The sequence below is a fragment of the Veillonella sp. 3913 genome, from assembly GCF_003992235.1.
Lineage (GTDB): Bacteria > Bacillota > Negativicutes > Veillonellales > Veillonellaceae > F0422.
Window position 1 is genome coordinate 115343 of the sequence record NZ_RQVF01000001.1, and the last position, 57671, is coordinate 173013.

49 protein-coding genes and 1 riboswitch (1 of these 50 cut by a window edge) are annotated in these 57671 nt (G+C 38.4%); of the genes, 47 read left to right on the plus strand and 2 right to left on the minus strand.

Annotated elements, in window-relative coordinates:
• Positions 1 to 111: 111 nt before the first annotated feature.
• The 14 genes from EO113_RS00580 to EO113_RS00645 all read left to right on the plus strand — a co-directional run bounded on the left by EO113_RS00580 (position 112) and on the right by EO113_RS00645 (position 10663).
• Complete coding sequence (locus EO113_RS00580; protein ID WP_127135217.1) at positions 112 to 993, plus strand: YicC/YloC family endoribonuclease; 882 nt, start codon at positions 112 to 114, stop codon at positions 991 to 993.
• Positions 994 to 1017: 24 nt separating this feature from the next.
• Positions 1018 to 1650 carry a guanylate kinase gene (gene gmk / locus EO113_RS00585; RefSeq protein WP_009354106.1) on the plus strand — a complete coding sequence of 211 codons (633 nt, stop codon included), beginning with the start codon at positions 1018 to 1020 and terminating at the stop codon, positions 1648 to 1650.
• 30 nt (positions 1651 to 1680) lie between these two features.
• Complete coding sequence (gene rpoZ, locus EO113_RS00590) at positions 1681 to 1893, plus strand: DNA-directed RNA polymerase subunit omega (RefSeq protein ID WP_009354099.1); 213 nt, start codon at positions 1681 to 1683, stop codon at positions 1891 to 1893.
• Between the two features lie 180 nt (positions 1894 to 2073).
• Positions 2074 to 2568, plus strand: a complete 495-nt coding sequence (locus tag EO113_RS00595) for a YajQ family cyclic di-GMP-binding protein (RefSeq protein WP_062402554.1) — start codon at positions 2074 to 2076, stop codon at positions 2566 to 2568.
• Between the two features lie 54 nt (positions 2569 to 2622).
• Positions 2623 to 3741, plus strand: coding sequence for a cobalt-precorrin-5B (C(1))-methyltransferase CbiD (gene cbiD / locus EO113_RS00600; RefSeq protein WP_127135218.1), 1119 nt, complete (start codon positions 2623 to 2625; stop codon positions 3739 to 3741).
• Positions 3717 to 4343, plus strand: a complete 627-nt coding sequence (gene cbiE / locus EO113_RS00605) for a precorrin-6y C5,15-methyltransferase (decarboxylating) subunit CbiE (RefSeq protein ID WP_127135219.1) — start codon at positions 3717 to 3719, stop codon at positions 4341 to 4343. Before cbiD ends, cbiE begins: the two co-directional genes overlap by 25 nt.
• On the plus strand, positions 4340 to 4921 hold the full coding sequence (gene cbiT / locus EO113_RS00610) for a precorrin-6Y C5,15-methyltransferase (decarboxylating) subunit CbiT (RefSeq protein ID WP_062402561.1): 582 nt from the start codon (positions 4340 to 4342) through the stop codon (positions 4919 to 4921). The genes cbiE and cbiT overlap by 4 nt, the downstream gene beginning before the upstream one ends.
• 1 nt (position 4922) lies before the next feature.
• The gene (cobM, locus tag EO113_RS00615) at positions 4923 to 5681 is read left to right on the plus strand and encodes a precorrin-4 C(11)-methyltransferase (protein ID WP_127135220.1); all 759 of its coding nucleotides are present in this window, start codon (positions 4923 to 4925) and stop codon (positions 5679 to 5681) included.
• On the plus strand, positions 5681 to 6781 hold the full coding sequence (locus EO113_RS00620) for a cobalt-precorrin 5A hydrolase (protein WP_240633643.1): 1101 nt from the start codon (positions 5681 to 5683) through the stop codon (positions 6779 to 6781). The genes cobM and EO113_RS00620 overlap by 1 nt, the downstream gene beginning before the upstream one ends.
• Entirely contained in the window at positions 6778 to 7467 is a 690-nt protein-coding gene (gene cobJ / locus EO113_RS00625; RefSeq protein WP_240629045.1) for a precorrin-3B C(17)-methyltransferase, read from the plus strand. Before EO113_RS00620 ends, cobJ begins: the two co-directional genes overlap by 4 nt.
• Entirely contained in the window at positions 7464 to 8240 is a 777-nt protein-coding gene (gene cobK, locus EO113_RS00630; protein ID WP_127135222.1) for a precorrin-6A reductase, read from the plus strand. Before cobJ ends, cobK begins: the two co-directional genes overlap by 4 nt.
• Entirely contained in the window at positions 8227 to 8892 is a 666-nt protein-coding gene (locus EO113_RS00635) for a precorrin-8X methylmutase (protein ID WP_127061037.1), read from the plus strand. The genes cobK and EO113_RS00635 overlap by 14 nt, the downstream gene beginning before the upstream one ends.
• Before the next feature lie 35 nt (positions 8893 to 8927).
• Positions 8928 to 9890 (plus strand): FecCD family ABC transporter permease, encoded by a 963-nt coding sequence (locus EO113_RS00640; RefSeq protein WP_370466825.1) that lies wholly within the window; start codon positions 8928 to 8930, stop codon positions 9888 to 9890.
• Positions 9890 to 10663, plus strand: coding sequence for an ABC transporter ATP-binding protein (locus tag EO113_RS00645; RefSeq protein ID WP_127135224.1), 774 nt, complete (start codon positions 9890 to 9892; stop codon positions 10661 to 10663). Before EO113_RS00640 ends, EO113_RS00645 begins: the two co-directional genes overlap by 1 nt.
• Positions 10664 to 10899: 236 nt before the next feature.
• Here EO113_RS00645 and EO113_RS00650 read toward each other — a convergent pair whose 3' ends face one another.
• Positions 10900 to 11850: an ABC transporter substrate-binding protein gene (locus EO113_RS00650; protein ID WP_127135225.1), complete on the minus strand. Its 951-nt coding sequence runs from the start codon at positions 11848 to 11850 to the stop codon at positions 10900 to 10902.
• Positions 11851 to 11924: 74 nt separating this feature from the next.
• Positions 11925 to 12896 carry a sirohydrochlorin cobaltochelatase gene (locus tag EO113_RS00655; RefSeq protein WP_370466826.1) on the minus strand — a complete coding sequence of 324 codons (972 nt, stop codon included), beginning with the start codon at positions 12894 to 12896 and terminating at the stop codon, positions 11925 to 11927.
• Positions 12897 to 13237: 341 nt separating this feature from the next.
• Between EO113_RS00655 and EO113_RS00660 the strand changes: the two genes are divergently transcribed.
• From EO113_RS00660 to ispG, 33 genes are all read left to right on the plus strand, one after another.
• Positions 13238 to 18397, plus strand: a complete 5160-nt coding sequence (locus EO113_RS00660; protein ID WP_127135226.1) for a TonB-dependent siderophore receptor — start codon at positions 13238 to 13240, stop codon at positions 18395 to 18397.
• A 321-nt stretch (positions 18398 to 18718) separates the two neighbouring features.
• A complete protein-coding gene (locus EO113_RS00665) occupies positions 18719 to 23962 on the plus strand; it encodes a TonB-dependent siderophore receptor (protein WP_126940357.1) in 5244 nt (1747 codons plus the stop codon).
• 424 nt (positions 23963 to 24386) lie between these two features.
• On the plus strand, positions 24387 to 29744 hold the full coding sequence (locus EO113_RS00670) for a TonB-dependent receptor domain-containing protein (RefSeq protein WP_127135227.1): 5358 nt from the start codon (positions 24387 to 24389) through the stop codon (positions 29742 to 29744).
• A gap of 458 nt (positions 29745 to 30202) precedes the next feature.
• Positions 30203 to 31411, plus strand: coding sequence for an ATP-binding protein (locus EO113_RS00675; protein WP_127135228.1), 1209 nt, complete (start codon positions 30203 to 30205; stop codon positions 31409 to 31411).
• 54 nt (positions 31412 to 31465) lie between these two features.
• Positions 31466 to 31894, plus strand: a complete 429-nt coding sequence (locus tag EO113_RS00680; protein ID WP_009353796.1) for a YbaN family protein — start codon at positions 31466 to 31468, stop codon at positions 31892 to 31894.
• Between the two features lie 357 nt (positions 31895 to 32251).
• Entirely contained in the window at positions 32252 to 33007 is a 756-nt protein-coding gene (gene aroD, locus EO113_RS00685) for a type I 3-dehydroquinate dehydratase (RefSeq protein ID WP_009353795.1), read from the plus strand.
• Between the two features lie 573 nt (positions 33008 to 33580).
• Positions 33581 to 35044 (plus strand): anthranilate synthase component I family protein, encoded by a 1464-nt coding sequence (locus EO113_RS00690; protein WP_127135229.1) that lies wholly within the window; start codon positions 33581 to 33583, stop codon positions 35042 to 35044.
• Position 35045: 1 nt separating this feature from the next.
• Positions 35046 to 35624: an aminodeoxychorismate/anthranilate synthase component II gene (locus EO113_RS00695; protein WP_009352755.1), complete on the plus strand. Its 579-nt coding sequence runs from the start codon at positions 35046 to 35048 to the stop codon at positions 35622 to 35624.
• A gap of 14 nt (positions 35625 to 35638) precedes the next feature.
• Positions 35639 to 36655 carry an anthranilate phosphoribosyltransferase gene (gene trpD / locus EO113_RS00700; RefSeq protein WP_009352747.1) on the plus strand — a complete coding sequence of 339 codons (1017 nt, stop codon included), beginning with the start codon at positions 35639 to 35641 and terminating at the stop codon, positions 36653 to 36655.
• A gap of 217 nt (positions 36656 to 36872) precedes the next feature.
• Positions 36873 to 38486: an indole-3-glycerol phosphate synthase TrpC gene (gene trpC / locus EO113_RS00705; RefSeq protein WP_127135230.1), complete on the plus strand. Its 1614-nt coding sequence runs from the start codon at positions 36873 to 36875 to the stop codon at positions 38484 to 38486.
• 60 nt (positions 38487 to 38546) lie between these two features.
• Complete coding sequence (gene trpB, locus EO113_RS00710; protein WP_127135231.1) at positions 38547 to 39740, plus strand: tryptophan synthase subunit beta; 1194 nt, start codon at positions 38547 to 38549, stop codon at positions 39738 to 39740.
• Positions 39733 to 40518: a tryptophan synthase subunit alpha gene (trpA, locus tag EO113_RS00715; RefSeq protein WP_127135232.1), complete on the plus strand. Its 786-nt coding sequence runs from the start codon at positions 39733 to 39735 to the stop codon at positions 40516 to 40518. The genes trpB and trpA overlap by 8 nt, the downstream gene beginning before the upstream one ends.
• Positions 40519 to 40788: 270 nt before the next feature.
• Positions 40789 to 41208 carry a HutP family protein gene (locus EO113_RS00720; protein ID WP_127135233.1) on the plus strand — a complete coding sequence of 140 codons (420 nt, stop codon included), beginning with the start codon at positions 40789 to 40791 and terminating at the stop codon, positions 41206 to 41208.
• Between the two features lie 81 nt (positions 41209 to 41289).
• Positions 41290 to 42132: a 1,4-dihydroxy-2-naphthoyl-CoA synthase gene (menB, locus tag EO113_RS00725; protein ID WP_127135234.1), complete on the plus strand. Its 843-nt coding sequence runs from the start codon at positions 41290 to 41292 to the stop codon at positions 42130 to 42132.
• Between the two features lie 11 nt (positions 42133 to 42143).
• Positions 42144 to 43610, plus strand: coding sequence for an o-succinylbenzoate--CoA ligase (menE, locus tag EO113_RS00730; protein WP_127135235.1), 1467 nt, complete (start codon positions 42144 to 42146; stop codon positions 43608 to 43610).
• A gap of 1 nt (position 43611) precedes the next feature.
• Positions 43612 to 44034, plus strand: coding sequence for a PaaI family thioesterase (locus EO113_RS00735; protein ID WP_127010690.1), 423 nt, complete (start codon positions 43612 to 43614; stop codon positions 44032 to 44034).
• A gap of 108 nt (positions 44035 to 44142) precedes the next feature.
• Complete coding sequence (trmD, locus tag EO113_RS00740; protein WP_127135236.1) at positions 44143 to 44973, plus strand: tRNA (guanosine(37)-N1)-methyltransferase TrmD; 831 nt, start codon at positions 44143 to 44145, stop codon at positions 44971 to 44973.
• Entirely contained in the window at positions 44974 to 45546 is a 573-nt protein-coding gene (locus tag EO113_RS00745) for an RNA methyltransferase (RefSeq protein WP_127135237.1), read from the plus strand. It begins immediately after the preceding gene.
• Between the two features lie 9 nt (positions 45547 to 45555).
• Entirely contained in the window at positions 45556 to 46287 is a 732-nt protein-coding gene (locus EO113_RS00750; RefSeq protein ID WP_126940343.1) for a YebC/PmpR family DNA-binding transcriptional regulator, read from the plus strand.
• A 51-nt stretch (positions 46288 to 46338) separates the two neighbouring features.
• A riboswitch (TPP riboswitch) is annotated at positions 46339 to 46447 on the plus strand.
• A 77-nt stretch (positions 46448 to 46524) separates the two neighbouring features.
• Positions 46525 to 47829, plus strand: coding sequence for a phosphomethylpyrimidine synthase ThiC (gene thiC / locus EO113_RS00755; protein ID WP_127135238.1), 1305 nt, complete (start codon positions 46525 to 46527; stop codon positions 47827 to 47829).
• 171 nt (positions 47830 to 48000) lie between these two features.
• Positions 48001 to 48714 (plus strand): hypothetical protein, encoded by a 714-nt coding sequence (locus tag EO113_RS00760; protein WP_164726272.1) that lies wholly within the window; start codon positions 48001 to 48003, stop codon positions 48712 to 48714.
• Position 48715: 1 nt separating this feature from the next.
• Entirely contained in the window at positions 48716 to 49408 is a 693-nt protein-coding gene (locus EO113_RS00765; RefSeq protein ID WP_127135240.1) for a hypothetical protein, read from the plus strand.
• Between the two features lie 121 nt (positions 49409 to 49529).
• Positions 49530 to 50111, plus strand: a complete 582-nt coding sequence (locus tag EO113_RS00770; RefSeq protein ID WP_127068541.1) for a hypothetical protein — start codon at positions 49530 to 49532, stop codon at positions 50109 to 50111.
• 207 nt (positions 50112 to 50318) lie between these two features.
• The gene (gene rpsB, locus EO113_RS00775) at positions 50319 to 51044 is read left to right on the plus strand and encodes a 30S ribosomal protein S2 (protein WP_062402636.1); all 726 of its coding nucleotides are present in this window, start codon (positions 50319 to 50321) and stop codon (positions 51042 to 51044) included.
• 121 nt (positions 51045 to 51165) lie between these two features.
• Positions 51166 to 51849 carry a translation elongation factor Ts gene (gene tsf, locus EO113_RS00780; protein ID WP_009352758.1) on the plus strand — a complete coding sequence of 228 codons (684 nt, stop codon included), beginning with the start codon at positions 51166 to 51168 and terminating at the stop codon, positions 51847 to 51849.
• A gap of 76 nt (positions 51850 to 51925) precedes the next feature.
• Positions 51926 to 52645 carry a UMP kinase gene (pyrH, locus tag EO113_RS00785; RefSeq protein ID WP_009352746.1) on the plus strand — a complete coding sequence of 240 codons (720 nt, stop codon included), beginning with the start codon at positions 51926 to 51928 and terminating at the stop codon, positions 52643 to 52645.
• 12 nt (positions 52646 to 52657) lie between these two features.
• Entirely contained in the window at positions 52658 to 53218 is a 561-nt protein-coding gene (frr, locus tag EO113_RS00790) for a ribosome recycling factor (protein ID WP_127135241.1), read from the plus strand.
• Positions 53218 to 53475 (plus strand): hypothetical protein, encoded by a 258-nt coding sequence (locus EO113_RS00795; protein ID WP_127135242.1) that lies wholly within the window; start codon positions 53218 to 53220, stop codon positions 53473 to 53475. The genes frr and EO113_RS00795 overlap by 1 nt, the downstream gene beginning before the upstream one ends.
• Positions 53447 to 54214, plus strand: a complete 768-nt coding sequence (locus tag EO113_RS00800) for an isoprenyl transferase (protein WP_127135243.1) — start codon at positions 53447 to 53449, stop codon at positions 54212 to 54214. Before EO113_RS00795 ends, EO113_RS00800 begins: the two co-directional genes overlap by 29 nt.
• A 1-nt stretch (position 54215) precedes the next feature.
• The gene (locus tag EO113_RS00805; protein ID WP_127135244.1) at positions 54216 to 55034 is read left to right on the plus strand and encodes a phosphatidate cytidylyltransferase; all 819 of its coding nucleotides are present in this window, start codon (positions 54216 to 54218) and stop codon (positions 55032 to 55034) included.
• A 24-nt stretch (positions 55035 to 55058) separates the two neighbouring features.
• Positions 55059 to 56219, plus strand: coding sequence for a 1-deoxy-D-xylulose-5-phosphate reductoisomerase (locus EO113_RS00810; RefSeq protein ID WP_127135245.1), 1161 nt, complete (start codon positions 55059 to 55061; stop codon positions 56217 to 56219).
• Positions 56213 to 57232: an RIP metalloprotease RseP gene (rseP, locus tag EO113_RS00815; protein ID WP_127135246.1), complete on the plus strand. Its 1020-nt coding sequence runs from the start codon at positions 56213 to 56215 to the stop codon at positions 57230 to 57232. The genes EO113_RS00810 and rseP overlap by 7 nt, the downstream gene beginning before the upstream one ends.
• A gap of 9 nt (positions 57233 to 57241) precedes the next feature.
• Positions 57242 to 57671 carry the beginning of a flavodoxin-dependent (E)-4-hydroxy-3-methylbut-2-enyl-diphosphate synthase gene (gene ispG, locus EO113_RS00820; protein WP_127135247.1) on the plus strand. 647 nt of this gene lie beyond the right edge of the window, so the window shows 430 of its 1077 coding nt (coding positions 1-430); its start codon is at positions 57242 to 57244; its stop codon lies off the right edge, out of view.

Genomic DNA, 57671 nt, shown 5'->3' on the forward strand with positions numbered 1-57671 from the left:
CTATATTAACATTATGGTAGATATAGATTAGAGCAAATAAAACGTTTTATTTTTACTCTTACCGTGCTATACTGAAAGGTAAGAAATAGAACGGAAACGCGAGGTAAATCCATGAACAGTATGACAGGCTTTGGTCGCGGCATAGTGACTACAGAAACAGGAAGTTTCCAAGTAGAGATTAAAACGGTAAACACAAGATATTGTGATATTACAATTAAAAGTCCTAAACAATTTAATATCTTTGAAGACAAAGTTCGACGCCTAATCCAATCTGCCTTTCAACGTGGTAAGGTAGAGGTGTCTATTTTATACAAAGAGTCCGGCGAGCAAGAGAAAGAATTATCTATGAACCGTGCCTTATGTGGACAGATTAAACAATTTTTGGTAGAAGAGGGATTCTATGCAGATGTGAAAGAGGTTCCTCTATCGGCAATTATGTCCATTTCTTCGGATTGGATCTCTGTAGAAGAACCACCTACTGATGAAGAGGCGATGGGACGATCTTTAGAAGAGGCAACAAAATTGGCCATTGACGGTGTTCTTGCGATGCGTGCCAAAGAAGGCGTTGCGATGAAAGAAGATATTACGAAACGCCTACAAGGGATTGAAACATTATTCGCTTACATGGAAAGTCGAAGGGATGTGGCCCTAGCACATCATGAAGATCGGTTATTACAACGAATCCAAACTATGCTAGATAAAGTGGGCGTAGATTTTCAAGAAGAACGGTTTATGCAAGAAGTGGCTATTCTTTCAGACAAAGTAGATATTTCAGAAGAGATTGCCCGATTTGCCTCACATGTGGTACAATTAAAGGAAATCCTTGAGGAAGAAGGACCTATTGGACGGAAGTTAGACTTCTTGTTACAAGAAATGAACCGTGAGGTCAATACAATGGGATCTAAGGGGAATGAAATTACAATTGTAGATACAGTTGTACAATTGAAAGTAGAGTTAGAAAAAGTAAGAGAGCAAATTCAGAATATAGAATAATGTGTAAGTAGTACTGGAGTTATCATGTCTGATAAAGGAATATTAATCGTCATTTCAGGACCATCTGGGGCAGGAAAAGGCACGATTTGTGCAGAACTCCGCAAACAAATGCCAAACCTGGTCTATTCTGTATCGATGACCACACGTCAACCGCGGGTGGGAGAAGAAGAAGGCATTAGCTATTTCTTCCGAGATGTAGATACATTTGAAAAACTAATCAAAGAAGATGCATTCTTAGAATATGCAAAAGTGTATGATAATTACTATGGTACACCGAAAGAGCACGTTATGAACTTATTAGAAGAAGGCAAGAGCGTGATTTTGGAGATTGATATTCAAGGTGCTATGAAGGTAAAAGAATCCTACAGCGATGCTGTCTTTATCTACGTTGTGCCGCCATCCTTAGATGTGTTAACATCTCGTTTGCATGGTCGTGGTACGGATGATAAAGAAGTGATTCATAAACGTTTATCTTTAGCTTGTTCAGAATTAGCATTAGCACATCGTTATGACTACATAGTGGTGAATGATGATTTGGAAGATGCCATTGAACGAACAGCTTCTATCTTGCGAGCTGAAACATGTAAGATTAGTCGCAACAAAGAAAAGATTCAATACATTTATAAACGGTATAGCAATGAACAAGGACAGCAATAATATAGTAAGTAGATAAAGGAGACGTTCATTATGATGGTAGAACCGCATTTAAAAGATTTAGAAAAACAGGTGGACAGCAAATACACGTTGGTAACATTAGCAGCTAAGCGTGCTCGTGAACTGACAGATGGAGATCCATCCCTTGTAGGTGAAGTAGGAACGGAAAATCCAGTGTCTATCGCTTTGTACGAAATCGCTGCAGAGCAAGTAGGTTTTGAACGCACTAAAGACGGTGTAAAATAAGTTTATATTGTGATTGTAAGATGCCTAATGAATAGAGAAATCAAAGCTGTATTCATTAGGTATTTTTTTAACGTATACTACATTCCTAAAAGCTATAATAAAAGGTACTACAAAGGTAGAAAATATAAGGGAAGTAGGGTATAATTAAACTGTTCATGTAAATAATTATTGGAGGTTTATATGGCTAAAGATTGTTCATTTGACGTTGTATCCGAAGTGGATATGCAAGAAGTAGATAATGCAGTAAATCAAGCGAAAAAAGAAATCGGCACACGCTATGATTTCCGTAATAGCAAAGCAGATATAGAACATGATGGGGATACCATTAAAATTCATTGCGATGATGAATACAAATTAGGAGCCATTATCGATGTCCTAAAAGGGAAAATGGTAAAACGTAATGTAGCCATTAAAAATTTAGAGTATGGTAAAATCGAACCAGCATCTGGCGGTACTGTACGTCAAGTTGTGACTATTAAGAATGGTATCTCTAAAGAGGTGGCTAAAGATGTTGTCAAATTAATTAAAAATATGAAATTAAAAGTGACGGCTCAAATTATGGAAGACCAAGTACGTGTAGCAGGAAAAGATAAAGATCAATTGCAAGCAGTGATTACTATGCTTCGTGAACAAGATTTACCTGTGGAATTACAATTTGTGAATTTCCGATCTTAATTAAATAAAGGAGCATCACCCAATGGATGCTCCTATTTTATCATGTGAGGGACTATGAACGTAGAAGATATGCGTGGTGGATACACCACTGGTTCCTGTGCAACAGCAGGGGTAAAAGCTGGACTCCTTGCTCTCATTGAAGAAGAAATTGTAGATCAAGTTTCTATACGAAATCCTCAAGATGCATTCATTGATGTGCCTATTTCTAAGGTTGAGATTCTCTCTCCTACAGAAGCAATGGTGACAGTGGTAAAAGATGGTGGTGATGATCCAGATGTGACTCATGGTACAGATATTGTGACCACGGTAACATTAAATCAATCGGGAAATATTACGTATGAAGCAGGATTTGGAGTGGGTATAGTGACTAAGCCGGGCCTAGCCTTACTTGTAGGAGAACCTGCTATCAATCCAGGGCCTAGAACGATGATTTCCTATGTATTCGAGGAATTAGTACCTAAGGGCATGGGCATTCATGTGAAAGTGTCCGTACCAGCGGGGGAGACCTTAGCTAGAAAGACCTTGAATGGCACTCTTGGTATAGAAGGTGGTATTTCCATCATTGGTACAACAGGTATTGTAAAACCAATGAGTGAAGAAGGGTTCAAAAACTCTTTAGTACCGCAATTGCGTGTCATGAAAGAAGCAGGCTATACAACAGCTATCTTAGTGCCGGGGCGTATTGGTCAAGAAATCGCAAAAGAACAACTAGGAATTTCTATCAATCAAATGGCAGAAACAAGTAATTTTATTGGCTTCATGCTAGAACAATGTGTCAAAATTGGATTTAAAAATATCCTCATCATTGGTCACATTGGTAAAATTATCAAATTGGCTAGCGGCAGCTTTCATACCCATAATCGCATGAGTGATGGACGTATGGAAACGATTGTTGCTTATGCAGCATTAGAAGGGGCATCTCGAGAAGTTTGTGAAGAATTGATGGAGTGTCGCACAACAGAGGCTGCCATGCCAATTATTGAACGAGAGCGCTTAGAGGGCATTTATCAGCGCGTAGCGGATCGGGCGTCCTTGCGCTCTATGCGCTATATTGCGCAAGATGCAAAGGTTGGTATTATCATATCTACCTTAGATGGCACTATATTGGCCGTCGATGAGGTAGCGAAGGAAATAGGAGAAGAAGAATCATGGCACATACCTTGTATGTCGTAGGTATTGGCCCTGGGAACCCAGAGTATGTAGTACCTAGAGGATTACATCTAATCAAACAGGCTAAGGTCTTGGTAGGAAGTGAGCGAGCACTAGAAGATTTTGCTCAGCCAGGCCAGGAAACCTTTCCTATTGCGAAATTAGCACCTATGGCAGAGTGGATGGGAGAACAACTACAATCCAATGACATTGTAGTCTTAGTCAGCGGTGATACAGGATATTATTCTTTATTGCCGTATTTAAAAACTAAGTTTCCTAACAATCCTATTGATGTGACGCCGGGCATTAGTTCCATGACATTTGCTTTTGCTAGACTTGGTGAAGTGTGGCACAATGCAGATTTAATGAGCTTTCACGGCCGTCGACCAGAGGAAACAGATTTGTATTATGAAGAAGGACGTAAGTTAGGTTTCTTAACGGATCCTGAACAAAATCCTGCGTATATTGCAAGATATTTAATCGAAGAGCATGGCTGGCCTAAAGAAACTAAAGCGGCTGCTTGTGAACGATTGAGTTATGAAGATGAGCGTATTGAACGCGGTACATTAGAAGAATTACAAAAATTGGAGGGCTTTGGGCACTCCGTAATGGTGGTATTAGGATGAGACATTTTTTTGGAATTGAAGACGAGGAATTTATTCGTGGCGATGTGCCCATGACGAAAAAAGAAATTCGTATGGTAGTTATGAATGCAGCTCGTGTAGAAGAAGATAGCGTGGTTCTTGATGTGGGAGCTGGTACTGGTTCCATTTCGATTGAAGCTGCCATAGCTGCTCCGAAAGGACATGTATATGCTATCGAACGCTTTGAAAAAGCAACAGATTTAATTCGCCAAAATCAAGAAAAATTTGGCGTAAAAAACTTAACAATTATTGAAGCCAAAGCGCCAGAAGGTATGGAAGATTTACCAGAATTAGACGCTGTTATCATCGGTGGTAGTGCTGGTGGTATGGGGACGATTATGGACGAAGCCACACGGTTGTTAAAAGTGGGCGGTCGTCTTGTAGTAACCGCTGTGACTATGGAAACAGGCTATACTATTTTAAAAGAACTAAAAGGTAGACCGTATACTTATGAAGGATTTCAAATGCAAGTGAGCCGCTTTAGAAAAGCTGGTCCATACCATTTATTAAATCCATTGAGCCCTATTTTTATCGTAACTGCAGTGAAACAGGAGGCATAATATGGCACAAGTGCATATCGTGGGCGCAGGCCCTGGAGATCCGGAATTAATTACCCGTAAGGGATACCGATTGGTACAAGAAGCAGATGTAGTAATCTACGCTGGTTCCTTGGTGAATCCAGCAATTTTAGAAGCTTGTAAAGAAGGCTGTGAAATACATAATTCTGCGTCTATGAGCTTAGATGATGTATTAGCAGTCACAAAAGCTAGAGTGGCAGAAGGTAAAACGGTAGTGCGTTTACACACAGGTGACCCAGCTATCTATGGAGCGATCCAAGAGCAAATGGATGCTTTGAAAGAAATGGGGATCACTTATGATGTAACACCTGGGGTAAGCTCCTTCTTAGCAACGGCAGCAGCCTTGCAACAAGAGTATACATTGCCAAATGTAACCCAAACTGTGATCATCACTCGCATGGAAGGCAGAACGCCTATGCCAGAAAAAGAAAAATTATCTATGTTGGCTAGCCATGGTGCGACAATGTGCATTTTCTTGTCTGTACAAATGATTGATAAAGTGGCAGTAGAATTAATTGAAGGTGGGTACGATAAAACAACACCAGTGGCTATCGTTGTAAAAGCATCTTGGCCAGACCAACGCATCATTCGTGGTACTTTAGAAACGATTGCTGATGTGGTGGCAGAAGAAGGCGTTATCCGCCAAGCTATGATTGTAGTAAGCCGTGTACTGGATACAGATTATGAATTATCTAAACTCTATGACAAAGGCTTTGCTCATATGTATCGAGATGCTAAGTAATGAAGATTGCTATCGTATCTGTTACAAAACGTGGGGCTAAGCTAGGCCAACAAGTACGCAGTGCCTATATACAGGAACATGTGGTGGACTGTTATGAAAAAGTAGAGCGTGAAAGTGGAGACACAGCCATATCCTTTTCTTCTTTGAAAATGCATATAGAACAGTTGTGGAAAGACTATGACCGTATCTTATTCATTATGGCCACAGGCATTGTAGTGCGTATGATCGCACCTTTTATCAAGCATAAATCGGAAGATCCAGCTATTTTAGTGATGGACGAAGGTAGTCACTTTGTGATTAGCCTATTATCTGGACATTTAGGTGGCGCTAATGAATGGACTAGCGAGGTGGCAATGATTACGGGTGCAACTCCAGTGATTACGACAGCTACAGACGTGAATCAGTTGCCCGCACCAGATGTATTGGCTCGTAAGATAGGCGCCAAGGTAGAAGACTTCTCTATGCTTATTAAGGTGAATGCAGCCATCGTTAATGGTGACGCTGTTAAATATTATTTGGATAGCACCTTGGCAGATGACTTTGAAAGGGCTGTACAAGCACATCAAGTGGACTATGCTCTCTTTCATCCAGAGGAAGTATTCCCATGGGGGGATGAGCCAAAGGTTGTCATTACAGATAGAACCATTGATTGTATAGGTGTCACATTGGTGTTGCGACCACCGACTATGACAGTGGGTATCGGATGTCGCCGTGATACACCGAAAGAGTTGATACTTTCAGCTGTAGCAGAATCATTGCAAAATGTAGGACGATCCCCATTAAGTGTTAAGGGAGCGGCCTCAGTTATCGTAAAAGCTGATGAAATAGGATTATTGGAAGCCATGGAAACACTAAAATGGCCTATCCAATTTTATACACAAGAAGAAATGGCCCCTTGTATTGAAGAGGCACAAATTATAGAATCAAATTTTGTTAAACAAACAATAGGAGTAGGAAACGTATGCGAAACGACAGCACTATTACTAGCGCAGGGGCAGGAGCTACTGCAACACAAAACAATATTTCCGAGAACAACCGTAGCCATTGCACGGGTACATTACAAGTCATCGGAATCGGACCTGGTAACCCAGAATTCATGACACCAGAAGCACGCGAAGCGATTCTACAAGCTGACCGTGTAGTAGGTTACATTACCTATTTAGATTTGATTAAAGACCTTGTAGCAGACAAAGTAACTGTAGGTACAGGCATGATGCAAGAAGTGGATCGATGCCAACAAGCTGTAGACTTAGCTGTAGAAGGTCATAAAGTGGTTGTGGTATCCAGTGGTGACCCTGGAGTATACGGCATGGCGGGTCTTGTCATCGAATTGGCTAATAAAGTAGCAGAGGAAAAACGTCCTCCTGTACATATCGTACCAGGTTTAAGCGCTGTAAACATGGCAGCAGCTGTATTGGGTGCTCCATTGATGCATGACTTCGCTGTTATCAGCTTAAGTGATTTGATGACACCATGGGATTTAATCAAAAAACGTGCCGCACTGTGTGCCGAAGGTGATATGGTTATTGCTTTATATAACCCACGTAGTAAAAAACGTGTCACACATTTAGATGAAGTGCGTGAACTAGTATTACAACATCGTGATCCTAAAACACCAGTAGGCATTGTCCAAAAAGCAGGTCGTGTAGGTCAACATATTATTATTTCTGATTTAGAACATTTCCACAAAGAAGAAATCGATATGCAAACATTAGTTATCATTGGTAACAGCCAAACGTATGTGGAAAATGGTAAAATCATTACGCCGCGAGGATATAAACTGTGATTTGGGTCATAGCGGGTACGCTAGATGGCCGTAATTTGGCGGTAGCAGTACAAGAGCATACAGGATTACCTGTGTTGGTGTCTGTAGTGAGCCAATATGGGGCACAATTAGCATCCCATCCAGGCATTGAAGTCCATGAAGGACGATTAAATTTAGATGAGATGAAAGCTCTCATTCAAAATAAAGGCATAACGATGCTTATTGATGCGAGCCATCCCTATGCGGCGATTGTGACTGCCACAGCTCGCGAAGCCGCTGCAGATATGAAAATTCCTTTCATTCGATTTGAACGGAAAGAAGTTCCATTGCCAGAGTATGATAAATTACATCATGTGAGCAATGAAGAAGAGGCAGCTACTTTGGCAGGTGAACTAGGTAAGGTGGTATATCTTACAACAGGTAGTAAGACGATGCATGTCTTTGCCAAGTCTGAAGCTTTACAAGATAAAGAAGTATGGACCCGTGTATTACCGACGGCGGAAGTGCTACAAATGATGGAAGATTTGGGAGTATCTCCTAAATATACCATTGCTATGCAAGGACCATTTTCTTATGACATGAATAAGGTCATGTTCCAAGATACAAAAGCAGAAGTAGTAGTCATGAAAAACTCTGGCCTTGTAGGAGGTTCAGACACTAAGTTACAAGCTGCTATCGATTTAGATGTTCATGTCATTGTTATCGATCGCCCAACACCGGCGAAAGGAGCAGTGACGATTTCAACAGTAGAAGAATTTAAAACCCTATGGGAGGATTACGATGGATTACATTAAAAACCCTAAAGCAATTGAAGATAAAAGTATGGAAATTATTTACCCATATGTGAAAGACATGGGATTTACTGATGACGAAATTCGTGTGGTATCTCGTACTATCCATGCATCTGGTGACGTAGAATATGCGAAATTATTCCGTACTAGTGAAGGCGCTGTAGCGGCAGGTATTGCAGCTGTTAATAATGGCGCTCATGTTTATACTGACGTGGAAATGGTGCGCACAGGTATTTCTAAACCAGCATTGAAACTTCATAACAGTGAAGCACATTGCTTAATTCGTGACGAAAAAGTGGCTGAAATGGCAAAAGAATTAGGCGTAACACGCTCTATTGCTGCGATGCGTACATTCGGTAAACAGTTAGAAGGCCAAATCGTGGCAATTGGTAATGCACCAACTGCTTTATACGAAGTATTGCGCCTTGCCTTAGAAGAAGGTATTCGTCCTGCTTTAATCATTGGGATTCCAGTAGGCTTCGTAGGTGCTGCAGAATCTAAAGATTATTTGGCAGAAGTATCTCCAGTTCCTTACATTACAATTCAAGGTAACAAAGGTGGTAGCTCCATTGCTGCATCCGTTGTTAACGCATTGTTCTACACAGATGTAAAACGTAATGACATGTTATTTGTAGAAGGAAAAGAAAAGAAATAATGAATAGAACGAGTCAAACACGCAATGCATGGCGTATGTTTCTCGTTCTAGTGTTTGGGGCAGCAGCGATTGCTGCCCTCATCTTGTCTTTAGTATTTGGGTCCGCCCAGACTACATTGGCTCAAATATGGCATACATTGTGGTCTCCCACTTTATCTGATACAAATTCACTAGTCATATGGAACATTCGCTTTCCGAGAAATATAGTAGCGGCCCTAGTAGGGTCCAATCTAGCAGTGGCAGGTGCTATCTTACAGGCAGTAATGAAAAATCCATTAGCAGATCCGCAAATCGTAGGGGTTTCTTCGGGTGCAGGATTAGCTGGTGTTATAGTATTGATTTTATTTCCTTATTTAGAATATGCAGTGCCGTTTATCGCCTTTATTGGGGCTTTGACAGCGGCTGTTCTGGTGTATGCCTTAGCCTGGAAACAGGGTATACGCCCCAGCCGTATTATCTTGGCAGGTGTGGCAGTGGCTGCATTCTTAGGCTCCATGATATCTGCCTTACTCGTATTCTATGGAGATCGAGTGCAAGGGGCACTATTATGGATGGTAGGCGGTCTTGCCGCCCGCAGTTGGCCACAAGTGTATGTTTTAATTCCTTATACGATAGGGGGTTTAGTATTTGCATTCTTAGGGGCAAAACGATTGACCATACTCAGCCTAGGTGATGAAACAGCTCGTAGTTTAGGCTTAGCCGTTGAAAAAACACGATTTATGATGACTGCTGTGGCAGCACTCCTAGCAGCGAGTGCCGTATCAGTAGCGGGCTTGATTGGTTTCGTAGGGCTTATCATTCCTCATATCGCTCGCATGATGTTGGGCACAGATTATCGATTCCTGTTGCCAGGATCTGCCTTCTTAGGGGCCTTTGTACTAGTCATCAGTGATACAGTGGGTCGCACGCTATTTAGCCCTATTGAAATTCCAGTGGGTATTATTATGGCCTTCTTTGGAGCCCCATTCTTCTTGTATTTATTGAGGAGGGATGACTAATGAAACCAGTAATATCTGTGAAAGATTGTCGTGTCTCTTTTGGTGAAAAAGAAGTCTTGAAAGGCATCGATTGGACTGTATACGAAGGGGAAATTGCTACGTTAATCGGTCCTAATGGTTGTGGTAAAAGTACTTTGTTACATGCTATTACTAGCGCTATTAAAAGTACAGGAACTATCCAGATTGCAGGGAAAGAGGCAAGAGACTATTCTAATAAAGAATTAGCCCGCTATATGGCATTCTTACCACAGGTACCATCTATCCCAAAAGATATGTTGGTCGAAGAACTGGTCTACTGCGGACGCTTTCCTTATCAATCGTGGTGGAAGCAACAAGGAACCCATGATAGAGAAGTGGTAGATGCTGCCCTAGAAGCCACACAAGTGAGTCATTTGCGGAATCAACTAGTATCTTCCTTATCCGGTGGGGAACGGCAGCGTGTATGGATTGCCATGGCATTAGCTCAAGAGCCAAAAGTATTAATCTTGGATGAGCCTACCACGTATTTAGATATTAACCATCAATTGGAGATTATGGAGTTATTACAGGACTTAAATCGCCGTGAAGGGTTAACAGTTGTCATGGTTCTTCATGAATTGAATCAGGCTGCGCAGTATTCCCATCGGGTCGGTGTGCTCTATCAAGGTCATATCTTGGCCGATGGATCACCAAAAGATGTGATGACCGAAGAATTACTAGAAAAAGTCTTTGCTGTCAGAACCGATGTAGAAGTAGGAGAGTTTCCTTATATACGCATACAGGGGTTGCTTTAAAGTTAGAGAAATCTGATTATGGTTTATGAAAATTATTAAGAGAAAAATCTAACATGAGCATTTAATTCAGTGGTACGAACATATCGTACAACTGATATATCTAATACTAGTTTCTCCAACCTTTAAAGAATCAAAAAGATAGCAAAAATGACTACACCGGAGTAAATATACTCTAGTGTAGTCATTTTATGTTTTAGAGTTCCCATTGAAGGGTTCCCTTAAAAATTGTTATGGTATTATTTATCTAATTGTACTTTCACACCATAGATAATATTGACTAATTCAGCCATAGCTTCTGGTGTTTCTAGTCCAGGGTTTAATAAGAACCATTGGGATGGTAAGAAGATGACTTTGTCATTTTTCACAGCTTGTAATTGATTCCAAGCTGGATTGCTAGTCATTTCTTTGGCAAAGGTTGCATTGATTTCATCCTTTTTACCCATGGTAACCACAAGAATGATATCAGGGTTGTCTACGGTTAATGTTTCTAAGGAATATGGTACTGTTTTAGATGTTACATTGTCTTTCAAATGTTGTTCTACTACATTGGTGATGCCTAATTCACGAACCATAGATGCCGTGATTGCTAGTGGAGTTTCTGCTGTTACCGATTTACCAGTAGCTCGTAATACAGCAACTTTGACTGGTTTGTCTTTTGGAATCGAGGCTTTCACTGTATCGATTTTTTTATTGTAATCTTCGATGACAGATTTGGCCTTGTCTTCTGTATGGAAAATATTGCCCAATAATGTTAATAGTGGAATGTTATCATTGATGCCATCGTAATTAATTAGAATAGATGGAATATTGTTGCTATCTAGCTGCCCTTTAAATTTTTCATGTTGGCTAGGTAAACCTAATACTAAATCAGGATGTAATCCTACTAATTGTTCCATATTAGGATTGGCTGTATGGCCTATGCTTGGTAATGATTCAATTTCACTAGGTAATTTTTCGTTACTTTCAACACGAGCGATGGCTTTGCCACCTACAGCATAGATCATTTTAGAGATGGAATTAGATAATGCTACAACTTTAGATGGGTTAGCAGGTATTGTATAGGACTGATCTTGATAAGAGACTGTGCGAGTTGTTTCTGTTGTAGTAGGACCTGTTTTTGCGCATCCACCTAGTAACAAAGAAGTGGAGAGTAGAACAGCACTACAAATTTTTAAATATGTTTTCATTGTTTATTTCTTTCAAATAAGGGGATACGAAACGTATCCCCCTAAATTTTAATACTATACTATTGTGATTGCAATTATTTTACTAATGCATCATATGCTTCGGAAGCACGTTCAGCAAAGATATCACGGATTAGTTGGTTTTCACCAGCACCATGGATGTAAGTATCTACAGTGAAGCCTTCTTTCATAAGGATGCTTTTGTGTGAATCAGGTTCGTCACCAGCCATGTCGTTGTTTGCATGGTCACCAGCCACCATCATTAATGGCATTAATGTCACGTGTTTGATACCTTTTTCTTTCAATTGAGGGATTACTGTTTCAAGGTTTGGCCATCCTTCAACTGTGTAAAGGTATGTATTTTGGAATCCCATGGAATCGATACGATCTTGGATTACTGCATAGTACGCATTAGATGGATCTGGAGTACCATGAGCCATGATCAATACAGCAGAATCTTTTGTTTGGATCATAGGGAATTGGGAAGAGTATGCTTTTAATGCTTGTTCAATATCATCGCGTTGTTCTTCTTGGCCCATCCAGTACATTAAAGGTAAACCTAATGTCATTTTTTTGAAATCTTGTTTATGATGGTTGAATACAGCACCAGCATAGTTATATTCCATGCCTGGAATCATATTTAATGTTGTTAAAGCAACACGAGTATATCCATCAGCTTTTAATTGGTCTAATGCTTCTTCTGGAGTAGGGTATGTAATACCTTCATGGGCTTTAATGCGATCAATAATAATATGAGATGTGAAAGCAGTTACAACTTTAACATTTGGATGTTGTGCTTTGATTTCATTGATAGTAGCATCAATTGTTTTTGCACGAGTATCTTTGAAAGTAGTACCAAAGGACATAACTACGATAGCATCTTTATTCATTGCGTTTTTCATCATTGGATTTTCATATGTGCGAACACCAATGGAAGCAGCTTCTTGTAATGCTGGAGTTGCATCTTTTACTTCAGAGTTTAACATGTACGCCGCATCAGTAGATTGAGAAACGCCGAAAGCTGCAGTTACTGCTAATGCCGCAATCATAGCGCTTTTAGAAAAGAATTTCATAATAATTCTCCTTACCTAAAACTAGAATATACCCAAAAGCATGAATCTTTATTTCCCTATTCATACTCATTTATTATTATATTCCTAGCTGTGATAAGTGTCAATGAAATATAAACATATAATCATGAAAGTTAGATATGATTAAAGTATATTATCATGAACTCATCGTCTAAAATATAAATATAATTTTACAATTCGTGAATCAAATGGAGCATTTGAAATCCATATGGAGTAGATGTGATATTTGATTAGGTCTATAATACAAATGATTAATATTATCAAATTTATTTGTATTTATAGGAAGATGGTGGAATGCTATGCATTATTCTAAGCCGTATCAGAAACGTTTACTTACTGGTGCAGTCATGAGTTGGATGGCTTGTTCTTGGTATCTATTTGGTGGATTAGCACCTGTACAGGCAGAAGGATCTGTGTTTGTTACAGCAGACCGTGCACAAGAAGAAGCAAAATATAACTCTCAACAAGTGCAAATCATTACTAAAAAAGATATTGAACAAAAACAGGCTAAATCTGTGGAAGATATTGTATTTACACAAGCTGGTGTGAGTCGTACAGTGGACAGCATGGGTCGTGTCGGTGTATCGATTCGTGGTGCTGAACCTCGTCATACATTAATTCTTGTAGATGGGCAGCCAGTGATGGGTGAATTTGCAAAATACCAAGGTCAAGGTGATGAATTACAACGACTAGGTACAGAAAATGTAGAACGTATAGAAATTATCCAAGGCGCTGCGAGCGCAAAATATGGATCCGATGCCATTGGTGGTGTTATCAATGTAATTACGAATAAACCAAATAAAAATGCGAATATCCGCATCAATGGTGAAAGTATTCGTTCCCGTGGCGATCAAGGTTTGTTCCCATATAGTAACTTCTTTATGCGTGCTGACTCTGGTCAACAAGGTAAATTACGTGTTAATATTCATGGTAGTAAACGTGATATCGTTCCTGTATATGCTGCGAGGGAAAGAAAAGAAGTTCCATTTGGAAATGCTACTGTCAATGAACAATTTCCTAAAAACTCCCTAAGATATTATGGGACAAACTCCAATTTAGGATTGTCTGCGATTTATGATGTGAATCAAAATAATTCGTTTACATTTACAACAGACCGTTATAACGAAGATTTAGAACGTTTTGTAAAACGTACAAACTCTGAAGATGAACCACAAGTTCATTACAAACGTGATTTAGATAGAAATAAAAGTAACCTTTCCTATGCAGGACAAGATGAAAAAAGCAATTGGAAGGTTGAATTAAACTATACTCGCACGAAAGAAGATGATGTAACCTTAACAAGTGAGTATGGTCGCAGCAATTATGAAGGTAAAAACACATTAAACTATGTGGACAATGTGGACCATAAACAATGGAGCTTTAATATCACTGGAGACACACAGGCTAATGATAATCACTTACTTTCTTATGGTTTTGGATATACTACTGAAAGTGGTGAAGGTAGCCGACTAAAAAGTGCCCCTCATACATGGGTACGTAATATTGACCCGTGGGACTATGATAAGAGTTTAGCTGTAAAACACGGAAAACCAGATAGTACAATCTATCGTCATTCTTTCAAAGAAAATGGAGAAGGCGTATTACGGTGGGATAAAGAAAAAGAGTGGTATGGTTATGATGGTTCAGATAAAACAAGTGTACCAGAGTTCACCTACGAAGACTTTAAAAACTATCTAGATCCAGAAGCAGGATTAGATCCAGCCGCATTCCATGGACTTGTGTATAACTCTGGATATACGCCAAACAATATGGAATCCCGTAACCCAGAAGCATTGAAACGATTCAAGGCATTTAATGATAAATTAAATGAAATTCCATACAATAAAGAACTGATTGCTAAGTATGGCCCAGGTCATCAAGGAACTGAAACCATTGATGGGGTCAAACCACCTGTCATTAATAAAGATTATTTAGCTTTATTCTATTACATGGAAGATCCATCTTTCAAAATCGTACGACCTCAATTTAATGGCGGTCATTTCAAAGATGAATACAATAAACGCATTAACCAACAAACCATGGGTAGTGCAAGATTACGGAAACAGCATTTTTTCTTGCAAGATACATGGCAAATCAACAAGGATACTCTGTTGCAACCAATTGTACGTTTAGACCATAGTGATTTGTTTGGATCGCATATGACTTTCAATATGGGGGTTACTCACAACGTAGGTGGAAATGCGCATCGTCGCTTGAAAGCCAATGTAGGAACCAGTTACACAGAGCCAGGTATGGGTGAACTATACTATAACTGGGAAATGTTTGGACCTACGGTAACGAATGTGGCTCCATTGTCAGGTGGACGTGCTCGCTTAGGTTGGTATTGGATTGGCAACCCTACATTGAAACCGGAAACGTCAAAAAATATAGATATTTCCTTTGAAGGAGAAAATAAAAATACCTATATGAAATTGACGGCGTTCCGCAATCAAATTCGTAACTATATGACCATTGCTAATACTGGACATTTAATGGATTTCTATCCATATCTTGATGAAAGTACTTATTTTGGTGCTACAAAATATGCTCATGCACCAGATATGCTCTATACATTCCGCAATATCGGAAAAGCTCGTGTCAATGGTGTTGAACTAGAAGTGAAACAACGGTTGAATGACCATGCGAAATTGAAAGTAGGTTATACATATTTAGATGCAGTGAACAAAACAAATCCAGATATGCCGAAACGATTGTTGGATAAACCAATGCATAAATTGGATTTAGGATTGGAGTTAGAAGATAAAGTAAGTGGCTGGAGTGGCAACATTTGGACTGATTACTATTATGGTATGTTAGATAGTAACTCTGTTACTGGTGGTGGTAACTACATTACATCACAAGTGGACCCTGCTAATAATGATAAGTCTATTATCACATACGAGTTCAATACGAAAAAAACAGCTGATATGTACAAGAAGAAAACCTATGGCATTTGGAATATGATTGTACAGAAAAAAATCGATAAAGATTCCCTTGTGTACTTTGGTATGAACAATCTATTTAATCATCGTGATGACGACCGTGCCTTACAAGGACGTCAGTTCCGATTCGGTATGAACTTAAAATTTGGTTCCGATGGATCTAGTAGTTCCAAACATACTGATACTAAGACTGTAGCAGTGAATAATGGTACAACTCCAATGACGGAACATTCTGTATCGAAAGCTCAAGGATCTCTAACATCATCTGTATTAGAGTCTCAATTTGATCAACATCGAGAAAAAGGTGCTACCGTAGTGGGAGATATTCGCTTTGGTGGAGATAGTCATTTAGGTAGCGATCGCCCAGCGAACCGTGTGACAGCAGTCAGCTCAATTAGCGATGGTGCATTGAAAAACTTACAAGATAAAAATGAACATGGCTTCCATAGTCGTTTACGATTAGGTGTTGATGCTCGTGTAGGAGATCATACGAATGTAAAAGTAGTAGCTACAGCACAAGGTCAAGAGGGGGTGGATGCATCCCATGTGACAACAGGATCTAAAGGACTTTCTCATAGCCGTTTAGAAACAATAGATGTCACAAACCATCATGCTAAATGGGATTTCAGTGTCGGTCGATTGACTGAGAAATTTGGTATGACCGGATACTGGTTTAATAAGGAGTTTGATGGATTACGTACTGTTTGGACTAGTGATAAAGACCAATTACGTATTGGTTACGGTGATTTCCGTCATAGTACAGGTATTGAAGATTCTGCATATACCCATGCAATCTTCACTAAATTTAAACGACCTCCGACTGTTGATGAATTCATAGGAACAACCTTTGATTACACGGGTCTTTCTGAAGAAGAGAAAAAATTAGTAGGTGGTGCAAAAGTTGAAAAAGTTGTGAAAGATGCACCAAATACTATCAACTTCTATCAACAGCTGAAAGCTTTACAAGGGGATTATAAATCACTAAGTGAGAAAAAAGAAACATTTGCTAGTGAAATTGCTACCTTAAAAGATTATATGGACAATGACTACATTGCTGATACGCCTGAAAAGAAAGCGCAATACAAAAAAGATATTGATGCAAAAACAAAAGAACTTGAAGAAGTTACTACTAAATTAGATGCCAATATTGATGCTCAATATGGTGTTGTTGCTCACATGCAAGAGCTTGCTGTAAAAGCCTATGGACATGATAAAGGCTTTAAAAAATATAATGTAGCTAAAAAAGCAGAAGAAGAAATTACGATTCCAATTAAGATGCCAGAAATAACTTATAGACTAACTGGTAAAGAAAAAAGCTATAAGTATGATGATGATGGAGAACTAGTATATGGACCTGATGATCAACCTGTAGTAGATGGGCCAGATAAGGAAAGTTCCTTTACTAAAGCAATCAGTCCGAGTGGTGCAAACCTAGATAACCCTATCTTTAAATTAAAATTAACTGATATGAAAGTTCTGGGAAATAATAAAAAAGAGTTTTTAAAAGAATGGTTTAAAGCGAATAAAGAAGCAATCCTAAAAGGTTATCAAGAACAAGCAGAAGCTATTGCTAAAAACTCATTTAATGCAGGGGTAGTAAAAGTTGAGGCAGAGAGTAGCTTGTTAGATAACATAGGCGATAAACTTTATGAAATGAATTATCTTGCTATCGGTACTCCTGGTGAATCTTCTATTGCTAAAACATATGAATCAGGTATGTATCCATATCTTGTAGCGCAATATTTCAATGAAATCGTAAGTGCCTTAGAAGCCACAGATGGACATAGTAAATTACCACGAGAAGCTTTCATTCCATATACTGGCGCTATCATTCCAGCAGAAGGTATCGTATTACAACGTGATGTCATTCCACCGATTAAACGAGCGGCCTATGTACAGTTACGCCATATGGTAGGTCAACAATTAGGTTTGACTGCTTGGTACTTACGCTCTATGGGTAATGATACAAATACAGTACAATTTGCTAGTGGCTTAGGTACATCAAGTACCACTTTCAAAGGTGTGGCTAATGTAGTCGGTATTGGAGCAAAATATAGTACAGGTAATGCATCCGTATCCTTTGATTACGGTCAAAATAGAACTGATTTTGGACGGTATATGAATGGACGCACTGTGTATAACTATGTTCCAGGTAGTATTAACTTTACACCAACTGGTCGTTCAATGGGAGGAAATCCAAGCTTCTGGGTAGTACGTTTTGATATTGGTCAATCCGACTATAAACGTGCAGGTAGTTGGAATGGTTTCATCGATTACAAACGATTTGATCATGGTTCCTTCTTTGGCGGCAATGGTAGTGGTTCTGTACCAGATCGTTACTTAGATGGTATTAGTAGCTTTACTGTTGGAGGCGGCTATGTTCCACGTAAAGACTTGTTATTAGAAGCATTCTACACATTTGATGCAAAAGCGACTGGACAACGTGATACATTATATGGTGGAGAAAACTTTAAATTAGGAAATTATACAAGAATTCAAGGAACGTATAAATTCTAAGTATCTCATACATTTGTATGAATCTATACAATAGTATAAGAAACTATTTTTAATGCCTAATGAGTACATCTATGGTGCTCATTAGGCATTTATTATGTTACATATACTTGGAATGTAAAAGAAGAAAAACAAAAGTAATAGTTATACACATGAAAAATGTGAGAATTATTTGCAAAAAATATAACGGAATGGGCTAATTGAAAACGTTTCGGAGTAGATATGATAGAAAAATTGGTATAAAATTAAATCAAAATGATATTTTTTGTCATTTGTGTTATTATTTGTGTTAATTTTATGATTAGTATTTAGGAGTAGATTGCAATGACGACAAATCGTAGAAAGCAACAGAAGTACTTCATGCTATCTTGTGCGATTGCTACATGGATAGCACTACCAGGGTTGATGTACTCAAACTCAGTACAAGCTGAGGGGTCTGTATATGTTACGGCTGATAGAGCTCATGAAGAGGCTAAATATAACTCACAACAAGTGAGCATTATTACTAAAAAGGACATTGAACAAAAGCAAGCTAAATCAGTAGAAGATATCATTTTCACTGAAAGCGGTGTATCTCGTACTGTAGATTCTATGGGTCGTGTGGGTGTATCTATTCGTGGTGCGGAAGCACGTCATACGTTGATCTTAGTGGATGGTCAAGCCGTACTAGGCGACTTAGCTAAATTTAGTGGCGCAGCGGATGAAGTAATGCGCCTTGGTACAGAAAATGTAGAGCGTATTGAAATTGTTCAAGGCTCTGCCAGTGCGAAATATGGCTCTGATGCTATTGGTGGTGTTGTGAATATCATCACTAAAAAAGCAGCTAAAAAACCAACTATCCAAATCAATGGGGAAGGCTCTCGCGCTAAAGGTGGAGAAACTGGATATGGTAATTCCAATTTCTTCTTGCGTGCCGATTCTGGACAAATGGGTAAAGTTCGTGTAGCTATTTCTGGTAGTAAACGTGATATTTTACCAGTATATGCATCTCAAGAAAGAAGAGATACTGGTGATAAACTAGAAGGCGAATTTAAACCAAATGTGCTTCGTTTCTATGGGGATACATCTGATATTGGGTTAAATGCTATCTATGATATTAATAAAGAGCATAATGTACAATTACGTTTAAATCGTTTTACGGAAGATTTACAACGTGATGTAAAACATAGTACATCTCCTATGGAACCGCAACGTCATTTTAAACGTGATAGTAACCGTAACACATTGAACATGATTTGGAATGGTCGTGGTGGTGCTAGTGATTGGAAATTAGAGTTGAATCATTCTCGCATCAATGAAAATGATATTTCATTGATTAACTATACTGGTCGTTCCCAATACGAAGGTAAAAATGAATTACGTTATATTGATGATGTAGATCATCGTCAAACAGATATCCGTTTCAATGCTAACTCTGCCATTGGTGATAAACATACTTTGAGTTGGGGAATTGCACAAACTCACGAAACGGGAGCAGGTAGCCGACTTAAAAGTTCTCCTAACGTAAAAACTCGTTATATCGATCCATGGGACTACGATAAAAATTTACTAGTAGCAGGTGTAGACCGTTTAGAACGTAGACCTGGTGATAATAGTTTACGTGTTTATTCTCATATTCACGATTACAAATTTAAACCAAGTAAAGATGGATTGCCAATTTGGGATAAAGATTATGAATACTATGGAGCAGAAAACGAAAGCGATATTCCGCCGATTACTTACGAATACTTCCGTGACCATAAATTAGACGACCCTATTAAACCAACAGATCCAGCCTCATGGTATAATAACTTAACAGATTTTGGTGTAGATGACGAACATTGGGAGAAAATTCGAGATTTCAACGATGCATTAAAAAAAGAAAATGATATAAATGGATCATCGGTATATGTGAAATACTTTATGCAAGGAGAATCTTTAGATCCAGCAGAACGTGCTAAAGCGCCAAAATTTAAAGGTGTTAAATTCCTAGAAAAATATCGTGAACGTGAACAACGTATTACTGAAGGTGAAGGTAGTATTGATAAGAGAAATTACTACATAGCAGATGCATGGCAAGTAAATAAAGACTTGTTATTACAACCTACTGTACGTATTGATAAGAGTAATTTATTTGGTTCTCATGTATCTTGGAATTTTGGTGCTACCTATAATGTAAACTCTAATGCTCATCGTCGTTTGAAAGCGAATATTGGCACTGGTTATTCTGAGCCAGGTATGGGTGAACTATGGTATAACTGGCAAATGTTCGCATCCAATCCAGTAGCGCAAGGTGTTGCAAAAATGGGCTGGTACTGGGCAGGTAATCCAAACTTAAAACCTGAAACGTCTAAAAATATTGACATTAGCTTTGAAGGGGAAGGTAAAAATGATTACGCTCGCATTGGCGTTTTCCAAAATCGTATTCGTAACTATATGTCCGTATACTTTACAGGAGAATTACAAGACTGGGCACCACAATTATCAAAAAAAGATAAATGGATGCAAGCACCAGATTTAATTTATAGCTTTAAAAATATTGGTAAAGCAAAAATTACTGGTGTACAGTTAGAATGGAAACATAAATTTGGTTCTAAATGGAGTACACGTTTCGGCTGGACTCGTTTGCAAGCGTTGAATCAATCTGATCCTACAATGCCTGCACATTTATTAGACCGCCCAACTAACAAAATCGATTTTGGTATTACCTATGAAACTAAGAAGTGGAATGCACAATTGTGGGCAGATTATTATCATAAAATGCTTGATAGTAATACACAAAAGAATCGATCCAACTACTGGATTAGTGGTATTGATTCCGATAGTGCCATCTATAATGTATCTAATGAGTACGAAGAAAAATCTTACGGTACATGGAATGCCATGGTACAACGTAAATTTGGCAACGATTCCTTAGTATACTTTGGTATTAACAATATCTTTGATCATCGTGATGATGATAGAGCAACACAATCTCGCGTATATCGTTTTGGTGTAAATCTTAAATTTGGTGCAGGTGGAGATAGTAAAGCTCAAGATGCGAAGATGCAAAATCCTGCAGTAACAAATGGTATAAATGGTAAAACTTCTATTACAAAAGTTCATGTAGATAAAGCTATAGCTACTGTGAATGGCGATGATATGGGACGTGAACATCAATTCTTAGAAAGACCATTTGATGCTAAGAAAGAAAAAGGAACTGAATTTATTGGCGATTATCGTGCACGCTTAATGGCACATGGTGGTTCTGAACGTCCACAATCTTTATACACAAGCACATCCTATGTTGGTAACGCTGAATATAATCTAAAAGATCAAAAAGAACATGGTTTAGAACAACGTATACGCTTTGGTGTAGATGCAAGAATTAATGATAATACAAATGTAAAAGTTCTTGCTAGTGCTAGTGGTACTCACTCTATAGATACAGCAAACACAACAATTAACTCTAAAGGATTAAATAAACAACGATTAGAAAATCTAGATGTTACCCACTCTGGCGGACATTGGGATTTCTCGATTGGTCGCTTATCTGAATCCATGGGTGCTACTGGATACTGGTTCAATAAAACATTTGATGGAGTTCGTGCTGTATGGACGGACCAAAGAAGTCAATTCCGTACCGGTATTGGGTCCTTTAAAGCAAGTACGGGTATTACAGATTCTGCCTATAACCATAGTACGTACTCTACCTATTTTAGAGCTCCAACATTGGAAGAGTTTATTGGTTTAAATAAAATTTATGGGGATAGTGAGACTATAGCGGCAATTTATGGAAATATTTGGAAGACACCAGTAAAAGAAGTTGATGGTAAAAAGGTTCCACAAGAAGGCTCGTTCATGGATATATACCTAAAAGAATTTAAAGGGAAAAATGAAAACCTATACTTTATGGAACAATTAAGTGATGTAGATAATACGATGCCAAATGCAACAGAAGAAGAAAAAATTGCTAAAAGAACTGAAATCATCAAACGTATGGCAAATATCATCAATAAAGCATATCCAGAGTTGGTAAACCATAAATATATAAGCTATAATCCTGTTATATCGGCTGGCAAGGTTAAGGTAGTATATGAAGTAGAGGATGAAAATCATAATGTGGGATATTTAGCGGGTGATATATCATCGTATGCTGAAAGCGATCAATATAGACCTGAAAAAATTGAAAAAGATGATCCAAATAAATTGTATAAGGAAGAAAAAAATAAAGTACTCGGTGAAATAAATGGTACATTGAAAAATGAAGTTAACGAAAAATTTGGAGAATCATTGGGAAATCCATCTTTATTAGATAGAAACTATCTGGAAAATAATAAAGAGAAACTAGAGGAAGGTTATAAGGCTGTTGCTGAATGGGCTGCTAAATCTCATTTTTACGGCACATTAGTGTATCAAACTGATACTAGAGATAAAACCTTAGCTTCCGTCATTAAGGAAGAAATGACCAATTACAATGAGGGGGCTAAGATTACAGCTGTTCTACCAAAGAACCAACCTTTGAATACATTGAATAGTCCTATACATAAATATAAATTTAAGCGTGTAGTAGGCATAAAGAAAGTAGGTCCTTATGACTACACTACATCTTCATATAAAATCGAAGATGTAAACGTTATTAATGAATTAAAAGAGGCAAATTTTAGTTCTATTGAAAATTATTATAGTGAGGGTACAGTTACTAATATTGTGAAAAAATATCTTGAGGAATTAAAAGTAACTATTCAAGACTCTGAACAAGGTAACACATTACCACGTGCAGCTCTCGAAAAAGTAATTGGAAAACCAATTAAAGTGACAGGCCTGAAGTTGGAACGAGATGTAATTCCAGCAATCGATAAGGCATTATTTGCTCAATATAAAACACAAATTAACCCTCGTTTAGGCTTACAAGCATGGTTCTTACGTTCCTTGAACAATAATGCTCATTCTATGCAAGCAGGTCATGCGAAAACTAAGATGGTAACTCATACGGGTATTACGGGATATAATAAAGATTGGGCTGGGGATATCGATCTAAATGATCCTATTTACGGAGAGGTAACATCGGAAGTTCCTGATTTAACCAATGATATGTATACGACAAAACGATTGGCTAATATTTTCGCTATTGGTGCACAATATCAGGTCGGTGATAATGCTCTTATCTCCTTAGATTATGGTTTCAATCGCAGTGATTTTGGTCGCTATATGAACGGTCATACTAATTTTGACCATATTCGTAGTACAGCTGACTTTACAGTAAAAGGCCACTCCATGGGCGGCACTCCACACTTCTGGACAGCTCGTCTTGATCTTGGACAGTCTGATTTCACAAGACCTGGTAGTTGGAATGCCTTCATGGATTACAAATACTTCGCTCACGGCTCCTTCTTCGGTGGCAATGGTACAGGTGCTGTACCAGATCGTTACTTAGATGGTATCCGTAGCTTTACATTGGGTGGTGGCTATGTTCCTCGTAAAGACTTCTTAGTTGAGGCATTCTATACATTCGATGCAAAAGGTATTGGACAACGTGATACATTATATGGTGGAGAAAACTTTAAATTAGGTAACTACACTCGTATCCAAGGTACTTACAAATTCTAATTAACAACAACATAGTATTTTGCTGAAATTACATGCAATGATAGCTAAGTGTATATATAACAGTTATTTATTGAATAAAAAGTGAAATACCTATAGGAAAAGCTATAACTTATTTGAGGTATATACTCAATTAGTTATAGCTTTTCTATATGTTATGAAGCTATCCTATCTTACCTATTCAATAGACAAAGCTAAAATAATACCAATATTTTTTTGTTAAAATGAACAATTATTGCAGTTTTATGGGAATTTATTTATTAAAGAGTAAAAATCAAAAAATTAATTAAATAATTCTTAAAATGTCGCAATGGATTAGTTAGGAGCTTTTTGGAGTAGAAAAAGATTATCAATACAAGGTACAATTGTAGTAATTTGACTTATTTTCTCATTACTAAGAGAGTTTTGTTCTAATAGGAGGATACCAATGACAAGGAAAAGCGAAGCAAGAAATAAATATTTTATGCTTTCCTGTGCCATTGCTACATGGATTGGGGGCGCAAGTTTTCTAGTTCCGACTGTAGCACATGCAGAAGGGTCTGTATATGTTACAGCGAATCGTGCACAAGAAGAGGCGAAGTATAATTCGCAACAAGTGCAAATTATTACTAAAAAAGATATTGAAGCTAAGCAAGCGAAATCTGCTGAGGATATCGTATTTAGTGAAACTGGTGTGAGTCGTACTGTAGATGCTATGGGTCGAGTTGGTGTATCTATTCGTGGTGCAGAACCTCGTCATACATTAATTTTGGTAGATGGTCAGCCTGTGATGGGTGATTTGGCGAAATACCAAGGTGCAGGCGATGAATTGCAACGTTTAGGAACAGAAAATCTAGACCATATTGAAATCGTACAAGGTGCTGCTAGTGCAAAATATGGCTCTGATGCTATGGGTGGTGTTATTAACGTTATCACGAATAAACCACGCAATAAAGCAGGTTTACAATTTAACTTTGAAGGTATTCGTGAAAAAGGGAATAGCGATATTCTACCTTTCAATAATGTATTTGTTCGAGCTGACTCTGGTAAAATCGGTAAGGTTAAAGTGAATATCTTCGGTAGTAAACGAGATATTATGCCAATCTATGCTAGTGAAAGTCCTAGACAATCTGCACTAGGTGCTGATGATACTGTTGACCATGGATTCCTAAAAAATTCTTTACGGTATTATGGTACAAATGCTAATGTAGGTGTGGCTAGTATTATAGATGTGAAAGATAATCAAACGATCAGTATGAAGCTAGATCGTTATCGTGAAGATTTAGAGCGCTATGTGAAAAATAGTGATTCTTTCATGGTGCCACAAATGCACTATAAACGTGACCTAAATCGTAATACAATGAATTTGACCTATGAAGGTAGAGACGATGTTTCCAATTGGAAAGCGGAAGTTAACTATACTCGTACCAATGAAAACGATTTAACGTTGAGCAGTGACTATGGAAAAAGTACCTATGAAGGTAAAAACACTTTAGAATACACAGATAATATTGACCACAGACAATGGAATTTTGGAGTATCTGGAGATATCCAAGCTAACGATAATCACCTAGTATCCTATGGTGTTGGTATGTCTCGTGAAACAGGTACAGGTAGCCGTTTGAAAAATGCACCGCATACCTATGTGCGTGATATAGATCCATGGGATTATGATAAGAGCTTATCTGTAGATCGTAATGGTAATCCAAAATCTAACATTTATGACTATTCTTTCAGTAAAGGCAAAGATGGCATTATCGAACGAAATAAGGAAAAAGAGTGGTACAACACAGATAAATCCAATCCAAACAGTAAAGTACCTGAGTTTACCTACGAAGATTTCTTGAATTATAAAGAGAAGTTGACAGAAGGTGATCCGTCTAACTCTCAAACTTGGATTAGTGGTACTACAGCTAATACATTAAAGAAAAAATATCCTGAAGCCTATGCCAAATATATGGAGTTTGGTGCGACATTAATGGCGGAAAATAAGGCAGCAATTGACGAAAATAATGCGACAGCAACTAGTTGGAGAGATAAAATTTTTAGCTCCGATGTAGAAAAGTTACCATTGTATTATTACGATAATACTGTTAATCCTAAATTAAGTAAAATTATAAAGCTAAATGGGGCTAACTTTAAAGAAGAAGCAGATAAACGTATCAATAAACAAACAGTTGGTAGTGGTACGATTAACAAACAATATCTATTTGTGCAAGATACATGGCAGTTAAATAAAAATACGATGTTAACTCCAATTGCTCGTTTTGATCACAGTAGTTTATTTGGTTCTAACTTATCTTTTAATATGGGTTTAACTCATAACTTGAATGGAAATACACATCGTCGTTTCAAAGCAAATGTAGGTAGTAGCTATGTAGAACCAGGGATGGGTGAGTTATTTTATAACTGGGAAATGTTCCCATCCCATATAACAGCGTTTAGTTTAAATGGTGGTCAAGCACGATTAGGTTGGTACTGGCAAGGAAATCCTAACTTAAAACCAGAGAAATCCTTAAATTTTGATGTCTCCATTGAAGGGGAAAATAAAAATACTTACAGTAAATTGACTGTATTTAGAAATAATATTAAAAACTATATTACTGCTTATAATACAGGCCATGTGTTAGATTTCCACACAGATTTGAACGAAAATACTGAACGTGGTATCTATAAATTCTTATATGCACCAGATATGGTTTACAGCTTTAAAAACATTGGTAAAGCCGAAATTACTGGTCTTGAATGGGAATTAAAACAAAAACTTTCCAATAAATGGAAAGCTCGTTTTGGATATACATTCTTGCATGCAGTGAATAAGAGCAATCCAGATATGCCACGTCAATTGTTAGATAAACCGGCACATAAAATTGGTATTGGCGTTGACTATGAAGATGAAAAAACTGGTTGGTCTGGTAGCCTTTGGAGTGACTATTACATTAATATGTTAGATAGTAACTCCGTATCTGGCGGTGGCGGATATATGACGTCTGGTACAGCCTATGAAAGAGATCCAATTACAAAAGCTATTGTACTTGATCCTGTTACAAGAAAAGCTAAGAAAATAGAAGGTAAATCTGAAATTTCCTATTCTGGATCTGACCGTCGTACTAGCGATATGTATGAACGTAAAACATATGGCATTTGGAATATGATCGTTCAAAAGAAAATCAATAAAGATTCCCGTGTATACTTTGGTATTAACAACTTATTCAACCATCGAGATGATGATCGTGCTTTGTCTACTCGACAATTCCGTATGGGTATTAATTTAAAATTTGGTGCGGATGCGACTACAGATAAGAGTCAACCAAATATGGCGAAAGTGGAAGTGAAAACACAAGTGGTAGACCATTTGAATACTTTCATTCATCGTGACTTTAATGTAGATAAAAAAGCCGGCGTTGAGGTTGTTGGTGATTTTAGAAATCGTTGGGATAGCCATTTAGGCTTTGACCGCCCAACTAGTCGTGTAACAGCTACAAGCTATATTGAGGATGATGCAGCAGATAACCTTCGTGATGAAAATAACCATGGCATCACATCTCGAGTGAGAGCCGGTATTGATGCACGTATTGGCAAAGATGTAGATGTACGCGTGATAGCTAGTGCCAGTGGTCAACGTGGTGTAGATACTGATCACCAATTAAAAGTGACAAAAGGATTCAATCATCAACGTATTGATGAAGCGACAGTCACTAAACATACCAATAAATGGGACTTAACAGCTGGTCGTATGACGGAACCAATGGGTGTCACAGGATATTGGTTTGGTAAAGAATACGATGGTATTCGCGGTGTTTGGACAAATGATACAAAACAAGTCCGTGTAGGCTATGGTGATTTCTCTTATAGTACAGGTGTAACAGACTCTGCTTATACACATGCGATTTATAATGCATTTAAACGAGCTCCAACGGTTGGTGAATTCTTAGGGGCAGACTTAAATGCCTATAAAGAAATTACCACAGATAAATCCGTCAATACAGTTGGATTCTATAATCAATTGAAAGAAATTAAAGAGGCTGAAGAAAAAGCTATTGAAGCTGGTCAAGATAAAATTGCAGCTGCAGGTACAACTATCAAAGCAGAAATTGCAGCAACAGAAGCTAATATTGAAGCAACATCAAAACCTATCAATAACCAAATCGAAGTAGTCAATGCAAAAGTAGAAGAAATAAGTTCTAAATATGATGAAGCTTCTGAAGCCTATTATGCTGCAGAAGATGGGCCTGAAAAAGAAGCATTAGAAACTAAAAAAGATGATTTAGAAAAAGAGCTTAACGCTGAACGTGCTAAATTAAAACCATTATATGAAAACTTGCGTCTTGCTACGGCTGATGATAAAGCGAAAAAAGAAGCTCTAGAAAAAACATTGGCAAATACTGAAAAAACAGTAAAAGATGAAATTCGCAAACCATTTGTAGAAAAACAATTCGAAGTAGTAAAACACATGCAAGAGTTGGCAAGCAAAGCGTATAGTGCGGACTTCAACAGCGATAAGAATAAATTAATTCTTCAAATACCTGCATTGAAGTTTGATACCTTATGGTCAGAACCAATTTATAGAGAAGAGCCAGATCCAGAAGATTATTATGGTTATAACACAATCCGAGTAAAAGTAGGAGAAACTCCAAATGTTCCACGCACCTTGAACGTAACTCCTAACGATGGTAAAAACAATGGTATTGACAGCCGCTTAGATCTCTTTAAAGTGACACTCACTAATGAAGATTTACTAAAAGACGGTGGTAGAGAATACATCTCTAAATGGTTCGATGCTAATAAAGAGGCTATTGTAGCTGCGTATAAAACAACAGCGGATAGAGAAGTGCCACAAAATACTAATGGTACAGCTCATACTGCTGATGGTAATGGTGTATACACATTTGATGAAAAACAAATCGAAACTCTAAAAGAGAAAATTATCGAAATGAATATTTTGACAGATGATAATTTGAATGTGACAGGATCTAAACCATATCCTAAATTGTTAGTAAACTTCTTCAAAAAAGTAAACTCTGTATTAGAACGAGCTGACCACTACAGTAAACTTCCTCGTGAAGCATTAGGCAATGCAACTGGTAAAGTGATTCCAACAGAAGGTGTTATCATCCAACGTGATGTGATTCCTGCGGTTAAACGTGCTGGTTTTATCCAATATCGTCAACAAGTAAATAATAAATTAGGTGTCACAGCTTGGTACTTACGCTCTACAGGCCATGAAAATCATACTGTACATTATACAAGCGATAGCGGAAACGAGCCTCGCAGTTTTGGTCGTTTAGCAAATGTATTTGGTTTAGGCTTAAAATACCAAATTGGTGATAATACAGCTGTATCTTTCGACTATGGTCAAAATAGAACAGACTTTGCTCGCTATATGAATGGTGGAAGTATCTATCAATCTACAGCAGGTAAAGTATATGATAATCCAGCAGGTAATCCTCAATTTGAATTGAAGGGTCATAGAACAGGTGGTACTCCACACTTCTGGGCACTTCGTTTCGATGTAGGCCAATCTGATTATTATCGTCCTGGCAGCTGGAATGCATTTATTGACTACAAATACTTCGGACATGGTGCTTTCTTAGGTGGTAATGGCACAGGAGCTGTACCAGATCGTTACTTAGATGGTATTCGTAGCTTCACATTAGGTGGTGGATATGTACCAGCGAAAGATTTCTTAGTAGAAGCATTCTACACATTCGATGCAAAAGGTATTGGACAACGTGATACATTATACGGTGGAGAAAACTTTAAATTAGGTAACTACACTCGTATCCAAGGTACGTACAAGTTCTAAGATAATGGAATAGAATTCTTATAGATATTGGACTATGCCTGTGTATAGCTACATAGGAAGATAGACTGGCATTCAGTACATAATGATATACCATAGAGGATAGTTAACGATGTAAGTTAGCTATCCTCTATTACCATGCTCTGTTCAACAGTATAGCAGTATAGGACTGCGATCTATCTAGAGGCAAGGAATATTCTCAGCGTATCCAAAATTACATCGAGATACAGTGACTACATTGCGAAAAAAGATTGCATTGAGATGCAAAGATTACCTATTATAGTATGAAAATTACATTGGAATACTAAAAGTAATTTATTTAAAATAAAGATTGCAATCAAATGCAATCTTAGTTAAAATTATAATAAAGATTGCATTGTAATGTATTTTTGCAATATGCTGAGAGTATGAATAACACTTTCATTGTATTGAAAGGTATCACAAATGATAGAGGAGTAGACATGAAGCTAATTAATAGGGAAAAGTACATACAGTTTCTGAGAAATCACAGAGAAAAACGCGTTATAAAAATTGTGTCTGGCGTGCGCAGATGTGGTAAATCAACTCTATTTTATCTCTTTCAACAAGAGTTACTACAAGAAGGGGTAAAAGAAAATCAAATCATCGCCATTAACTTTGAAGATTTGGAATACAGGGACTTAACGGATTATATACAGTTGTATGAATACATAAAGTCCAAAATAATTCCTAATCAACAAATGTATATATTTTTGGATGAGGTCCAACATGTACAAGGGTTCGAACGTGTGGTAGATAGTTTCTATATTAAAGATAATGTAGATATCTATATTACAGGATCTAATGCGTACTTTATGTCTTCAAAAATGGCTACACTATTAGCGGGTCGATATGTTCAGCTAGATATGTTACCTTTATCATTTAAAGAGTTTGTTGAAGCACACAAAGAGACAACGAATCTATCTTTGAATGGTTTGTATCGTCTATTTATAGAGCAAAGTGGTTTTCCAGGGACACTAGAATATGCTGGGCATGATGAAATGCTACGTACCTATTTAGAAGGTATAGTCAATTCTGTAGTGTTGAAAGATGTTATGACGCGCTTAAAGGGAAGCGATATTTTAATATTAGAAAGTATTATTCGGTATATTGCAGCCAACGTGGGAAGTTTATTAACACCTAAAAAGATAGCTGATTCTCTTACTAGTATGGGTAGAAAGGTAGATAGTCGTACTGTAGAAAGGTACATAGCAGCACTGAGAGATGCATTGTTAATTTATGAAGTGTCTAGATTTGATGTGCGAGGGAAAGAACTGCTTAGATTATATTCTAAATTTTATTTAGTTGATCCTGGGCTGAGAAGATTTTTCGTACCTAATACAGGACGAGATACAGGTCACATTCTTGAAAATGTGGTGTATTTAGAATTATTGCGCCGAGGCTATACGGTTCATGTCGGTATCCTAAAAAATGGTGAAATAGATTTTATAGCTCAGAAACATGGACTATTTGAGTATTATCAAGTGAGTCAAAGTGTGTTAGATCCTACCACATTAGACAGAGAACTAACGCCTTTATTTGAGGTGAAAGACTATCATCCGAAATTTTTGCTTACTTTGGATGAGATTAATAGCAATGCATCTTATGAGGGAATACAACAAAAAAATGTGATAGAATGGCTATTGGAATAGGGATTTTAAATATGGAATAAACGTATTAGAATATACATTATATAGGGGTGACAAGTGAAAGAAACAGTAACAAAAGAAGTACAAGAATCAACGGGTGTGATTCGTTATATTTGGATTGTATTAGGTGCTATTAGCTTTGGCTTAGGATCATTGGGAATTGTATTACCATTATTACCAACGGTACCGTTTTATTTATTTGCTGTATTTTGTTTTGCTAGAGGTTCTAAACGATTCCATGAGAAGTTTGTGAACTCTAAGCTTTATGCAAATTACGTAGAGCCGTTTAAAAATAAAAGTGGCATGCCACTGCGCACTAAAATTAATATTTTAGTGTCCGTGTCGATTTTACTGGGTATTGGAGCTTATAGTATGCGCAATATGCCTGTAGCATTTTATGTTATGGGAGCCGTGTGGATAGGTCATGTGATTGCCCTTGCGTTTATAGTGAAAACAGCACCACCTGAATCTAAAGTAAAACAATAGTTGTTTCAATAGTAGTGCATGTTTATATACTACAAAATATGATGTGTAGATACAGACGAAATATTTATATTAGCCAAATCATGAATGAACTCTCATCATGATTTGGCTTTTATTGTGTTATGCTTATGTGGTATATTAGTAGCAACCATAAAGATGTTTAAGGATAACCTAGTCATTGGGTATATTGATAGAAGTTATTTTAGAGGATCTTTAGTTACCATACATAGTGAGTATGACAATCTATTCGTTAAGAATGATTCGATATAATAGATATCACATGCTCTGACTGTGAAAATAAATAATGGTAGCACTATATGAATGTGTATATGTATAGATTATAATTAGGAGCGGAATACAATGAAATCAAAACAACGACAATGCCCTATACAAGGAGATCGATGTGCCATCTGCGTTCCTATTGTAGGTCCAACGATAGAAGATATACTTTCACAAGTACAAGAAGCCGTGCAAGCGAAGGTGGACCTTATCGAGTTGCGCCCTGATATGTGGATGAAGGATTCTCATATATCTGAAGAAGAGTACATACCAACAATAGTAAACTTGGTAGAAGAAGTGCATTCTAAATATGAAAAGATACCGATGTTGTTTACGTGGCGTACATTAGCTGAGGGCGGAGAAACGTCCTTAAGTAATGAGAAATACTGTAACCTATTACAAGCAATTGTAGATCAAAACCTAGTGCAAGCTGTCGATGTGGAGTTGTTCGCCTATACAGATACAATGGGACAAATTATTAAAGAAGCTCATCATCAAGAAATACAAACAGTGATGAGTTATCATAATTTTCAAAGTACGCCAGACCTAGAAATATTACATGTCTATGCAGAGCGTATGATATCTGCAGGAGCCTCAGTGATTAAGTTTGCATTGATGCCAACTACGAGTGATGATGTACTTTCAGCATTACAATTTACAAAAGAATTAACACAAAGATATCCACAGTTACCACGTATTACTATGTCTATGGGAAAATTAGGACAGATGACACGGACCTGTGGCAATGTGTTTGGTAATTGCTTGACCTTTGGCACACTGGGACAAGCATCAGCGCCTGGACAGGTAGAGGTGGATATTTTAAAGCGATTAGTATAAGATATAGGATCAATGAGATAATATAAGGGTTTACAACTACTATATTATGGTATCTACAAGTTATGTTTCTAATGCTAGAAAATGTAAAAAGTAGATATTAGATAAATAGCTTTTAGAGTTAGTATTTCCATATCTATAGGGAGTATCTATAGGTTATACAGGATATTCCTATAAAAAATATAGAAAAATGTTAACATTCAGTAGACAAATGTATCTTAGTATGATAATATTTGTTACATAATTTAATACTCGCCTAACAAACCGATGAGGTGGAGATAAAAATAGAACGTGCACTTCCAGAGAGTGGGGGTAGCTGAGAGCCCCGCAGAACGCAGTCTATTAAATGGACTACTGAGGGTATGGGGAACGGACAATTGTCCTAGTATAGCATAACGTGTCATGAGCGTTAATCGTGAGGGATATGATAGTATCCTGCAAAGGGGAATGCATGCATTCAAACAAGGTGGTACCGCGATTTATATGAATCTTTCTGCGCAGTAGTGCAGTTATTTGGCATATGAACTCGTCCTTGACGTATAGTCTAGGGCGAGTTTTTTTATTGCAGGAGGATTTATGAAACCATCATTAGAAACAGTGAAACAATTGGGACAAGGGTACGACATCGTACCGGTGTACGTGGAATTATTATCGGACATTCGCACACCTATTTCTGTACTGAAAGCTTTAAAAAAGGTGAGCGCTCATACATTCTTATTAGAAAGTGCTGACAACACCCATCACTGGGGGCGATATTCTTTCTTAGGTTATAATCCATTGTTAGAAGTAACTTGTAAAAACCATACGATGACGATCAAAGGAGATATGACACGTACGTTCACATGTCATAATCCAGCGGAAGAAATTCGAAACATCTTGGGTCAATATAAAAGCCCTAGAGTATTAGAATTGCCAACTTTCACAGGTGGATTTGTGGGATACTTCGCCTATGAATACATTCGTTACATTGAGCCTACCTTAGATCAACATATTAGCGATACAGATACTAGTATGGTGAACGATGTAGATCTTATGCTCTTCGATAAAGTCATTGCTTTCGACCATTATAAAAATAAAATCTATATCATCGGTCATGTACGTACAGACGATATAGAACGGAATTATGAGCGAACTCAATTAGAACTACAAGCCTTGGCAGACTTGGTGAAAGATGGCGAAGAAGCTGATATCGAACGTGGTGTACTGGAAAGTGAATTCACCTCTGAGTTTACGTCCGAAGAATACCAAGAGGTGGTGCGAAAAACAAAATATTATATAACGGAAGGAGATATCTTCCAAGCCGTCGTTTCCAATCGTAGAGAGGCGAAGTTCAAGGGCAGTTTACTCAATGCGTATCGTGTACTAAGAACGATGAATCCATCGCCATATATGTTCTATATGAGTGGTAAATCTGTAGAATTAACAGGGGCCTCTCCGGAAACATTGGTAAAACTACAAGATAGAAGTGTTTACACTTTCCCTATTGCGGGCACATTACCACGGGGCAAGAATGAAGAGGAAGATAGAGCGCAAGAGACTAAGTTAAGTAAAGATGAAAAAGAATTGGCAGAGCATAATATGTTGGTCGACTTAGGTCGTAATGATATTGGTAAAGTTTGTGAATTCGGGTCTGTTCAAGTGGAAGCACTTCATCAATTACAAAGATTTTCTCATGTCATCCATTTAACAAGTACTGTGAAAGGGACCTTACGAGAAGAGTTTGATGCCTTAGATGCCATTGGCGCTACTTTACCAGCAGGAACCTTATCGGGAGCTCCTAAAATTCGTGCCATTCAGATTTTACAAGAATTAGAGAAAAGCCCACGTGGTGTTTACGGTGGTGCTGTAGGGTACTTAGATTTTTCTGGCAATATGGATGTGTGTATTGGCATTCGTATGGCTATGGCAAAAGAGGGTCGTGTCTTTGTTCGGTCTGGTGGTGGCATTGTGCGAGATAGTGTACCAGTAAATGAGTACAATGAAACGATCCATAAGGCACAATCTATGGTGACAGCCATCACATTGGCGCAGGAGGTGTAACATGGTATTACTCATCGATCATTACGATAGTTTTTCTTTCAATATATATCAATTAATCGGTTCTCTAGTGAAAGACATTAAAGTCATCCGCAGTGACGAAATGACAGTGAAAGAGATTCGAGAGCTTGCACCAGACTGTGTCATTCTTTCACCAGGAACGGGACGACCAAAGGATGCAGGCGTGTACGAAGAATTATTAGCAACATGCCAAGGCGAGTTTCCTATTTTAGGCATCTGTTTGGGCCATCAGGCAATGGGTGAAGTGTTTGGAGCTACCGTAGGGTATGCAAAAGAAGTGATGCACGGTAAACAAAGTGTGGCGACCCAATGTTATCCATCCATATTATGGAAAGATATTCCTCAAGAATTCCCCGTAGCGCGGTATCATTCCTTAGCGGTCTTAGAAGATACCCTAGGAGATGAACTGGTGATAACAGCTCGCACAGCAGATGGAGAAATTATGGCCATGGAACATAGAACACATCCAATTTATGGTGTGCAATTCCATCCAGAGTCTATTTTGACACCGCAAGGAATGCAAATGGTTAAGAATTTCTTGGAATACCATAAGATTATATAAGGGAGATATAGAGTATGATTCAACAAGCCATACGCCTCGTTACAGAGGGACAAGATATGCCATATGAAGTGGCAAAAGCAACCATGAATGCTATTATGAGCGGCGATGTACAGGAAGTGCCTATGGCAGCCTTCTTAGGAGGTTTACAAGCAAAGGGACCTAGCGTTACAGAGATTACAGCCTTTGCAGAAGTGATGCGGGAAAAAGCTGGCTCTGTGCCACATGACAATACAGTGGTAGAAATTGTAGGTACTGGTGGAGATGGTAGTAGTACATTTAATATTTCTACAACGTCAGCGATCCTACTAGCGGCTGCAGGGATTCCTATCGCTAAACATGGGAATCGTAGTGTATCCAGCAAATGCGGTGCCGCTGATGTGCTAGAAGCATTGGGAGTGAAATTGGAACTCAATGGAGAGCAAAATAAAAAGGTCTTAGAGGAAGCGAATATTTGCTTTATGTTTGCCCCTGTGTACCATGAAGCTATGAAATATGCTGGACCTGTACGAAAAGCTATGGGTGTTAGAACAGTATTTAATATTTTAGGGCCTTTGGCAAACCCTGCGGGTGCTACGGTAGAGCTTATGGGTGTGTACGATCGGTCCTTAGTGGAACCATTGGCACAGGTCTTGTCTAACTTAGGTGTGCATCGTGGTGCCATGGTGTATGGTAGTGACGGACTTGATGAAATTACTGCCACAGGGACTACGACAGTATGTGAAATTGACCATGGCGAGTTCAAGACCTATGAACTAGATCCAAAGGATTATGGATTCACTTATGCTACAGCAGATGAACTTGTGGGCGGTGATGCACAGGTGAATGCTGAGATTACACGTACATTACTAGGAGGAAAAGATAGAAGTGGTCGTGCTACTGCAGTGATACTTAATGCGGGGATGGCATACTATTTAGCCAAAGAGGGAACGGTAACCTTAGAGAATGCTTTTAAAACGGTGCAAGAGTTATTGTATTCTGGTGCTGGAGCAAAGGCACTTTTAAAATTTGTGAAAGCATCACAAAATGCTTAATAGGCCGTGATTGTCAATATATTTATAAAGCGGGAGATATCCTTTAGGAATAGTAGATTCTAAAACGTATTTAGGTATCTTGGTAACTAAATAGTACAAATATAGTAATTCCTACCCATATCATTTAGATATATGAATACTACGGAAAGTATTTTGGCATATACATACTATGATAATAAGGTTATTCCAGAATAATAGGATAGAAATAGAGTTATTTATGATATTAGATAAGATTGTAGCAGCTACTGAAAAACGGGTCTATGACGCAAAAGATAATTTACCCTTGTCAGAGTTGCAACAGCAAGTAGAAAGAATGCCTATTACGAAGGACTTTCCTTTTGAACAGGCATTACAAGAATTAGATTTTAATTTTATATGTGAAGTGAAAAAAGCGTCTCCATCAAAAGGGATAATTGCAGAAGATTTTCCCTATTTAGAGATAGCCAAGGAGTACGAAATGGCAGGGGCGGCTGCTATTTCCGTGTTGACAGAACCAGATTTCTTTTTAGGTAGCCCGCAATATTTACAAGAAATTGCTGAAACGGTACATATTCCTGTATTACGGAAGGACTTTATTATCGATGAATATCAAATCTATGAAGCAAAATTGTGGGGTGCCTCAGCTATATTACTCATAGCCGCTATATTGAATGATGAAATAATGGCACGCTTTCATAGGTTGGCAAATAGTTTGGGTCTATCTTGTTTGGTAGAAGCTCACGATGAAACGGAAGTGTTGCGAGCGGTGAATATAGGGGCCCGTATTATTGGGGTCAATAACCGCAATTTAAAAGATTTCACGGTGGACGTGAACAATAGCATTCGCCTACGAAAGCTAGTGGATGATTCAGTGATATTCGTTTCTGAAAGTGGCCTAGATACAGCCGCAGATATCCAACGGTTACGAGACAATAAGATTCACGCTGCACTTATGGGTGAAAGCTTTATGCGAACTAAAGATAAAGTTGCTAAATTAGCTGAATTGTATGGACCGATTAGAACAAAACCATCTGTATATAATCGTATGGAACGAGGCTTGTTAGAAAATAAAGAAACAAGTAGGAAAAGCGGTCTAATACCTTTGAAAGAAAAAAGTTTACTACTGTCAGAGTTAGAAAAGTTAAAACTATTGGAAACTGATTCTGTTACAGAACAGAACTACGAAGTGAAAATAAAATTCTGTGGCATATCTCAAGAAGATACCGTTCCTGTTTTAGCAGAGACACGACCAGATCACGTTGGATTCATCTTTGCACCCAGCAAACGACAAGTGACGGTAGAACAAGCCCAATCCATTACGAGAAGTTTTCAAGATAGTGTACACACTGCAAGCGGTAACAAATGCTGCTCACAGGTAGGCGTATTTGTGAATGAAACAATACCTACTATTGTGGAGATTGCAAAGGCAGTACCACTTTCAGTAGTGCAACTACATGGAGATGAAACTGTCGCCTATATTGAATCATTACGAATCCACTTACAGGAGGAACAATTAGGATCCATTCAAATCTGGAAAGCTGTTCAAGTGCAAACAAAAGAGGATATTATGCAATGGGAACAAGCGCCTATCGATGGACTAGTAGTTGATGCTTATTCTAAGACAACTAGAGGTGGTACAGGTCAAACGGTAGATTGGTCACTGTTAGAAGGTATACGTATGCCGTACTATTTAGCAGGAGGCATTGGATTACACAATGTATCTAGAGCCATTCGTCGACTACAACCCTATGGATTAGACATGAGTAGTAGTCTAGAGACAAATGGACAAAAAGATGCGAAGAAAATTAAATCTATGGCACAGATTATTGAGACGGTAACAAATATATGCTAAGAAAATGAAAACTATGGAACAGATCGTTAAGATAGTAACAAACAGATAAGGAGATAGACTATGACAACACATCGCCATGGCTATTTTGGTGAATTTGGTGGACAATTCATGCCAGAAACACTAATGAATGCCATCATTGAACTGGAAGCAGCCTATGAAACGTATAAAAATGATCCTGAATTTGTTAAGGAATTAGAAGATTTACATGTATCCTATACCGGACGTCCTTCCTTACTATATTTTGCAAAACAAATGACAAAAGATTTGGGAGGAGCTAAAATTTACTTAAAACGGGAAGACTTAAATCATACAGGGTCCCACAAATTAAATAATGTGTTAGGTCAAATGTTATTGGCTAAGCGAATGGGTAAAACGAGAGTGATTGCAGAAACGGGTGCCGGTCAACATGGTGTAGCCACTGCTACAGTGGCGGCGTTAATGGGCATGGAATGTGAAATTTTCATGGGCCAAGAAGACTGTGAACGACAAGCTTTAAACGTATACCGTATGGAGCTATTAGGTGCCAAGGTACACCCTGTTACATCTGGTACTGGTACATTGAAAGATGCTGTATCTGAAACGATGCGGGAATGGACCAATCGAATGGTAGACACCCATTACGTATTAGGATCTGTTATGGGGGCTCATCCGTTCCCTATGATGGTACGTGACTTTCAGTCCATTATCAGTCGGGAAGCAAGAGCTCAAATTTTAGAAAAAGAAGGTAAATTACCTGCTGCCGTATTAGCTTGTGTTGGTGGCGGTAGTAATGCCATTGGTATGTTCTATCACTTCATTCCGGATGAAGACGTACAACTCATCGGTTGTGAAGCGGCTGGCAAAGGAGTTGATACAGAAGAACATGCAGCGACCATGACAAAAGGTACAGTAGGTATTTTCCATGGTATGAAATCTTACTTCTGTCAAAATTCCTATGGACAAATTGCACCTGTATTTTCTATTTCAGCAGGTTTAGATTATCCAGGAATAGGTCCAGAACATGCCTATTTACATGACAGTGGCCGTGCTCAATATGTGCCCATAACAGACCATGAGGCAGTGGATGCTTTTGAATATCTGTCTCGTATGGAGGGCATTATTCCAGCTATTGAAAGTGCTCATGCTGTAGCTCATGCTATGCAATTGGCACCTACGTTAAGTCCTGATGAAAGTATCATCATTTGCTTATCCGGACGTGGTGATAAGGACGTAGCAGCTATGGCAAGATACAGAGGGGTGAACTTACATGAATAAGATAACAATAGCAGAGGCTTTCAGCAAGAAAGCATTTATCCCTTTTATTACAGCTGGTGACCAAGGGATTGATACCACAGAGAAATACATTCGTACTATGGCGAAGGCGGGAGCCAGTTTGATTGAAATTGGCATTCCTTTTTCAGATCCTGTTGCAGAAGGTCCTGTCATTCAAGATGCTAGTGAGCGTGCCCTATCTACAGGCATCACGACAGATGATATCTTTGATATGGTAAAACGTTTACGCACCGGTACAGAGGCGCTGACAATTCCTCTAGTGTTCATGACCTACCTGAACCCTATCTATGTGTACGGTGTTGAAAGTTTCATGAAACGTTGCGAAGAAGTGGGAGTCCAAGGGGTTATCGTACCGGATTGTCCATTTGAGGAAAAACAGGAATTAGCGCACCAAGCAAAGGCTCATGGCGTATCCGTGATTTCCTTAATAGCCCCTACGTCGGAACAACGTATCAAAGACATTGCGACAGACGCAGAAGGTTTCGTGTACTGTGTATCTTCTCTTGGTGTGACAGGCATGCGCAGTGATATCAAAACAGATATTGCTAGCATTGTGCAACAAATCCGTCAATATACAGACATTCCCGTAGCCGTAGGGTTTGGCATTTCCACACCTGACCAAGCGAAGGCGATGGCAAATGTCTCTGATGGTGCCATCGTAGGTAGTGCTATTGTGAAACAAATTGGAGAGTGGGGCCCTAAGGGGGAAGAAAAACTTTATGAATATGTTCGTTCCATGGTAAATGCTGTAGGTAACTAACAGTAATGTATTTTAAGGTAACGTATATGTATTACAGGGTTACTTGGTGATACTATCCTTTATATCCAATTCTGTTATTTACGATGCCTTTTGAATAGCTGTGCAAGAAGTGTATCTTGTGCAGCTATTTTGTTTGTTTAATATCTACAAGAGAAGGAGTGCTTGTCCATAAAATATATAATCTAAACACTAGTAAAAATAATATGGAAACATGACTTCATATACGGTATACTTAAGAATATATAAAGTTCTTAACAGGAGACATAGGGTATGGAAAAAACAAGTATTGGCGTTGGGCGTGCTGCATTGCATGTGGCTATCTCTGAAAGTCGTGCCGAAGAGATGGCATTACGGAAAGAGTTTGAAGCACTAGGGATTCGTAGTTGCGCCGTAGATTTTGGTGGAACTTTCACAGAGATTATTCCTAAAATCATTGAACGAGCTGTGGTAGCAGCGGATCGACAAGAGTTGATTCAAGATAATCATGTTAGCAAAGGTGCTGTAGTAGGTGCTACGGCACAAGCCTTAGAACAACTTAAAAATAAATGTGTAGGCCTTAATGTAGGAGGAAAAGTAGGTATTGCACGAAGCCAAGAACATCTAAGTGTAGCGATTTATTTGGGCGTAGGTGTATTACATTTAGATGAAATTGCTGTGGCTATGGCACATCGTGCTGTACCAAATCTGTAGAAGTGCTATAAATTTATTACTAGATTTGATATAATATTCTTTAGAGTTTATAGACAATAGCTAATCATTTTGGAGGTAACTATGAGTCAATTCGAGTGGAAAGTATTAGATCGTAATTACGAAGATGTAATTTATGAAACATATAATGGGATTGCTAAAATTACAATTAATCGTCCAGAAGTGCGTAATGCATTCCGTCCCAAAACAGTGATGGAATTAATCGATGCGTTTACCATTGCTCGTGAAGATGCAAAAGTGGGCGTTATCATCTTGACTGGTGCTAATCATGGTCAAGGAGAAGATAAAGAAGCATTCTGTTCTGGTGGGGACCAACGTGTTCGTGGAGATGGCGGTTATGTTGGGGATGACAAGATTCCTCGTCTAAACGTGTTGGATTTGCAACATTTAATCCGTATTACTCCAAAACCTGTTATTGCTATGGTTAATGGTTTTGCTATTGGTGGTGGTCATGTATTACACATCGTATGCGACCTTTCTATTGCCTCTGAAAATGCAAAATTCGGTCAAACAGGTCCTCGTGTAGGTTCCTTTGATGCTGGTTATGGCGCTGGATACTTAGCGCGTTTAGTAGGCCATAAAAAAGCTCGTGAAATCTGGTTCTTATGCCGTCAATATTCTGCAAAAGAAGCCTTAGATATGGGTCTTGTGAATACAGTAGTGCCATTTGATCAATTAGAAGCAGAAACAGTAAAATGGTGTGAAGAAATTCTTCAATTATCTCCAATGGCACTTCGTTTCTTGAAAGCTTCCTTCAATGCGGATACAGATGGTTTAGCTGGGTTACAACAATTTGCAGGGGATGCGACTTTATTGTTCTATACAACTGATGAAGGTAAAGAAGGTCGCGATGCATTTAAAGAAAAACGTAAACCTAATTTCAAACAGTTCCCTAAATTCCCTTAATGGATTAGGCTATGAAGTGGTTATATGAACGAGCACACACCCATAGAGATAGGCTTTTCTTAAATGAATATTCTTATGGTGATGTGTTTACTCTAACAATAGCTACAGCAAAACGACTCGCTCCTCATCTTCGAGGGGAGAGTCGTATTGCTTTATGGGCAGAAAATTCAGTATCCATGGCGATACACCTATTTGCTCTTTCTGCATTGGGTATAGAAACAGTGTTGCTGAATACGAACCTGACTGAACGAGAAGTAACTGAACAGCTGGAAAGTACAGGAGTCCGTACCTTGTTAATGTCAGAAAAAATGGCACAGGTATGGCGTGCACAGAAGGGAGCTTGTGACATAGAGATCACAGATGTTTCTACTTGTGAGCATAGCCATAATCAAGTGGACCGACAGGATTTGTGCTTTTCTACATGTATAGACACTAATTTCAAGGCTATTTCTCCTATGCATAATGACGAAAATCTAGGCTGGAATCCATCTGATGAAAAAGTGTTTTGTATTATCAACACTAGTGCTACAACAGGCAAATTCAAATCAGTCCCTGTGCGATGGTTGCAGATTGAGGCTCATGTGAAAGCTTCTGCGAATGTGCTTGGTGTGGAGAAAGAGGATAATTGGCTTGTAGTACTTCCTATGTTCCATGTCAGCGGCTTATCTATTATTTTGCGTACTTTATATAATGGCACAAGAACAACAATTCGTGAGAAGTTCTCGGAACAAGTCGTACTAGAGGAATTGAAAACAAAAGAAGTCACCATGGTATCTTTGGTGCCCACAGTGTTACAACGCATAGTAGAACGGATACAAGCACCCGCTTTACGGGCTATCTTGCTAGGTGGCGAGTTCATTCCTATGCCACTGTTACAAGAGTGCGTACAACGAAATTTACCAGTCTATAAGACATACGGCATGTCAGAAACTTTTGCTCAAAGTACTACCTTTAGTATACAGGAGTATCCGAATAAATTAGCCTCTGTAGGTTATCCTTTACAGGGTGTTAGTATTGAAATTCGCAATCCTGATGAAGAAGGAGTAGGAGAAGTGTGGCTTTCATCCCCGATGCTGATGAAAGGATACCTTAATAAAGAACCTATTAAAGGAGCTTTTAATACAGATGATATTGGTTACGTAGATGAAGATGGATTTTTATATCTTTTGAACCGTAGAAAGGATATCATCATTTCTGGGGGCGAGAATATTTACCCTAAGGAAATCGAAGATGTCTTATATGGAATGAACGGTATTTTAGAATGTGCAGTTATCCCAGTATCAGATCCTAAATGGGGGCAAGTACCTGTATTATGCGTGGTAACAAACCATTCCGAAGAAGATATATCAGAATATCTACTCAGTCGTTTAGCGAAGTATAAAGTACCGAAACGAATGATATATTTTGATGCATTACCTAAAAATAGTATGGGAAAAATATTGCGACAAGACTTGATTCACACAGTAGAAAGGACATAGTATGAAGGAAACCTCTTTATTAGAACAATTACAGATAGAGACATTTCACTGTACTGAACAGGCCTTTCAAAGTACTATGAAGCTTTCATCGTTTCATGCACAACCCTTTGGATTCGTTAACGGTGGCGTGTATTTAGCCTATGGAGAAGCATTAGCAGGCATGGCATCTAATGCTATATTGGCACAAGAATCAACATCGAGCAATAAAAGCGTGGACTTAGATTCGTCTGAACAAAAAGTAGCTGTAGGTCAATCGATAACGGCTAATCATGTGAAACCGAAACGATGTGAAGGATATGTCGTAGCACGTGGTCAATTATTACACAAAGGTGGTCGAAATCATGTATGGATGATTAATATCTTTGATGAAACAGATCGATTATTATCTCATATGACGGTGACAAATAGTATTATAAATATATAGTTAGAGCACCTAGCAATCTCGATAGTTATGATACATATACATTATAAGACTTACCTTGACCTGTAAAATAGTTGTTTGTAGGATATATAGAAAGGAGGTGCATAGTCCATGAAAATAGATATTATATCGCTATTCCCAGAGTTTTTTGATGCCTTTTTTACACATTCCATCATCAAACGTGCCTTACAGGCAAATCGATTAGAAATGAAAGTGACAAATCCACGAGAATTTTCTCATAGCAAGCATGGTCAAGTGGACGATACTCCTTATGGAGGTGGCGCTGGCATGCTCATGAAAGCACCTCCTCTCTTTGAGGCTGTAGAGCATGTGTTGCAGATTCCCATAGAAGAACATCGTTGTACAAAGGAGAGTCACAAACGCCATGTTGTGTTTATGGGGCCTACAGGGAGACCATTTACACAAGAAAAAGCAAGGGAATTGGCCACCTATGATCAACTTGTCATTGTCTGTGGACACTATGAAGGGGTAGATTACCGGGTAGAAGAACACTTAGTGGATGAAACTATATCCATTGGAGATTATGTATTAACGGGCGGTGAATTACCAGCTATGGTAGTAGCCGATGCAGTGGCGCGCATGATTCCCGGTGTCTTAGGCGCTACCTCAGGAGCCATAGAGGATTCCTTTTACTATCCTTTATTGGAATGTCCACAATATACGAAACCCCAAGAATACAGAGGTATGATGGTGCCAGATATATTATTAAGTGGTCATCATAAAAATATTGAGCAGTGGCGATTAGAAGAGTCATTGAAACGGACTGCTTTACTGAGAAATGATTTGTTGCAACGAGAATTAACTGTAGATGAAATTAAGGCTCTAAAAAGAGTACTAGACAGAGTGGATTCTGAAGAGGAACAACAAGTACTTTCAAAATTGATAGGACAGTCTACTTTCACAGAGGAAAAGAGGAAATAAATGGCGAATTTATATATCGGCCTCGTTCATTATCCCATTATGAATAAACATGGTGAGGTGATCACGACGGCCATCACGAACTACGATATCCATGATATTGCCAGAGCATCTACAACTTACGATGTGGAACGGTATTTCATCATTCACAATGTACCTAGCCAACGTGAATTGGCAGAAACTGTAATGAGTCATTGGAAAACGGGATTTGGCAGTACTTATAATCCGGATAGAAAAGATGCTTTCAAACATGTGGAACTTGTCAATTCCATTCGACAAGCCATCGATATGGTGAGGGAATTAGAAGGACAGACGCCAATCGTGTGTACTACGGATGCACGAACCTATGATAATACCATTACCTATGCATCGCTCCGTAAATCACTTGAAAGTGAGAGCCGTCCTGTGGTAGTATTATTTGGAACGGGGTATGGTATGACGAAAGAAACAATGGAAGATTTCGATTATATCTTAGAACCCATCTATGGACATGGTGAGTACAATCACCTTTCAGTTCGTAGTGCCGTATCAATTATATTAGACCGCTTGCGAGGCGAAGCGTGGTGGAATAAATAGGAGGACACAATGTCAGGACATTCTAAATGGTCAAATATTAAACATAGAAAAGGTAAAAATGATGCGTTAAAAGCAAAAATTACCACAAAAATTAGTCGTGAAATTACAGTGGCTGTAAAAGCTGGTGGTACAGATCCAACCGGTAATATGCGCTTGAAGTTGGCGTTGCAAAAAGCTCGTGAAAATAACATTCCTAAGGATAATATTCAACGTGCCATCGATAAAGGTGCCGGTGCTGGTGATGCGAACAACTACGAAGAAATTACCTATGAAGGATACGGCCCAGGCGGTGCTGCCATCCTTGTAGAAGTGATGACAGATAACCGTAACCGTGCAGCTGCTGATGTCCGTCATGCCTTCTCCAAACGTGGTGGTAACTTAGGTGAAAGTGGATCTGTTAACTGGATGTTTAAACGCAAAGGTGTATTCGTGATTCCCCAAGAAGGCAATGATGAAGAAACATTGACATTATTGGCTCTTGACGCTGGCGCTGAAGACATCAAAGTAGAAGACGATGTATTCGTTATCTACACATTGCCAGATGATTACGATGCCGTAGAAGCTGCCCTAGCAGAAGCATCCATCGCTACAGATATGGCACAAATCACAATGGTTCCAGATACTAATATGGAATTAACCGGTGATGACGCAGTGAATATGCAACGAGTACTAGACATGCTGGAAGACTTGGACGATGTACAAGATGTGTATCATAATGCCATCATGGATGAGGAAGAATAATTTTCTATAAAATTCCACCATTCCATGATATACTATAAGTAAGTAAATATTTTAGATTTGCAAGGGAGCCTATGTAATAGGCTGAGAAAGGACTATGAAGTACCTGACCTTTTGACCTGATCGGGATCATGCCCGCGTAGGAAGCACGCTGACATATGTGGGTATCGATATAATGTCGATACCTTTTTGTGTATAGAGTACCCATAATAGGCTCCTTTGTAATGAAAGGAGCTTTTTATGTTTTACACACAAATGCAAGCAGCCCAAAAAGGCATTGTTACCGACGCGATGAAAGTGGTAGCAGAAAAAGAAAACATGGATGTTGAAGTATTACGAGAGTTAGTGGCAAAAGGACATGTAACAATTCCTTGCAACAAGCATCATACATCTTTACAACCAGAAGGAATCGGGCAGAAGTTGCGCACAAAAATTAATGTGAACTTAGGAACATCTAAAGATTGTACAGACTACGAAGAAGAAATGAAAAAAGTTCATCATGCAGTGGCATTAGGTGCTGAATCTATTATGGACTTGTCTACGCATGGGGATACAAAAGTGTTTCGCCGGCTGTTGACAAAGGAATGTCCTGTTATGATTGGCACCGTGCCAATCTATGATAGCGTTATTCATCATCAGAAGGATTTAGGTGAATTGACTGCAGAGGACTTTATTTCTACTATCCGTCTTCATGCAGAAGATGGTGTAGACTTTGTTACCTTACACTGTGGGATTACACAACACACAGTGGAGCAAATTAAACGTCATAAACGAAAACTAAACATCGTGAGCCGTGGAGGTAGTTTAGTCTTTGCTTGGATGTCCATGACTGGTCAAGAGAATCCGTTCTATGAATACTATGATGAAATCTTGGACATTTGTGCAGAATATGACATGACCATTTCTCTTGGCGATGCATGCCGTCCTGGTTGCTTGGCTGATGCTACAGATATCTGTCAAATCGAGGAACTCGTTCGACTTGGGGAATTAACAAAACGAGCTCGTGAACGTGGAGTACAAGTGTTGGTGGAAGGTCCAGGTCATGTGCCATTAAATCAAGTACAAGCCAATATGGAAGTACAACAAACAATCTGCGATGGGGCACCGTTCTATGTGTTAGGACCATTAGTAACAGATATTGCACCAGGCTATGACCATATTACAGCGGCCATCGGTGGTGCCGTGGCAGCCATGCATGGGGCAGCCTTCCTTTGCTATGTAACACCAGCGGAACACTTAGCCTTACCTGACGAAAACGATGTGAAAGAAGGCATTATGGCTTTCAAAATTGCTGCGCATGCCGCAGACATTGCAAAAGGGATTCCGAATGCACGAGATCGCGATGACCGTATGGCAGAGGCGCGCCAAAAACTCGATTGGGAAGCACAATATGCAGTAGCACTAGATCCTGAAAAAGCTCGTCGCATCCGTGAAAGCCGTGCCCCAGAAGAGGGGCATAAAGAAGCTTGTAGTATGTGCGGAAAATTCTGCGCCGTACGGAGCATCAACAAAGCCTTAGAGGGAGAGAAAATTGATATATTATAAATAAGAGATAAAACAGCCAACTCTTTTTTGGAGTTGGTTGTTTTGTTGTATAGATAAATTGATTATAGCAATGCAATTGATGTATTATATAGATAGTAAATATGTTTTTATGTAATGCAACTAGTGCATTTACATAAGAGTACCATTTGAGAAGATTGTTTTTTGAGGTGCATGATGAAACAATGGAAACTATTGGCACTGGGATGCGCACTATTAGTGCTAACTGGTTGTGCAAGTATGGACTCTACTATACAAGTAGATAGTGACTTTAGCGGGAAATGGGAGGCGCAATTGCATACTCCTGAACCTTTAAGTAAAACGGATTTAGAAGCTGGGTTTGACGACAGTCTAAATAAAATTATTTATGACCGTAAGCATATAGGTGATGAAACATTTGAGGAAAAACAAAATAAAGAGAAAGAGGCTTTGAAACAGTTTAGTGCAAAACATATTAAGGTAGAGGCTGTTGATGAAGCTGGTAAGGCTTTGAATAATCAAACAGATGCTAAGTCTGAATATTGGAAAATTAAAGCTTCTTTTTCAGATGAAAGTGAATTAACTAACAGTTATAGAATTATTTATGGTGTCATAGATAGACCTGAAGCGCTACATGTTATCTATCCTTATGGTGAAGAAAATAATGCATATATGTTTTTTATGGGAAAATCCTATGGAACAACAACTATTACAGTAGATGGTGATATTAAAACCGATTTCAAAACTGATGGAGTTGTAAATGGTAATACAATTACTTTTGAAAAAGATAAAAATATTCGATTTGTGTTTCTAAAAGCATCTCATACTATTAGAAATGTAATGATTGGATTGGTAGGATTAGGTGTAGTGCTTGCTGCCTTTATGATTTGGCGAAAACGAGGTCAATAGAATGAATATTAAGAAATGTATGCTAATTATACTGGGCATAATGATGATGGGATTAGCTTTCATAGGGTGCACATCTGATACAGCAATCAGAGACAATCCCGATTTGTCGGGTACATGGTATCATTATAACCCTCCTTATGAAGACAACGGCTATAATGGTGGGATTGTTTATAAAATAACGTTTGAAAAGGTAAGTGACCATGTATATAAAATGACTGAATCTAAGTTTTATATGCGTAATGTATATGCGAAACATCAGCTGGTAAACGAAAGAGAATATGGTACTGATCATGCAAGAATTACGAAATTAGATATTGCAAAGGGACCAAATAAAAATGGAGTAGTACCTATCTATGACGACGTTTATGAATGGGTGCCTTATTATGATGAAATAAAAGAAGATATGTTAATGACAGTCAGAGATGGTAAAGCTTATGATGCTGCGTTTGGCGCTACCCACACAATTAAGAAAGAAAATGGTAAGTTGATGCTTGTCAGTGGTAACGATGACAACTCTATTATGTATAAAACGGACGACTCTTTCTTTACATTTGCTAACGAACAAGAGGCGGCCAATATCAAAAAGAAAGTAGACATCGATAATGCTAAGAGTCCTAATGAAGCATATCAAATACGGAATATCACTTTCACTGTGAAAGAAAGTGATAAAAAAGTGTATGCTCATTCTAATTAGGAGTACAACCAGTATGATATATCCATATGCTTAAATATCATACAATGCTTGCTATTGCATATATGTATAGAGTATGATAGAGATGTCATTATAGTTATTTTTTATAAGTGTGAGGTGTGCTATGAGAAAAAGAACAGCAATCGCTCTTGTATTAGCTAGCGTATTTGCCGTGAATGCAGGTACTGCTACAGTAGAAGCTAGTTGGTTAAGTAAAACGTTGAAGAAATTAGATAATGCTTTGGGAGTTCCTGATAGTAATACGCAGGTGACAAAACAGAGTGATGGATATTTACATTTACCACAAGCAGGAGAACGATGGATTCTGATTTCTGAAAATAAATACTATAAAACATACCTGGATAGAACTAAAGTATATGCAAGAGGTGAAGCTCAGGATCGAGTTGTTAGAGGTGTTTTTAAGCGAGAATTTACACCTTTGGGATCTCAATGGTTAGGTGGATTTGGAGAGATCAAACCAGATGTAGTAACAGTAGAATATTACTCGAATGAATATTATGTAAATTCAGTGTCTTTTCATAATTATGGAACGTATTCTATACCAACTTCTTATTATGACGTTCATGGTAACTTAATTTACAGAAATGGTAGTATAGAACGTAAATACTATGGTAATTATATCCCGGACTCCGAAGAAGAACATATTAAAGATAGACTCTTCCATATGTTCGGTTGGGATTACTAATCGTATGTTATCACTTTGTTCTTGTAAATATTAACTTAATGCAAGGATATATTGATATAAAGCAAGGTTCCCCTTGCTTTCACTCAACAGTTTGTGCTATACTAACCAAGTATGAATACACACGCAACTAGACTATCAGTTCTGTGCGCAATTTCGCGTTTGCTGAGGGATGAGAGTTGCGGAGGTTTTTTAACAGGAGGTGCCAACATGGCAGTAGTATCACTTAAACAATTATTAGAAGCTGGTGTTCACTTTGGACATCAAACAAGAAGATGGAATCCTAAAATGGCTAAATTCATCTTCACTGAACGTAATGGTATTTATATCATTGACCTTCAAAAAACTGTAAAAAAAGTAGAAGAAGCGTATGATTTCTTACGTGAAGTAGCTCAAGAAGGCAAAACAATCCTTTTCGTAGGTACTAAAAAACAAGCTCAAGAAGCTGTAAAAGAAGAAGCTCTTCGTGCGAATATGTACTTCGTTAACGAACGTTGGTTGGGCGGTATGTTGACTAACTTCAAAACTATCGAAGCTCGTATTAAACGCTTAAAACAATTAGAAAAAATGGCTGAAGATGGAACATTCGAAGTTCTTCCAAAAAAAGAAGTAATTCGTCTTCGTCATGAATGGGAAAAATTAGAAAAATATCTTGGCGGTATTAAAGATATGCCAGAAATGCCAGGTGCACTTTTCGTAATTGACCCTAAAAAAGAAAAAATCGCTATCGCAGAAGCTAAAAAATTAGGTATTCCTGTAGTAGCTACTGTGGACACTAACTGTGATCCAGACGAAGTTGATTTCCCTATCCCAGCAAATGATGACGCTATTCGCGCAGTTAAATTATTAGCTGGTAAAATGGCTGACGCTATTTTAGAAGGTCGTCAAGGTGAACAAGACGCTTTCGGTACAGAAACTGCTTCCGAAGAAGCTTAAGAATCTGTAAGATTATTTAACAATATATACAGACATAGTCTTAATTGATAAATAAGTAATAACGATGTAAAATTAAGGTAAGGCTAAGGTCTTACCTTAATTATTTATAGGAGGAAAAATCATGGCTCAAATTACAGCAGCTTTAGTAAAAGAATTACGCGACATGACTGGCGCAGGTATGATGGATGCTAAAAAAGCATTGGTAGAAGTTGATGGCGATATCCAAAAAGCAGTTGACTTCCTTCGTGAAAAAGGCTTAGCAGCGGCAGCTAAAAAAGCTGGTCGTATTGCAGCTGAAGGTGTAGTAGCATCTTACATTCATGGTGGTGGACGTATCGGCGTATTAGTAGAAGTAAACTGTGAAACAGACTTCGTTGCTAAAACTGATGATTTCCAAGCTCTTTGTAAAGATGTAGCAATGCAAATTGCAGCAGCTAACCCAACATACTTAAAACGTGAAGATGTTCCAGCTAATATAATCGAACACGAAAAAGCTGTATTGATGGAACAAGCTAAAGTAGAAGCTGAAGAAGACGTTAAAGCTGGCCGTAAACCAAAACCAGAAGCAGTTCTTGAAAAAATGGTAGCTGGCCGCGTTGAAAAATTCTATAAAGAAAACTGCCTATTAGAACAAGTTTTCATTAAAGACGGTGAAAAAACTGTACAAGCTATGATCAATGAAGCAATCGCTAAAATCGGTGAAAACATTAACGTACGTCGTTATGTTCGCTATGCTTTAGGCGAAGGTATCGAAAAGAAACAAGACGATTTCGTTGCAGAAGTTATGGCTACTGTAGGTAAATAAGTACGGAGATAAGAGAACACCGCAAGTGTTCTCTTATTTTTGAATTATTTGTTAGAAACGTCATAAGGAGAAGGACATGAGTGAACGTAAATTTAAACGTATCGTATTAAAACTTAGCGGTGAGGCCTTAGCAGGTGATCAAGGATTTGGCATTAACCCACAAGTGGTAGAACCATTGGCACAGGAAATTGCTGCACTTTCCAAAGAAAGTGGTATTGAAATTGCTATCGTTGTAGGTGGTGGAAATATTTGGCGTGGTCTATCCGGTAGTGCTAAAGGTATGGATCGTGCATCTGCTGATTATATGGGTATGATTGCAACAGTGATGAATGCTATTGCATTACAAGATGCTCTTGAAAATGCAGGCGTAGCAACTCGTGTTCAAACAGCGATTGAAATGCAAGAAGTAGCAGAACCATATATTCGTCGTCGTGCCATTCGTCACTTAGAAAAAGGCCGTATTGTTATCTTTGCAGCAGGTACTGGTAATCCGTACTTCTCTACAGATACAACAGCTGCTTTGCGTGCTGCTGAAATCGAAGCAGATGCTATTTTAATGGCGAAAAAATTTGCCGATGGTGTATATGATTCTGATCCTAAAACAAATCCTAATGCTGTAAAATTTGATGAATTAACATATATGGATGTTATTAGCAAAGAATTAAAAGTTATGGATGCTACATCTACTACTTTGTGTAAAGATAATCATATTCCTATCGTTGTATTCAGTATGGATATTCCTGGCAACATTACACGTGCTGCCAAAGGAGAAGCCATCGGTACTATCGTAAAATAAAAGGTGAACACTATGGAAATTAAAGAAATTATTAGCCGCGAAGAAGCGCGCATGGACAAAACAATTGAATCTTTGAAACACGAATTTGCCTCTGTACGCACAGGTCGTGCTCATACATCTCTATTAGATTCTGTAATGGTTGATTACTATGGTGCACCAACACCTGTTAATCAAGTGGCGAACGTATCTGCTCCAGATCCTCGCATGATTTTAATCGCTCCATGGGATAAAACAATGATTGGTGCCATTGAAAAAGCAATCTTAACATCTGACTTAGGATTAAATCCTAATAATGATGGTGATTCTATTCGTTTGGCGATTCCTCAATTGACGGAAGACCGCCGTAAAGAATTGGTAAAAGTTGTAAGCAAAAAAGCAGAAGACGCTAAAGTTGCGATTCGTAACATTCGTCGTGATGCTAATGATGCAATTAAAAAAGAAGAAAAAGCGAAAACAATTACTGAAGACGTGTCAAAAGATGGACAAGATCAAGTTCAAAAATTGACCGACAAAAAAATCAAATTAATTGATGAACTTCGTGATACAAAAGAAAAGGATGTTATGTCTGTCTAATGGAACATACATCTATTTTGGGATTTCCATGGCAGCTTGCACAGTCTCTTTTGCAGGCTGCCTCTATCCCTTTTACTACGAAAATAGAAAAGAACTATAATCGCTTCTTTTCCATTTCTTCCGAAGAATGTTATGTAGGCCGTGTCAAAGTAACGGAAGGTACATGGGAGATAGTTCTCTTTCACCCTATGGTAGCCAGTCATGTGACAGTGTCGAATGAGGTACAATATGCTAAAAAACTTATGGAAGAAAAGTAAACAACAAGAGAGACCGACTGTAGATCCTACTAATATTCCAGAACATATTGCTATTATCATGGATGGTAATGGAAGATGGGCAAAGCGGAAAGGCATGCCACGAAGTATGGGGCATCGCGCAGGTGCGGAAGTATTAAAGGACATTGTGAAAGCTGCCCAAGGATTTGGTGTGAAAGCACTGACTGTATATGGTTTTTCTACAGAAAATTGGAAACGCCCAGAAGAAGAAGTCAGCCTGTTAATGGGTCTTATTAAAGAGTATTTACTTTCAAATGTAAAGCGAATGCATGCGGAAGGCGTGCGCATTCGTTTTTTGGGCGATATTACTAAGCTATCTGAAGAGTTACAAAAAATCATTAAAGAATCTGAGGATTTGACACAAGAAAATACAGGAATTACTTTGCAATTAGCGATCAACTATGGGGGACGCGACGAACTCACTCGAGCTACAAAACGGATTGTCCAGGATGTGGCAAGCGGTATCATCTCTGAGGAGGATATTACAGAAACATTGATTTCTTCCTATTTAGATACACAAGAATTTGACCGTGTAGATTTACTGATTCGACCAAGCAATGATGCACGTATCAGTAATTTTTTACTATGGCAAATTGCCTATGCAGAGTTCTGGTTTACCCCTTTACATTGGCCAGATTTTACACCACAAGTGTTGGAAGAAGCCATTTTGGCATACCAACAACGTGAACGTAGATTTGGTGGTTTAAAAGAGGAGAAATAATATGTTAAAAACCCGTCTCATCACAGCTTTGATTGGCGTTGTCTTGTTGGCGGTTGCCATCACCTATGGGGGTCTATTTTTTAATCTTGTGATGTCCGTGTTGGCTTTCGTTGGTTGGGTAGAGTGTGTCAGCTTATTTCGTCATATGAAACGCCGTTTGTTACCATTATGGGGACTAATTTATATTGTTCTTGTATGCGGTTCCTTAGTGTTTGGTAACTATCCATTAGCAATATTTCTAGGCGTTTTGGTGATGTTGGCTATGGTCATTGAATATACCTTCTGCAACGGAAAAATAACGCTTCCAGCAGTACAATCTACCATCAGTAGCTTGTTGTATGTCACAAGTGGCTTTATAGCACTGATGGTGTTACGTGATAATAAAATCTATGAAAATACGAGCTATTACGCTGATCAAGATGGGTTCGGTATGGCTGTCATCTGGCTTGTGCTAATCTCTATTTGGGCCAGTGATACATTTGCCTATTTTGTGGGTCGCTCCATTGGTAAACGAAACATCGTACCTAGCATTAGCCCTAATAAAACCTTAGAAGGTTTCATTGGTGGTTTTATTGGCTGTGTCTTGACAGGATGGATTGGCTCTATTTGCTTAGGATTACCAATAAATTTTGGTGTTGGAATAGGTATAATTGTCGGCATATTAGCACCGCTAGGAGATTTATTTGAATCTAAATTAAAACGTGAAGCAAATAAAAAAGATTCCGGTACATTATTGCCTGGTCATGGTGGTGTATTAGATCGTTTTGATAGTCTACTATTTGCGGCACCATTAGTATTAGCATATATTCTTATGCTGTAAAGATTTAATCTTAAGGAGACCTTTATGAAAGCTATAAGTATTTTAGGCTCCACCGGGTCTATAGGAACACAAACGTTAGATGTCATTCGTCAACATCCAGATCAATTTCAAGCAGTGGCACTAGTAACACATAGCAACATTGATTTGCTAGAACAACAAATTACAGAATTTAATCCGATTATGGTGGGTGTTGTAGATGAGCGTGCTTATTCTATACTGAAAAATCGTTATCAAGGACCTACAGAGATTGTAAGTGGCAAGGAAGCCTTGATTGCGGCAGCTACCTTGCCAAAAGCGACAATGGTGGTTACTGCCGTAGTTGGTGCTGCAGGAATTGAACCTACAATGGCTGCGATTCGAGCTAAGAAAACAATTGGTCTTGCGAATAAAGAAACCTTAGTAGCTTGTGGTTCTTTGATTACAAAGGCAGCACAAGACCATGGTGTATCGATTTTACCTATTGATAGTGAACATAGTGCTATTTATCAATGTTTAGAAGGTCAAGATAGAAGTAATGTTGAGAAGTTAATTATCACAGCCTCAGGTGGTGCCTTACGTCATTGGAAGTCAGAAAATTTATATAATGCGACTGCAAAGGATTGTTTGGCACATCCTACTTGGAATATGGGAAATAAAATTACAATTGACTCAGCTACTTTATTCAATAAGGGATTAGAAGTGATTGAAGCTCATTGGTTGTTTGATTTCGATTACGATCATATTGATGTAGTAGTACATCCCCAAAGTATTGTACACTCTATGATTCAAATGAAAGATGGAGCTATTTTGGCACAATTAGGGAATCCAGATATGCGTGAGCCTATCCAATACGCGATGACCTATCCAAAACGATATCCATTACAAATGGAACATTTAGATTTTACTAAGGGTTTAGATCTTCAGTTTATGGCACCTAGGTGGGATGATTTTCCTGCCTTACGGCTCGCTTTCACAGTGGGAAAAGAAGGTGGTTATGCACCTGCTGTATTCAATGCAGCCAATGAAATGGCGGTCTATGCCTTACTGGATGAACGAATTACTTATGGACATATATATGAAGTAGTTTCAACCGTTATTGAACGCATGAACAATGGTGTACCTACATCTATTGATGATGTACTGGCCATGGATGCGTGGGCTAGACAAGAAGCTACTAAAGAAATACAAAGGAGAAGTGCATGTTAATTACAATTTTAGGAGCTGTCTTTGTATTCGGTGTGATTGTTATGATTCACGAATTAGGACATTTTCTAACGGCGAAAGCCTGCGGCATGCGTGTTGATGAATTTGCTATCGGCATTGGCCCTAATGTTATACAAAAACAAAAAGGAGAAACACTTTACTCTTTACGTCTTTTGCCATTAGGTGGATTCAACAAAATTGCTGGTATGGATCCTTCTGAAGATGCAGGTGACCGTGGGTTCAACAGCAAACCTGTATGGCAACGATTTATCGTGATCGCTGCAGGTGCTACATTTAATTTTTTGTTGGCTATTGTGATATACTTTTTTGTATTCGCCTTTCATGGCACCACAATTCCATCTCATGAACCAATTATCGGAGATACCTTAGCAGGAAATCCAGCAGCTACAGCTGGTATCCAAAAAGGAGATAAAATTGTATCCATCAATGGTCAATCCATTACAGAATGGAAGGATATTACAGAGTCTCTGAAAGGCCATAGTAATCATGTAGTATCTGTTACATTAGATAGAAATGGAGAGAGTATATCTACCACTGTCATTCCCCGTGAATCTGGTGATAGAGCTGTCATCGGAATTAATCCAGTATTAGAAGTAAAAGAGTATAGTATTGGTGAATCTGCAGTGCACGCTTTAACACACACTGGATCTACTCTTGCTGATATGGTACAAGGTTTATGGAATATTGTAACAGGACACAGTAAAGGCGATGTAGCTGGTCCTATCGGTGTAGCACAAATGGCGGGGCAAGTAGCACAACATGGTTTTATCAGTTTGCTGTTATTCACTGCTTTATTGAGTCTAAATCTTGGCGTAATCAACTTATTGCCAATTCCCGTACTTGATGGTGGACATTTGGTGTTGTTGATTCTAGAAGGCATTACGGGTCGCAAATTGCCAGAAAAGGCCTTGCAATATATTCAAATGACTGGGGTAGGCTTATTATTATTAGTGTTTCTATATTCTACATTCCAAGATATTCTACGATTATTTTAGAGGTATACTATGATAGAACGTAAACCGACAAAGGGTATTCAAGTGGGTACCGTCCATATTGGGAATCACGCACCTGTCAGTATCCAATCGATGATTACTACAAATCCTGTAAAAGTCGAGCAATCTATTGAAGAAATCAATCGTCTGGCTACCGCTGGTTGTGAACTAGTTCGTTTAGCTGTTCCTGATATGGCAGCAGCAAAAGCCATAAAAGATATTAAAGAACGTGCCATGATTCCATTAATTGCGGATATTCATTTTGACTACCGCTTAGCACTACAAGCTATTGATAGTGGGATCGATGGGCTTCGCATTAATCCAGGAAATATCGGTAGTATCGATAATGTGGTAAAAGTTGTGGAAAAAGCTAAGCCGAAGTTGATTCCTATTCGTATAGGTGTCAATGCTGGATCCTTACCACAACATGTATTAGACGCTC

Coding starts and splice junctions, on each gene's coding strand:
- EO113_RS00580 (WP_127135217.1), top strand. CDS start 112: ATGAACAGTATGACAGGCTTTGGTCGCGGCATAGTGACTACAGAAACA.
- gmk (WP_009354106.1), top strand. CDS start 1,018: ATGTCTGATAAAGGAATATTAATCGTCATTTCAGGACCATCTGGGGCA.
- rpoZ (WP_009354099.1), top strand. CDS start 1,681: ATGATGGTAGAACCGCATTTAAAAGATTTAGAAAAACAGGTGGACAGC.
- EO113_RS00595 (WP_062402554.1), top strand. CDS start 2,074: ATGGCTAAAGATTGTTCATTTGACGTTGTATCCGAAGTGGATATGCAA.
- cbiD (WP_127135218.1), top strand. CDS start 2,623: ATGAACGTAGAAGATATGCGTGGTGGATACACCACTGGTTCCTGTGCA.
- cbiE (WP_127135219.1), top strand. CDS start 3,717: ATGGCACATACCTTGTATGTCGTAGGTATTGGCCCTGGGAACCCAGAG.
- cbiT (WP_062402561.1), top strand. CDS start 4,340: ATGAGACATTTTTTTGGAATTGAAGACGAGGAATTTATTCGTGGCGAT.
- cobM (WP_127135220.1), top strand. CDS start 4,923: ATGGCACAAGTGCATATCGTGGGCGCAGGCCCTGGAGATCCGGAATTA.
- EO113_RS00620 (WP_240633643.1), top strand. CDS start 5,681: ATGAAGATTGCTATCGTATCTGTTACAAAACGTGGGGCTAAGCTAGGC.
- cobJ (WP_240629045.1), top strand. CDS start 6,778: ATGACACCAGAAGCACGCGAAGCGATTCTACAAGCTGACCGTGTAGTA.
- EO113_RS00635 (WP_127061037.1), top strand. CDS start 8,227: ATGGATTACATTAAAAACCCTAAAGCAATTGAAGATAAAAGTATGGAA.
- EO113_RS00640 (WP_370466825.1), top strand. CDS start 8,928: ATGTTTCTCGTTCTAGTGTTTGGGGCAGCAGCGATTGCTGCCCTCATC.
- EO113_RS00645 (WP_127135224.1), top strand. CDS start 9,890: ATGAAACCAGTAATATCTGTGAAAGATTGTCGTGTCTCTTTTGGTGAA.
- EO113_RS00650 (WP_127135225.1), bottom strand. CDS start 11,850: ATGAAAACATATTTAAAAATTTGTAGTGCTGTTCTACTCTCCACTTCT.
- EO113_RS00655 (WP_370466826.1), bottom strand. CDS start 12,896: ATGATTGCGGCATTAGCAGTAACTGCAGCTTTCGGCGTTTCTCAATCT.
- EO113_RS00660 (WP_127135226.1), top strand. CDS start 13,238: ATGCATTATTCTAAGCCGTATCAGAAACGTTTACTTACTGGTGCAGTC.
- EO113_RS00665 (WP_126940357.1), top strand. CDS start 18,719: ATGACGACAAATCGTAGAAAGCAACAGAAGTACTTCATGCTATCTTGT.
- EO113_RS00670 (WP_127135227.1), top strand. CDS start 24,387: ATGACAAGGAAAAGCGAAGCAAGAAATAAATATTTTATGCTTTCCTGT.
- EO113_RS00675 (WP_127135228.1), top strand. CDS start 30,203: ATGAAGCTAATTAATAGGGAAAAGTACATACAGTTTCTGAGAAATCAC.
- aroD (WP_009353795.1), top strand. CDS start 32,252: ATGAAATCAAAACAACGACAATGCCCTATACAAGGAGATCGATGTGCC.
- EO113_RS00690 (WP_127135229.1), top strand. CDS start 33,581: ATGAAACCATCATTAGAAACAGTGAAACAATTGGGACAAGGGTACGAC.
- EO113_RS00695 (WP_009352755.1), top strand. CDS start 35,046: ATGGTATTACTCATCGATCATTACGATAGTTTTTCTTTCAATATATAT.
- trpD (WP_009352747.1), top strand. CDS start 35,639: ATGATTCAACAAGCCATACGCCTCGTTACAGAGGGACAAGATATGCCA.
- trpC (WP_127135230.1), top strand. CDS start 36,873: ATGATATTAGATAAGATTGTAGCAGCTACTGAAAAACGGGTCTATGAC.
- trpB (WP_127135231.1), top strand. CDS start 38,547: ATGACAACACATCGCCATGGCTATTTTGGTGAATTTGGTGGACAATTC.
- trpA (WP_127135232.1), top strand. CDS start 39,733: ATGAATAAGATAACAATAGCAGAGGCTTTCAGCAAGAAAGCATTTATC.
- EO113_RS00720 (WP_127135233.1), top strand. CDS start 40,789: ATGGAAAAAACAAGTATTGGCGTTGGGCGTGCTGCATTGCATGTGGCT.
- menB (WP_127135234.1), top strand. CDS start 41,290: ATGAGTCAATTCGAGTGGAAAGTATTAGATCGTAATTACGAAGATGTA.
- menE (WP_127135235.1), top strand. CDS start 42,144: ATGAAGTGGTTATATGAACGAGCACACACCCATAGAGATAGGCTTTTC.
- EO113_RS00735 (WP_127010690.1), top strand. CDS start 43,612: ATGAAGGAAACCTCTTTATTAGAACAATTACAGATAGAGACATTTCAC.
- trmD (WP_127135236.1), top strand. CDS start 44,143: ATGAAAATAGATATTATATCGCTATTCCCAGAGTTTTTTGATGCCTTT.
- EO113_RS00745 (WP_127135237.1), top strand. CDS start 44,974: ATGGCGAATTTATATATCGGCCTCGTTCATTATCCCATTATGAATAAA.
- EO113_RS00750 (WP_126940343.1), top strand. CDS start 45,556: ATGTCAGGACATTCTAAATGGTCAAATATTAAACATAGAAAAGGTAAA.
- thiC (WP_127135238.1), top strand. CDS start 46,525: ATGTTTTACACACAAATGCAAGCAGCCCAAAAAGGCATTGTTACCGAC.
- EO113_RS00760 (WP_164726272.1), top strand. CDS start 48,001: ATGATGAAACAATGGAAACTATTGGCACTGGGATGCGCACTATTAGTG.
- EO113_RS00765 (WP_127135240.1), top strand. CDS start 48,716: ATGAATATTAAGAAATGTATGCTAATTATACTGGGCATAATGATGATG.
- EO113_RS00770 (WP_127068541.1), top strand. CDS start 49,530: ATGAGAAAAAGAACAGCAATCGCTCTTGTATTAGCTAGCGTATTTGCC.
- rpsB (WP_062402636.1), top strand. CDS start 50,319: ATGGCAGTAGTATCACTTAAACAATTATTAGAAGCTGGTGTTCACTTT.
- tsf (WP_009352758.1), top strand. CDS start 51,166: ATGGCTCAAATTACAGCAGCTTTAGTAAAAGAATTACGCGACATGACT.
- pyrH (WP_009352746.1), top strand. CDS start 51,926: ATGAGTGAACGTAAATTTAAACGTATCGTATTAAAACTTAGCGGTGAG.
- frr (WP_127135241.1), top strand. CDS start 52,658: ATGGAAATTAAAGAAATTATTAGCCGCGAAGAAGCGCGCATGGACAAA.
- EO113_RS00795 (WP_127135242.1), top strand. CDS start 53,218: ATGGAACATACATCTATTTTGGGATTTCCATGGCAGCTTGCACAGTCT.
- EO113_RS00800 (WP_127135243.1), top strand. CDS start 53,447: ATGCTAAAAAACTTATGGAAGAAAAGTAAACAACAAGAGAGACCGACT.
- EO113_RS00805 (WP_127135244.1), top strand. CDS start 54,216: ATGTTAAAAACCCGTCTCATCACAGCTTTGATTGGCGTTGTCTTGTTG.
- EO113_RS00810 (WP_127135245.1), top strand. CDS start 55,059: ATGAAAGCTATAAGTATTTTAGGCTCCACCGGGTCTATAGGAACACAA.
- rseP (WP_127135246.1), top strand. CDS start 56,213: ATGTTAATTACAATTTTAGGAGCTGTCTTTGTATTCGGTGTGATTGTT.